Below are 57,671 nucleotides of genomic sequence, written 5' to 3' on the forward strand. Positions count from 1 at the left end.
TGTTGTTCCCAAGCGTGAGTAAAATTGTTGAATCTAATTTTTGGCTTACTCTCTGCTTCAGAGACAAACATTTTATCTAATAATGAGGTTTTTATTTGAGTTAGAGATTTCAATTTACGCTGATCAAGTGTGATGAGAGAGTTTATGTTAGTTAAGATGCTGGCGATTTTATGTGATTCATTAAAAGAAGGGACAAATGTATTTGTTGTTTGAACAACAGAAATATAATGTCTTGCGTGCCCTGCATATTCAAATTCAACAGAGTTTAATAGTAAATACAAAAATTTAATTGAATATACTGAAGCAGATGTTAACAACTTAATTGCTGATGATTTTATCATAAATTTAAAATCAATTAATTTGTTATCCAATGTAAAATCATCGAAAATAATACATTCACTTTCATCGTGATAATTATCTTCATTTGTATAACCTAATATAAAACCCTTATTCGCTGTTAAAACAGGGATCAAACCCTTTTCTAAAATCTTGCCTTTAATAATGTATTTGTCAGGTCTCTCGTAGTTAAGTAATTTTTCGAAAGTGCATTGTTCCCAATCATTTTCGTAACCTTTAAATCTAATTTCAGGAGCTTTTTTTACTTTTTTCATATCATCACCACCATAAATAATAATAATTATATTTAATATTTTATTAACATAACATTAAGATATATCAATATTTTAATTATTAAACATAAAACATTGATATTGTTTTTGGGTATTTTTTAAAATGCTTATATATAAAAAGATGGAAATTTAAAAACCACAATAGCTAAAGATAAATTAATGTTTTAGAATATTTTTATGTTTAATCTTTAATAAAGGACAATTTATGCAAAGAATTCAAAGTCTATTTTTTCCAAAAATATGAGGTTATGAAATATGACTAGTTTCAAGTTACGAAGGTAAAGAAACATATAATACAGTCACCAAAACAAAAACCAAAAATTCACCACTTATTAAAATCATATATGCAAAAGAACCCTTAAGTGTTCAAGTTCATCCTGATGATGATTTTGCAAAAGAATTAGAAAATCAAAGCAATGGTAAAAGTGAAAGTTGATTAATTTTAAACAAAACTAAAAATGCAGCAATAATAAACGGCTTAAAAGTTAATGATGTGAATTTAATTCAAGAGAATCTTTCGCAAGAATCTCTTGAAAATGTTTTTAATGTTGAATTTATCAAAAAAGGTGATTTTATTGATATTCCCGCCGGTAAAGTGCATGGGGTTGGTTTTGCTAATAGTGGTGAAATAACACTTTTAGAAGTGCAACAAAATAGTGACATAACTTATAGATTGTATGATTATAATCGAAAAGATAATGAAGGTAAACCAAGAGAATTACATATATCTAAAGCTTTAAAAGTAATTAAAAATAATTTTAAAAAACCGCAGTTTTATTTTTGAAATGACAATTGAACAGTACAGACACAACACTTTATTTGGGTCATACCTAAAATTCCTTTTATTTGTGATAAAGAAGGTTATTTAATCAAAAAAGTTAATGGTGAATATGTTGCATTTTTTTGTGAAAGTGATTCATTAATAATGCCTGATAACGCATATGCTTTTATTATGAGTAAATAACTTAAAAATATTGTCTTGTTAATCTTAATTTTTAATAAAAAAACATCTTTATTATTTAAAGCAAATAAATTTTTTTACATTAGATAGTCATTTACATTTTATTTTTTTCCACATTTGTCTATATTTCCACTTTTGTTCCATTTTTATAAAAAAATATGATTTCATGCTTATGCTTAAATAATTTCAATAAAAATAACAAAATAACTTTATAAAACACAAAAAGGCCATTTTTGGCTTTTTTTGTTTTTTTGTTAGACGCTGATAATGAAATTAATTGTGAAAATGTGGCAAAAAGCTAACCACATGCTTACTGATATATATATATATATATAATTAAAATTGGGTATATAAAGGAGGGGTATGAAATACAGCCAAAGTGTAGCTGCGCTTAATTTATTTGAAGATAAAAATAAATTAGATTTTTTAGTGCAAAGTGGCTTAAGATATATGCATTTAGATTTTAGTGACTTTAAATATACACACAGCTTTAGCTTAACAATTTCGCAAGTTGATTATTTAATAGCAACTTATCCACAAATGATTTATGATGCACATCTTATGTGCGAAGAACACGCAAAAATTGTTGAAGTTTTAGCTTCAAGAAAAATTGCTTATATAGCTACCCCACTTAAAAATACATCAATTTCATTATTGAAAGAATATAAACAAAAATACCCGCAAAAATTTGGGCTTATGCTTGAAAAAGATGATGATCTACTCAAAAATAAAGAAATTATAAAATTGTGTGATTATGTAGTTTTAATGACAATTGACAAAATTGGTGGAACTGGAGTTGAACTTAATAAAGATCTACTCAAAAGAAGTGCTTTAGTTAGAGAAATTAATCCAAACATCATAATTTATAGTGATGGTGGCTTAAGATTAAAAAATGCTCATGAGTTTAAAGAACATAATTTTGATGTAGCTGTTGGCGGCTCTATTGTTAATGATTTTTATAACAAAAACATTAATTTTATAGAGTACTGAAAGGAAAATTTTGAATAAAGATAGTCAATTAAGTTTTAAATATAACTTATTTGAGCCTACGACTCTTAATATTGCTGTTTGAGTCACTGCAATTATTTTAATTATTACTTTAGTTGTGGTTATTATTTGAAGATTAAAATTTGATAAAACACCAAAATACAATTTAAAAGAAGTTGGTAGCATTAACAAAGAACTTAATCAATTTGCTATGAGCTTAAGTGCTAGTGGTGATTTTAAGATAATTTATAACATATATTTTGCAAACAAATACGCTAAAAATGATTATAGTATTTTACCTATGTTAATTATCAACAACAAAAACCAAATTTATTTAGTCTCAAATATGATTTTAAATAAACCTAATCAAGAAATTGTTGTGGATCGTTCTTCGTTTTTAGTTGAACTAAGGCAACAAAATAAAAAAACACAATATTTTGATAAAGCAAGACTTTATTGATATAACGATATTTACAAGTACATTAAAAAAGAATTAATATCAGACACTAAAGTTGATTTTTGTAAAATCTTACTTTATAAAAATCCAGGAGCACAAATCAAAAACAACACCGATTTTGAAATTGTAAATATAAATGATTTAAGTGATTTTATTAATAATGATTCAAATTCTTATTGTTTAAGTGATATGCAAATTAAAAATATAATTAATCGCTTTAATAGCATTAACCTACATAAAAATAAAGTTAAAAAGTTGGACTAATGTTGATTAATTTATATATTACAAATAACTTATATAACTTAGCTATAGTATTTTTATTGATAACACTTAATATTATTTTTACATATGTGATTTATCAAAATTTAATATTAAGACTTAAATCAAAAACTGTTGCTATTGATTCAGGGGTGATTAAATTCATAAATCAAAGCAACAAAAAACAAAATTTAATTTATAACTTCAATTACAATAATTTCTCTTATTTTTTTGACCCAAAAAACAAAATTTTAAACTATCCAAAAAGATATTTTAGTGCAAATGATTTAGAAGCTTTTGTTTATGCTAATTTTTTATTTTACATGAGCAAAAATAATATCGCGCCTAATAAAATAGTTCAAATATTAATTAAAAGTTATTACTTTATTAATTTAATCCTAATTTTTGTTTTCTTATTATTGTCTATGGCATTAATTAGTTTGATTTTATTGTTATTAAGCTCTTCGGTAGCTATATTAATACAAATCATATATCAGAGAAAACTAAATTTAGCTTTTGACTCTTCAATTGAAATTCTTAGATTTCATTTAGATAAAGAGCAATTTGTTTTAGGTTTGAAGTATTTAAAAAGATTAAAATACTTTTTTATATTTGAATACCTCAATTGTGGAATACCTCAAATACACACCTTAATTGTTCTATTCAAAAATTGAGGTAAAAATGAGTAAAAACATTGAATTTAGCGATCAAATCAAACCATCTTTAGATGAAAAAGAAAAAGAAAAGATCATAAACTTACTAGTTAGTGTTTATGATCAAGAATATGAAGATGTATCTAAATTAGATGATACAGATTTACAAAAATTATTAATAAAAAGACAAGAACAAAAAATTAGTGATAAAAATAACCCTAATAAATTTTGAATTTATAAAGGGTTACCAGATATTAAATACTACAAAACCAAAACATCATCCAAAGCTGGTGTTTTGGTGGTTGTTATTTTTGTGGTTTTATTATTATCGCTTTTTGTAATTTTTATGTTGTATGCCTTTAAAAATCATGGAGTTATTTAAAATGTCAAAATTATTTCAAAAAGATCTAATGGAATATAACTCAACGCTAAATAATTGAAAAGATGTTGTTAGACATGGTGTTGATTTATTAGTTAAAAAAGGCTGTGCCACACAAGAGTTGGCCGATGCTATTTTTAAGAGTACTGAAGAATTTGGTGCTTATTATGTTTTAGAAAAAGGTTTAGCTTTATTGCATGCAGCACCTGGTCCTTATGCATTAAAAACAGCAACAAGTTTAATTTTGTTAAAAGATTATGTAACTTTTAATAATCAACCAGACAAGCAAGCCAAAATTATTATCACCTTAAGTGCAACAGACTCAACTTCACACTTAGAAATATTGCAAGAATTTTCTCATTATTTCACAAATGAAGAATTTAAAAAAGAAGCTTTAGAAGCTAAGAGTTTACAAGAGTTTGAGCAATTATTACAAAAATATAAATTTTAGGAGCAAATATGATTATCAAAACAGTATGTGGTTCAGGTTTAGGTAGTTCTTTATTAGTAGAGATGAATGTTAAATCTGTTATGGACAAATTAGGATTGGATTATGATGAAGTTTCACACACAAACATCTCATCTTTTAATGCAAATCAAGCGGATTTAGTAGTTGTGGGTGCTGATGTAGCTCCTGCTTTAGATTTTCCTGAAGATAAAAAAATTGTTTTATTAAATATTCTTTCAAAACAAGAGTTAGAAGATAAACTTAAAAAATACTTCAAAATTGATTAATTATTAAATATAAAAACAAAATAAAAAAATACCTTAAAAGGTATTGCGATAGTAATCGAAGATAATTTTTTGGTAATGGATTATAACAACGGTTTTTAAAAAGGCTGCTTACTATTTAAGAATTACCATGTACATACGCAAAATAAAATAAATTAGTGTAGGTCGTTTTATCCCAAAATATATTTTACGTATGTACTACATCGATTTTATTTTTCATAGCAAAATACAATTTAAAGTATTAAAAATTTATATTAAATTTTTTAAATAAGAAAATGTTTTTGTCTACTTATAACTTAAATATTTGGTCTATTTAGGTTATATAAAAATAGACCTTAACATTTTACAACAAAAATTTAAAAGATCACGGGGGTTTTTATGTGATTTCTTGAATTTTTGAAAGCATTTATCGGAGTGCCTGCTTTCTTAGTTGGTTTGGTTACATTAATTGGAGCCTTAATTCTAAGAAAGAAATTTTCTCAAGTTATTATTAGTACATTCAAAGTTATTATTGGGTTCTTAATCCTTGGAGGAGGAGCGGGAGTATTAGTTGGTTCATTAGATAAATTCCAACCAGTATTCCAAGCTGTTTATAAACTGCAAGGTTCAATCCCAAATAATGATGCATTCGCTGGTGTTTTAACAAAAGTGCCAGAAATAGCAACATTGGGAAGTCTTATCATGGTTGTAGCTTTAGTCTTGAACATCGTACTTTCATTAGTTTCAAGATTAAAATATGTATATTTATCTGGACACGTTTTATTCTACATGTCTATAATGTTAGCTGCAGTATTCTTAACATTAGGATTTAAAGTTTCAAATCCTGGTGATTTTGCTGTTATGCTAATTGGTGGATCTACATTATTGGCTTCATACATGGTTATTTCTCCAGCATTACAACAACGTTACATGCGTTTAATCACAGGTAGCGATGAGATTGGTCTAGGACACACAGGTGGATTTGGATACGCTCTTAGTGGTTTAATCGGAGAAGGAATTGGTAAAGCTTTCAAAGGTAAAGTGATATCAACAGAAGAAATTAAATTCCCTAAAGGACTTTATTTCTTTAGAAACACATTAGTTTCATTATCTATAACAATTTTAGTTTTCTATATGGCTGCATTCTTGCCTGCTGGTATTTTATACGAAACTGAAAAAATAACAGCTGAAAACAATAAAGCAGCTTTCGAAATCCTTAAAGATGGTAACTGAGTAGTTACAATGTTTGTTCAAGCATTTATCTTTACAGCCGGAATCGAAATCATGCTTAGTGGAGTTCGTTTATTTATTGGTGAATTAATTCCAACATTTAAAGGAATTTCAGATAAATTAATTAAAAATGCAAAAGCTGCAGTTGACTGTCCTGTTGTATTCCCTTACGCTCCTAATGCTGTATTAATTGGATTCATTTCTAGTTTTATAGCCGGAATTATTGGTATGGGAATTACTATAGGTTTAGCAAAAGCTAGTCTTTTAACAATCGTTATCCTACCAGGGATAATCCCACACTTTTTCTTAGGTGCAACTTCAGGGGTATTCGGAAATGTTCGTGGAGGTATTTTAGGTGCTATTGCTGGACCATTTGTTCATGGTTTAATTATTACATTTGTACCTGCAATTTTCATCTGAGGTGGATGAATACCAGCCACAAACTCTGTTTTACAAGATTTATATGTAAACTCTTTAGACAACGAAAAAACTTTATTTGAAGTTTTATTAAAATCAAAAGTAGACGGAGAATACAATTTCGAAGCTTTTGAAAAATTAGTAGCTCAGGCTGGAATTACTGGAAAACCAGCTGATTTATTCAACGAAGCCAAAGCCTTAGGAGATAAACTTAATGCACTAAACTGAGGAGACACTGACTACATTATTGGTGTTATCCCAGGATTGTTAGGAAGAATTAACAAATACGCTTCACTAGCTGGATCATTAGTAATTTTCTTTGGATTAATTCTTGATGGAATTATTTCATTCTTCGTTAAAAAATCAAAAAATAATAAAAGCCAAAAAGTAGCCGCTTAATATTAACAAAAAATCATAATCGCAAGATTATGATTTTTCATTTTGTTAAAAAATTTGTCAACGCAAATTATAAAGATAATTTATTTGTTTTGGCTTTGTTCGAATTTTACAATTGCTTGATTTAATTTTTCAACTACACCTGGAATTTGATCTCACGAATCTAATGTAATACCGGCAGCATTATCATGACCACCACCATTATATTCACGCGCTACTTCATTAACTAATGGACCATTTGAACGTAATCTACCTCTAACTTTTCCATCTTCCAATTGGATGAAAAATGCTCAACATCTATTGTCTTCTATATTAGCTAATTCATTTACGAATATAGCTGCAGTTAAGGCATCAAAACCAAATTTATCTAAAACATTTTGGTCAGCTTTAAAATATAAAACTCTACCTGATTTTTCGAAATTACTTAAAATATATCCAACATATTTTAAGTCTTTCATTGAACGTTTATTTAATTCTTGCAAAATATTTTTTGGATGGAATCCGTTTTTCATTAAAAACGCCACTAATTCGTGAGTTCTTGCACTTGTGTCTGGATATAAAAATCTACCTGAATCAGTATTGATTCCTAAATAAATGTGTTCGCTAGCTCTTTGTGTAACATTTCAGTTTGAATCAAAAGCTAGTTTGGCAATCATTTCTGCTGCAGCCACATAATGTTCATCAACTCATAAGTAATCATACTCAATATCACTCATATTTGGGTGATGATCTATTCTTAATTTCGCGGTTGTTTTATTTTCGTATAAAAGATTTGAACACTCAATTCTATCTCCGCTTGAAGCATCTACAACCACTGCTAAAGAGTTGTTAAAGTCAATTTCTTCAATATTATCAAAATGATAATTCATAAAATCAAATGTATGTTTTGAATCACCAACTGTATATACTTTTTTGTTTGGATAATTATCTCTAATTAATTGTGCTAAACCAGCTTGACTACCTAAACAATCTCCATCTGGGCGAATGTGATGAAAAATAACAATTGAGTCATATTTTTCAATCGCTTCGCGAGCAACTTTTGAATTTCCTATAATCATTTTTTCTCCTGTTTTTTAGTTAAAATACCTCAAAATCTATAATCAAAAATTAAAAATTTTTTCGAGCATTATTTTAAAATAATTTTACTACAATTCACACTTAAATTCCTTAGCTTTTTTACTAGGTAAAAATAAAAATTTAAGTATAATAAATTAGCATTTATTAAATATTAGCTAATAAAAATGAAAGGAGTTCCTATGTCAAGAAGAGACGCTATCACAGGTAAAGGTCCTCAATTTGGAAACACACGTTCACACGCTATGAACGCTTCTAGAAGAAAATTCAATGTAAATTTACAAAAAATTAGAATTAAAACCAGTTCAGGAACTAAAACATTAAGAGTAAGTGCTAAAACAATCAAAACTCTTAAAAACAAAAATATTATTTTATAATCATTAAAAATTCGAATTTGATCATTTCGAATTTTTTTCTTTTTTATAGTAAAATATAGCCATTATTTTACATATTTATTTAATAAAAAAGTTGTAAAATATTAACAAATTATTAAATAAGGAGAATGTATGAGTGATATTCAATTAGAATCATTAGAACAAAACCCAAGCAACGACACAAATACTCAAGAGCAACAAAATCAAAACACACAACAACAAAAACAAAAAATGACTAAAAAACAGATCATTTTCTTAGTTGCTATTATAAGTGTTATTGTTATTCTTTTAGCTTTATTATCTGTTGAAATCGCATACATAGCTGATTTTTACAGATTTAATGGTACAGGGCAAGATGGACTATTATGAAGTGCATCTCAACGTTTAAATGGTTTATTTGGAACTAAATAATTAAAAAAGTGGGCAACATTGTTGCTCATTTTTTAATCAAGATATTAAATATAATTTAATATAATTTTAAAAACAAGGGTGCCATAAATCTTTTATGGCTGAGAACATACCTAAGCTGATCAGGGTAATGCCTGCGTAGCAACGTTTTATTTTTAAGTATGTTCTCCTATATTTGAATAGGGGATTTTTTATGAAAAAATCAAAAAAAATTATTTTATCATCTTCAGCTTTTGCTGCACTAACTATTAGTGTTTTGGCTAATAGCTGCAGTGTTGAAACACAAAACTCAAAAGTTAAAAATGACAGCGTTGAGCAAATGCTGAGCGACCCACTTTTAGCACAAAAATGAGACTCGGAACTAAAAATTTATCAAAGATACTACAATCCATTATTTGATTTAATTAAACAAAAAGATTTTGCAAATCAATTACAAGATAAGTATAATGAGATAAAAAACTCTTTTCAAGAATTAAAAAACTTACCAGATGTAATTATTGATTTTGCTACAGCTAAAACCAATGAAGCTATTTTACAGTTAAATTCTAATAATACTGAATACGATTTTAGTGCAGTGCCTTATTATTCAATCATTAACGAATACAAAAACAATGAACTTAGCGCTAAACCTGTTATTCAAACTAAAACACTAAAATTTGTCTGAAGCGAAAATGATGATTTAGTTTATAAAGATGGAACAGAAAATGATCCACTTAGAAAAATAGCGCAAAAAATTAATGATCAATATTCTGGTGTGATAATTAATGGAACACAAAGAGAATTTAAAAATTGAGACATTAACCGTGATAAAGATTTATTAGAATTTGATGGTTCAAAATTTAACCGTTTTTATAACAAAAACAATGAAACTACATATGTTTATCGCGGAGCTATTTTAATTAGTGGTGACAAAAATTTAATTGATCAAATAACTGACGCATGAAACAAAAAAGATTGAGATAGGTTTTTAAGTTATGGATTAGTTTTTAGAAATTACAAATCAGGTGGAGATTACAAATACCAAATTAGTTTAATCTCACAGCATTTTAATATCTCTATTGAACAGATAAATAAGCAATTAAGTCAAAACGCTAAAGATAAAAGTAATTTCATAATTGAAGATGTGCCTACACAACTAGGTAAAACTATTAATTACTTAGGTCAAAAAAAATTAGACCGTTCTTTTAATATTGGTTTTGATGCTGAAGGAAGTTTAAACTGAACACTTCCAGGGCAACAAGCTAAGTTTTTTAGTCCTGATAATGATGCAGTAGTTAGAGTTTTAAGTGTAACAAATCCAGCACCTTATGATGTTATGTTGGCAAGAAGCGGAATGTTAGATATTCAAGCTTATATTCTTAAAAAAGCATTACAAAGTTTTAGTGTTGAAGAGAATTTATATGGCTTGTATACAGGGTATAACGCATTTGCGGATATAGACCAAAATTTATTTGAAAGTTTTATTAAAATGCAGCAAGCAGCCGAAGGAGTTGAAGGATTTTCTTACTCAGATGTAAAATTCCCAAAAGATAATGAATAATGTTTTAGAATTTGAAAATGTAACACTTAAATATAAAAACAATAGCGACAATGTTTTAGAAAATATTAATTTTAAAATTAATAGTGGTGATATGGTTGCGATCGTAGGGCCTAGTGGAGTAGGAAAAACAACAATTTTTAATGCAATTCTAAAACAAATAAAACCAAGTAACGGAAAAATTAATTTATTTGGTAAAGATATATACAAAAACACAGCTAAACAGTGACAAAATTGCTTAGTAAATATTGGTTTATTAACCCAAAAGCCAAATTTAGTTTATAGTGACAATGTATTTCTTAATGTTAAAAGAGGTGTTATTGATTATAAAAATAAAATTTATCAATTTTTATCACTTTTAACTAAAGAACAAAAAATGAAAATTTTTGAAATTTTAGATGATTTAAAAATATTGAACAAAAGTTTTGTACGCGTTGAAAATCTTAGTGGTGGCCAACAACAAAGGGTTGAAATAGCCAAATTATTGATAAAAAACACTAAACTAATTTTGGCTGATGAACCAACAGCTAATTTAGACATTGTAATGTCTAGTGAAGTTTTAGATTCTCTTAAAAATTTAGCCAAATCTAAAAATATTGCAGTTATGGTAAATATCCATGACTTAAGTCAACTTAAAAAATATTTTGATTCAGTAATTGTGATTAACAACAAACAAATTCTTTTAAATGATTTATGCGCGAATATAGAAATAGAACAAATAATACAACTGATTCAAAAATAAAAAAAATTACGACTTTTTGAGCGGAAGCTTATGTTTCTGACAAGCAAAGCACCCAATTTATTTTTAAGAGAATTTTTAAATATATTTTTATTTTTATTGCACTATTATTTCTTTTTTACTTTTTAACTTGATTAGCTTTTAAAGTTAATTCCAATGGGATCACAGTTTTTTTAAGACAAGTTAGAAGGTTTTTTTCTCCAACTTCCTCATTTTATGATGAAGATTTACACACAAGTGTAAATATTTGAAACGAATCGTTTTCAAGTTTATTTTTAACAATCAAAAGTGCACTGGTAGGAACTTTTTTAGGGTATATTTTAGCGCTTATAACAAGTTTTATGACTAATAAAACTTTCAATAATAAATATTGAAGTTTTATTAGTAAAACTTTTGTTTTGCTGCTTAGAAGTTTTCCGGCTTTGATTTTTGTAACATTAATTAATAAAACGTTTAACTCTGAGTTTTCTTTATTTTTAATATACTTTTGATTTTCTTGGTTGTGATTGCATAAATATTTTGTTGATATATTAGATAATTTTGATATTAGAATATATCAAAATAGCATAAACCAAGGTAATTCTAAATTCCAAGCTTTTAAAAAAGAAGTTTTACCAAGAGTTATCAATAATTTTAACGCTTTGTTTTTATACAGTTTTGAATCTAATGTCAGATGAGCGGGATTGCTAGCAACTTTAGGGGCGGCAGGAATAGGGCAGCAGATTTATAATTATTCTAGAAACCCATCTTTAATATCAAATTTAATGATTCCGTTGTTTATATTAATTTCGTTTATAGTGATTTTGGAATTTTTAAATATTATAGCTGCTAGATTTTTATTCAGATCGATTAATTTTCAACTAAAAACAACTAACTATAACCGCTTAGCCAAAAGAATAAATTGACAAAGAATTATTAAAGTTTTAATTTTTAGTCTTTTAACAATTATTAGCATTATTTTTATAGTAAAAATAGAAATTTTTTTAAAATCGAATAACTTTAATGTTTATTTTTTAAAATCACTTTTTATACCTGATTGAAGTGCTATAAGTGAAAGTAAAAACAGCATTTTTTACATCTTGGCGCAAAATTATATTTTTTCATTTATACTTGTATTTTTTGTTGTATTAATAAGTTTTGTTTTTGTTTATTACAATATTTTTAGCCTTAACAAAAAAATATCTGTATATTTTTTTAGAACTCTAAATACAATTGTTAGAATTTTTCCAGTGATTGTTATTTATTATTTATTTATACCTTTAGTTACAAATTCTTTTTTTATTTTGATTATGGCCTTAAGTATTCACGAGGCTTCATCACTAATAAAACAACTTGCACACAAGTGTGAAAGTGTTGATGAAAATGTAATTAAAAATCTAAAGATGCAAGGTTATTCTAATTTTAAAATTTATTGTAAATATATCTTACCTTCAATTAAATATGAATTTATCACTTTAGTGTTTTTATATTTTGAATTAGCTTTTAGAAATTCAATAAACTATTCAGTTTTAAGCAGTTATTCATTGTCTTTGGGTAAAGACATATATCAATATTTAGATAATTCATTTTACTTTACAAAAGCCTTTGGCTTAATATGAATAGCAACTTTAAATATTTTCTTAATTAATATTTTTAGCCAAGTGTTTTTAGATAAAGTAATTAAGGGTGATTTATTTAATAAATTAGCCAATAAAATGGTTTTAAAATACAAAAAAAGTTATTTAAAGAATAATTTTTGACAAAGCAAATAAAAAAACAGCTATAAGGCTGTTTTTATATTATTTGTAAATGGAATAATTGAATTGATTTATTTTCTTTTAATTTCTTTTAAACGAGCACTCTTACCGCTACGGTTTCTCATGTAGTAAAGTTTGTTACGACGTGTTTTGTTTGAACGAACTACTTCGATGTGAGCAATAAGAGGTGAGTTTAATGGAAATGTTCTTTCAACACCAATTCCGTATGAAATTTTTCTAACTGTGAAAGTTTCACGTGTCCCTGATTCTTTTTTAGAGATAACTAATCCTTCAAAAACCTGGATTCTTTCTTTTTCTCCTTCACGAATACGAACGTGAACTCTAACGTTATCACCTGTTTGGAATTGAGGTAAATCTGTACGTAATTGTGCTTTTTCAACTAATTCTAAAAATTTATTTCTCATTTTCGATCCTTTCTTTTATTATATCTGGACGATTTTTTAGTGTTTTTTCATATCTTGCTTTTTGCTTCCACTCTTGAATTTCTTTGTGATTACCATTTAACAATACTTGCGGAACTTCCATCCCTTTATATACTCTAGGTCTAGTGTATTGAGGATAATCTAAAAGCCCATCATTTTGAAATGAATCAAACTCGTGACTTTCTTTTTTGATTACGCCCGGAACTAATCTTGCGATAGAGTCAGCTATTACCATGCTTGGCAATTCACCACCAGTTAATACATAATCACCTATAGATAATTCCATATCAACTAATTCAACAACTCTTTCATCAAAACCTTCGTATCTTCCACTTATAAGAGTTATTTGTTTTTGTTGACTTAATTCGTTGGCGATTTTTTGATTGAATACTTTTCCTTGAGGTGTAACCAATATTTTAAAACCACCTCTATCTTTTAATGAATCTAGCGCTAAATCAATTGGTTCTATTTGTAAAAGCATTCCATGCCCACCACCATAAATTTCATCATCAACTTTATTATGCTTACTCTTAGTGAAATTTCTAAAATCTACTACTTCAACTGATAATAAATTTTTGTTAATGGCTTTGTTAATGATACTTTCATTAACAAATGGTTCAAAATAATTTGGAAACAAAGTTAAGAAATTAATTTTCATTATTTACCAGATTTTAATTCTTGTGTAAGTTTGTTACTTCTAAAAAGGTTAGCAACAGTTGTAGTAGGTTGAGCACCTTGGTTTAATCATTTAGATGTAGCTTCTTTGTTAAGAACTAATTCTTTTGTGTGAGGGTTGTAGTGTCCTAAAGCTTCGATGAATTTTCCATCACGAGGAGCTCTACTATCAGCAGCAACTACTTTGTAAACTGCGTTAAATTTACTTCCCATACGTTTTAATCTAATTTTAACCATAAATTATTCCTCCGTTCTCTGTCAAGTAAAAGTGCTTGACAGCAATATGTATAAATTATACACACATAATAAAAAAAGATAAATTATTTTTCAAAATTAACTTAAGTGCATTTTTGCTAAACATTTATTTAAAAAACCATTAATAAATATATAAATATCTCCAAGTTTTTTTAGTTAAAAAATATTGAAAAACAAGGTCTAAATTTTTTTACAAAATATAAATTATTAACCGATTTTTTAGCTTTGAACAACCTTGTAAAAAATTGCTCTTTTTGTAAATAAATTATGGAAGTATAAAATAATTTATTCCATAAATTAAGTTATTTGCAGATTATAGTTTTCATATTTTGCTTTTTTTAACTTTTTTAAAGGTATAAAAGTAAAAATCGAATTTGCACATTTTTTTAAAAAATGTAAAAATATTTATAAGTTGTGTAATTTTCTTTCATATAATTATGACATTTATGACTTGACTAGTCATGCAGAAAAGGAATTATATGAAAAAGAAAAATATTTTTACTTTATTAAGTTCTATGGCATTAATAGGAGCTGCTGCACCTTTTGTTAGCGTCTCTTCTATTGCCTCAGACAATGATGCTGGAAAATATTTTGAAAAATTAAAAACAGTACCACAATTTTCAAGTACTCAATTTTTTAAAACTCGTCAAGAGTTATTAGATTACATTGAAAAATTTAAAGACTTTCTTAATATTGACTACTCAAAAACAAACTTTAGTGAAGCGGTTAATATTAACTATGATCGAAATGTTAAACAATTTAGTAATCCATATTGAGTTTTTAGAAGATTCGCTGAATACGAAAAAGACAGAGATAAAAATTTATACAGACCTGATGGAACACACTCTTATGAAGGAAGATATAGTACAGATTTCCCGGATTGATACTGAAATTATGAAAGTGCAGTTTATTGAGAAGGATCTCAATATAAATATGCAACAAATATCAAAAAATTAATTGAGGACGCAGTTACTTATACTAAAAATTTATTTAGCTTAAACTGAGGTAACTGAGAGGCTGTTAAAAGTATCGCAACAAGCAAAAACAGCCCCACACCTTTAGTTGGGTGAATGCGTTATCACTTATCTAAAAGTGATGAAGATTTTGTAAAGAAAAACTATATTGCAACAATTCAGGTTATGTTAAATGACATAATTTGAGATAACTCTTATCAAGGATTAAGATACGGATTAAATTATGATTTAGTTTCAAGATCTTCTAGAAGAGCTAGAAGCACAAATTCTTCTAGAGCAACAAATAAACAATCAATTTATCACATTGATCTACCAGAAGGTAATGCTAAGTGATCAATCGAAAGATATATACAACAAGATCCTAGAGCTAAATTGTTTAGATTTGTCTCACAAGTAAATGCCTTTTCAAAATATATTTACGATGCTGGTTTAAATCTGCATAATGATATTGAAAAAAATGCAAACACAGGAGCTAACGTAAGATTCAACGCTTCAGCCAACTCTTATAATCAAGCTAACTTAAATTACAACCCTGCACTTTTAGGTTATAACAATGATATTTTTAAATCACCTGTATTGTGACTTTCAGATCAACAAGACAGAGATGCAATTTTAAGTAAATTTAAAAGTATTAGTAATTTTTCAGCTCCTTTTAATGATAGCGATTCAAATCAACCATTTTTAGGGGCAAAATTTAGTGAATTTTACGAAAAATTCTTAAATCAAAACAGAAACTTTAAAACAACAAGTTCATCTTTTGCCAATTATGATTACAACTTTATATTCCGTGAAAATCAGCAAGGGATTAATAGTGCACTAGATACTCTTATGGGTCAAAACGAAAATAATATTATCAATCTTATTGATTGAGCCCAAAGTGAATTACCTCAAAAATTAAACTCAGGAATTGAAAAATTAAATCAAGTAAGAAATTACATTCAAAAATTAAATAATTTTGCTAACGAAATCAAAAGTAGAAATAATCCTTTTACAGGTGCTAATGCTAACAGAGATGCTTTTGCGCAAATTTACATTAACCTTAAAAATAGATTAGTTAAGTATTATGATAATTTCTTTGATAAATTAATCAATGAGGGTTCTTATAGTGAAGATACTAGCGAAATTACTAGAAAAACAGATGAATTCTTCAAAACTTTTGAAATTTTCAAAAAATCTGAAGAAGTTTTAACTAATGCAGCACTTTATTTAAATCAAGCTCGTTATAAAGGGATTGTTTGGTCAAGAATTTCCTTTATGGAATCATCACAAGGTAAAGATGTAAGTAAAGCAACTGACTATGATCAAGCATTATTAAATAAAGTTATTGAAGTTTTAAATAAAATTAACAAAATTGATCCTGAAAACCCAAAAGACGCAAGTTCATATGGAATTGAAGTGGAATTCTTTACAAAAGAGTTTTTTGATGGAACAATTAATGTTCTTAAAAAGGCTCTTGAAACTATTAAAGCTAGAGGTGACAAACCTGGAGGTTTTGCAAAAGGTAAGGAAAATGTAGAGTAATCAGTTAGAGAAAAAATTGCTAAATTAGAAGATTTGGTTTTAAATGCTAAAAACCAATTAAATTTCTATGGTTCATATGAAGATATAAAAAACTTTGATACAACTAAAGCAAACCAATATACTTTTGAGTCAGATCAAATTTATCAAGAGGCTGTTCTTGAGTTAATGCAAGCAATAAATATTAATTACAATGGTATTTACGCAATCAAAAAACAAGAAACACCAACAGACTTAAGTAAACCTTTTGGAAAATTATATGAAAAAGCAAAAAGAGTTATTTACTCTTCAAGCGAGTCAAATCCTTTTATTAAATGAATCGTTAATTTAAATGTTGAAGAAGAAGATAAAGAAATAGCTAGCCAATACTTAGATAATTCAACTTTTAGTGATAAATTAAATGGTTATGGAATGGTTTTAGAAGCTATTGAACACGCTGAAAATATGCAAGCTATTTCAAGTTCATATGCACTAGAACTTAAGCAAAAAGTAATTAATCTTCCAGAAGCTGCCGATGCTGTATTTTTATATTCAGGTATCGATACTAAGGGTGATTTGTCTAATTTAGCTGGATTAGGGCCATGAAAAGAAAATTATAAATCAACTTCAAACGAAAATAGAACCGGGTATTATAAATATTTACTTTCGGCTTTAGAGGCGCTTAGAAAAGTTTATAACTATTCCAACACTTTTATTCAAGGTAGCGAAAGATATAGATTTTCTACTGATTCAACAAAAACAAAATATGATGATTTACTAAGAAAAGCAACCAATATTTTTTCAAGTGGTTCTAAACCTACTTTAGTTGAATTGTTTAGAAATTCACAAATTAATATGAATCAATATTACACACAACAACAACACCCAAGTTTTGTGAATTTCGATATTTATAATCATCAACAAATAGCGCTAACAAGCGATTTTGCTGATGTTATAACTAAATTAGATGGTGATATTTTTGCTACACAATCAAGAGCAACAATAAGTGCGCTTGAACATATTAAGCCTCAAGAAATTGTTGAATTTATCAATAACTTTAACCGTTCTGAAAACAGAATTATAGGTCAGTCAGTTGTATGACAAGCACAAAATAAAAACAATGCTTTCAACAGATATGTAAAAGATTCTAAAGATATGATTAACTCTTTAAAAAATGTTGAAGAATCTTTAAAAGAACAATTAATTCAAAAGGTTGATTCATTTGTTTATACAGATGATATTTATAATTTTAAAAATCAATTGCAAAAGCAAGTTGAAAAAATTAATTCACTTATGCCTAATTTAATAGATTTCTTAGAAAATCTTAAAAAGGTAAATTTCACTGAAAGTGATTTATCAATTCAAAATAATGTTAATTCACTTTTAGATGAAGTAAAAAAATATGTAAATATTGACTTAAGTCAAACGCCTGTTAGTGCTAAATTTTTCGATTTAAATAAAATTAGCGATTTAGAAACAAAAATTACGCAACTAAATAATTTGAAACCTACTTTTAACGGAGAAAATAACATTAATGCAGCGTTAAAAAAATTATTCGATGTTATTAATCCGCAAATTAACCTTTCTAATTCAAATAAAGAACAATACAAAAATTCTTTATTTTCAAATTCACAAAACACTGATGCACAAAATATTGTCTTTAAAAATGATTTAAGTTCTTTAGAGGCTATTGATATTGAAAAATTAAGTGTAAACAAAGTAAATAATTTAACTGATGTTGCTAATAATTCAATTGTTAAACTTAATAAACTTAAAGAATTATTAAAAGAAGCTAACACACTTAAAACAAATAATGAACCTAAATATGTATATTCAGAAAAAAGATTTAAAGATGCTTTTGATAATCTTTTAGCATCAACTCAAATAACTAATCTTTTAGTAAATTCAAATTCACTTGATACTAATTCAATGAAAATCAGCCCAAATAGTATTTCAATTTTTGATAATGCAAACAATATTGAAACTTTAAATGCTCAATTACGTAAAGCTATTGACGATTTAAATGGTTTAGATAAATTACAAATTCAAAAAAATGATTTTATTGAAAAAGTTAAAAAAGATCCTAATTTAACTGAAAAACAAAAAGAAAAGTTAATTGAACAATTTAACTCTGAAACAGATCTAAATGAACAAAAAATTAATGAATATGAAACTCTACTAACAAATTTAAGCGAGAATACAAAAGAGCTTAAACCACACCAAAATACTCCAAAACAAACAATTAATAATGATTATTCTCAAGAATTAAAAGATTTAATTAACAAACACAATGATACTGTTGATAAAATCAATGATTTATTTTTAAATAAAAATGATAATGCTGAAATTATTAACCCCGAATATATTGAAAAACTTAAAAATGATTTATTAGATTTACAAAATCAAATTAATACAATCAAACAAAAAGAACAAGAATTTAATTCAGCTAAAGATCAAGCTACTTTTGATATTGATAATTTAAATAATTTATTAACAAACCAAAAAGATAAATTAAAAGATTTAATCAATCAAGCTAGTGATGTTAAACAAATTGAAACTATAGTAAATAAAGCCAAAGAATTAAATGATACAATGGCTCCGCATAATTCTTATAAAGATAATTATTCAAATATACCTTATGATTCATCATTAGAAGAATTTAATCCAAACTTAGCTAACGCTAAAGTCGAATATGACTTAGCTAAAGAGCAATTTGAAAAAATTGCTAATTCTAATGAGGATTTAATTATTGATAATGCTGATGTTAAAAATAAATTAGATGAGTTCAAAACAAAAGCTGAAGAGTTATTAAAACAACTGCAAAACGCAAAACAAAATAAAGATCAACAACAAGCGCAACAATTACAAGAAACAAAAAACAATGCTATCAACAATATTGATGCTATTTATCAATTAGTAGGTAAAAATATACCTGAAAGCGAAAAACAAAAGATTCTTGAAGCTACAAGTCAAAATATAAATTCAGTAGTTCAAGAAGCTATCAATGTAGCTAAGGCGGTGGTAGATGTTGAAGTTGATAAATTAAACACAATTACAAACACCACTAAAAATGAACTTAAAAATTCATATCAAGATAAAAATCAAGCTTCATTAATGAAGCCTAATTTTGATCAGACAATTCAGCAAATTAAAAATTCAGTTGATACATTAGTGGATGATATTGATTTTATTAAACAAACAAACACAAAACAAGAATTAAAAGACATTTTCAACAACACAAACAACGCCAATAATTTACCTTCGAATGTTGTTGAAGCTAACCAAAATTATTTAAGTGTCGTTGAACAAATCAAACAAAAAGCTAAAGATTTATCATCAACATTCACAAGTTTAAGCGAATCACTAAAACAAAGATATAAAGATGCTATAGATCAAGTTTTAATTAACTCTAATACAGTTGATAAATCAAATAACTCATATATAGCAAAAGAAATTAATAATTTAGTTAATTTCTATACACAATTAAATAATGCTAAAAAAGAAGCTTTTGACAAATTAAAAGAGGCTAAAAATAAAAATTTAATTGACACAAATCAAGAAGATAAATTAACTGAATTAATTAATGATGCCTTGTTTGTTAATGATGCACAAGATGCTAAAAGAAAAATTGATTCGATTATTTCAATAAATAATTACCCATATTTATCTCAAAACCAAAAAGATCAATTTGAAAACCAAATTATCAATTTAGATAAACAATCTTCAGCTGAGGATTACCAAAATGCCTTTGGTAAAATTGACACTAACGCTTCAAGTTTAAATGCAAAAATGGAAGAAGCTAGAGATAAAGTTGCCAAAATTAGTGATAAAAATACAGAAGCTAAAAACAATTTAAATACACAATTAGATAATCTAAATATTGATAATTCAGCATTAGAGTTAATAACTAAGAAAGCCGAAAGTATCTTTAATGTAGAGAATTTAGATCAGTTGTCAACAAAAGATTCTTTAATAAAACATTTTGTTAATGAAATTATTAATTCAAATAACACTGCTGATGTACAAACAAACGAGCAAGCGGCTATTGATTTAAATCAAGCCTACAAAAATTTAGACAAAAAAGTTAATGATTTAACTCTTCAAAACATTACACAAACACAAAAATACAGATTAGCTGATGAGAGTTTAAAACAAGCTTTTGATGAAATTTTTGCAAAAGCAAAAGAAGTTGTTAAAAATAAAGATATTAATGTAGCGGCGCAAGTTAATCAAAAACTTAGTGATTTAATCGCAGCTTATGAAAATTTAAATGGACAAGACTATTCCCCAAATTTAGATAATATTATCCACTTAAAAGATAAAGATTCTATTGCAGCTTTAGCCTTAAGTCAAGATTCTCTTGAAAAAGCAAATCAAATAATTCAAAAAGCACAAACTTTAGATGATAATTTAGCACAATTAATTGAAACAAATCAAAACTTATCTAATAATTTAGATGCTTATAATTCAAACAACAATCCTAAATTAAATGATTTTATTAATTCTCATATAAATTCAATTAAACAAGAGTTAAATAACAATAATTCAATAATAGAAGAGTTTAAGAATACACATTTTGATAACGAAAATCTTTTTGATATTCAAAATACAAAAACAAATAATAAAAAAGATCAAATAAAACCTTCTATCACTAAAGTTGATCCTTCAAAATTAGATGATTTAAATCAAATTGCAAATGTTTCAGAAATTTTATTAACTAACATTCAAAAAACAAATCATATAAATTCAATTATGAATTTAAATGATGCTGATAATTTAGCTAGTGATTTAGCCAATAAAGCCAACGAAGCTTTAGAAGCGGCTAAAACAAATGCTAAAAATAATATCTCAAGTGCTAAAACATTAGATTCACTTCAAAAACAAGAATTTGACGCTAGCGCTAATTCTCAAAATCAAATTACTCAATTACAAAATATCTTTGACAAGAAAGTTCAACAAGCTAAAAATAATTTAGAAAGTTTAATTGACAATTCAAACTTAGAAGATAAGCAAGGCTTTAAAGATCAAAATAATTTTGATCAAGCTAACACAATTGAGAGAATCAATGAAATTTATGATTTATTAATCGATAAAGCTAAAAAAGAAGCTAACAGCACAATTGAAAATTTAAATAATTTAAGTTATGAAGAAAAGCAACAATTCCAAGATAAAGTTGATCAAGCTAATACAATTGAACAAATTATCAAACAAATTGATGCAGCTAAAGCTTTAAATCAAAAAACTGAAGCAATAAATAATTTAAAAGAAATTTATCAATTAGTAAACAAACAAGCTCCACAACAAGAATTAGATAAAATCACAAATGCTACAGCCGACAATATTGAACAAGTGATTAGTCAAACACTTAATAATGCTAAAGATGTTTTAAATCAAGAAGTAGATAAATTAAACACAATAACTCCTTCACAAAAACAAGATTTAAAAAACTCTTATTCAGCAAATGAAGTTACTCAAATATCACAAATTAAACCCGCTTTTGAAACAGCAAAAAACCAAATCAAGAATAACGCAGACAATTTAGTAAATACAATTGATTTTATTGATTCAGCAACAAAAGAAGAAATTAAAAATCTTTTTGATCTTCCACAACAACCATCAAATGTTGTTATTTCAAATCAAAAATACAACGATATTCTTGATAAAGTTAAACAAAATGCCAAATCTTTAAGTGATAATTTCGATAGTTTAAATCAAAAAGAAATTCAAAACTTTAAAGATGCTATTGATGCTACTGTTGCAAATTCAAATAACATTGAAAACACAACAGCACAAAACAAAAATATTGCGCAAATTTTAAATGATATCGTTAAAAACTACAAAGATTTAAATGACATCAAAAAACAAGCATATGATAAACTTAGAGAAATTTATCAACCTACAAACTCAACAGCCTTAATTAATGAAGAACAAAATTCAAAACTTACACAATTAATTAATGATGCAAATGATGTTGAAAGTGTTAAAGATGTAATTAGAAAAATTGACAATATTATTCAATTGAATCAATATGAATATTTATCACAACCTCAAAAAGATAATTTTGAAAACCAAATCATTAATTTAGATAAAAACACTTCTCAAGAGTCTTACACTCAAGCGGCTCAAAACATTAACAATAACGCTTCTAGCTTAAATGATTTAATGAAACAAGCCAGAGACGAAGTTAACAAAATTAATGATAAAAATCAAGCTGCTAAAACTACTTTAACTAGTGAGATTGAAAAATTAGATGTAGATAATGATGCAGTTAATTTAATTAAAAATAAAGCTATAAGTATTATCAATATTCAAAACTTAAGTGAGGTTTCACAAAACCAAACATTGGTTGATAAATTTGTAGATGTTGCGCTTAACGCTACTTCTAATCCAGCTATTGAACAAAACCAAACAAACGCATCTAATTTAAATGATGCTTACACAAGATTAAACAACCAAATAAATCAATACACAAACCCTAATGTCAAAGATACTCAAAAATACAAATTAGCTGATGATGCTTTAAAAGCTACATTTGACAGCGCACTTGAATCTTCACAAATGCTTAAGACAAACAAAAATCTTGAAATAGCTCAAGAAGTTCAAACTAACATTCAAGCTTTAATTGATGCTTATAATGCATTAAATGGTGATAATTTTACTGTAAATCTAGATAATATTCACCATTTAAACAATAAAGATTCAATTAAACAATTAGCCTTAGAACAACCTTCAATTCAAGAATCAAATGAAGTTGTTGCTAAAGCACAAGAGTTAGATGATAATTTAGGTAAATTAATTGAGCAAAGCGAGCAACTAAACAATAATTTAAATGCTTTTGAACTACCAGATTCACAGCCTAACCCTAACCAAAAGTTAAATGAGTTTATTCAAAGTAAAATTGACCAAGCTAAAGCTGATTTAGCACAAACAAATAATTTAATTAATGATGTAAAAAATCAATCTTACACAACTAAAGAACTTATTGATGATAAAAACACATTAGTAGTTAATGACTCAACAAAAGTTGATCCAATTATTGTTAAATTTGATCCAGCTAAATTAGAAGATTTAAATGATATAGCAAATGTAAGTTATACACTTTTAAGTCAAGAAAATAAAGAAGAATATATCAATAACATTATTGATTTAACTAACAAAGATACTTTAAATGAAGACATTAAAAATCAATTCACTCAAGCATTAGATATAGCTAAAACAAACGCAATTAATGAAATATCTAAAGCTAAAACACTTAATCAACAAGAAAAACAAGAGTTTAACACAAATGCAAACAACCAAAATAAATTAAGTGATCTTGAAAATATTTTTGACACTCAAGTGCAAAAAGCTAAAGATAATTTAAATACATTAATTGAAAAATCTAATATCGCAAACAAAGAAGAATTTAAAACAACAAATCACTTTGATCAAGCTAATACAATTGACAAGATTAATGAAATTTATGATAAATTAGTTGAACAAGCTAAAAATGAAGCTCAACAAACTATAAATGATTTAACTAACTTATCTAAAGAACAAAAAGATGAATTAATCCAAAAAGTTAAAGATGCTAGTGATACACAACAAAACATCAATACAATTGATCAAATTAATGAAATTCTTGAAGAAGCTAACAATTTAAATGATCAAGAATTAGCTAACGCCAAAGCTAAAGCTATAGAAGAAATTAAGAAGATAAATAACTTAATTTCTAATGATGCTGATTACTCAAATAATGCATTAGAACACATTAATTCAGCTCAAAATATTGATGAAGTTAAGGTTAATTTTGAACAAGAAGTTATAAATTCAATTAACGCAATTAAAGATTCAATTAACAACTCTGAATTAGATAAAGTTAATGACACTGAAAGCCAAAATACTTTTGAGCAAGTGTTAAACGACAAATTAGATCAGTTATTAGATCCACAAAATTCACAAAAAATTGATGTTGATAATGCGTTTAATAATATTAACCCAATAAACTCACAAGCTTTAGATGAGTTAAAACAATACATTAAAGATCAAATTAACGGATCAAATATTGCTGACAAAACAACTGAATTAAATAAAGTAGATGCACCTGAAAACCAAAATATTAACGCTTTAAATGAACTTTACCAGCAAGTAGTTCAAAAAGCTAAAGATGAAGCGCAAAATACTTTAGATAATTTAAGAAGTTTAACCGAAGAAGAAAAACAACAATATAACTTTGATAACAAAACTCCAATTGAAATTAAACAAGAGTTAGACAAAGCTATTGAAGCGGACAAAAACGCTAAACAAAAAGCTTTAGATGCTTTAAGAGAAAGTGTTGCTAATATTGAACAAAATTACAACACAAACAATGACCCTTCTTCAGACAAGCCAGCTTTAAATGAGCAATTATTGCAAGAGTTTAAAGACTCTCAAGCTCTAATTACAAACGCTACAAGCGAAAATAATGGAATTAGTAAATTTGAACTTGATAAGCAAAACTTAGATCTTAATTTAGCTGAATTAAAACAAGTTTTAGAAAAAGCTAAAAGTATAAACGACCCTATTGATGATTTAACTCAAACAATCACAAAAGTGGATAACGCTTTAGAAAATCTTGAAAATACACCTTTAAGTGTTGAAGAAGTTAAAATCTTAAGAGATCAATTATTAATGAATATCTCAAAAGATAAATTAGCCAAAAGTATTAAAGATTCTGAGGCTATTGTGCAGATGATTGAAAGTTTAATTGATGAAAATAACAACAGAAATTCACTTGTACAAAATCAAATTCAAAAAACAAATGAACAAATAGCTTTTGTTAGTGATTTAATTGAAAAATACAATCAAGAAATTTCAGCAGCACAACAAGCTACAAACCAAAATCCAAACAACTTAAACACTAACTTAACTCAATACTTAAATAATTTAGTTGACTCTAAAGAAACCTTAAAACAACAACTTAAAAACTTAAAAGAAAAATTAAGTAATCTAGAACAACAACAAAATTCAATTAACCAAAACATAAGTGATTTAACACAAGAGTTAAACACTCAAAAACAAACATACGAGTCTCAAATTCAAGCTTCTAAAGATCTTTTAAACGCTCCTATTAGCCAAGAAGATTTAAACAATAACACTAAATTAAAAGAGTTACAAAATAATTTTGACGCGCAAGCAGCAACTCAAGATACTAATAACACTGCTAGCGATTCTCAAAATAAACAAACACTAAATTCTTGAATTAATCAACTTAAAGAGCAAGCTAATAACTTAAGTGTAAAATCAGTAACTATTAATAATCTTTTAGCTCAAAACATTCAATATTATGATGCACAGCAGTTATTAGATTATTACCAAAAACTTAAACAAGCTTTAAATGATGATAATCAATTCAATAACACAGTCGAATTTGCAAATAACTTACCAGATAAAAGTACTAATTTAGAAGATACTTTAGCTAATGTGTTGCAAAATATTGAAAACGTTACAATTTCTACCGTTGACAACACAAATGAATTACAAAATGCAATTAATTCTAATTTAGATCAATATCAAAATCAAATTAAGCAAAATATCAAACAAAACTTAATTAATAAAGTTACAACAGCTGAGAATTTTGACTTACAAATTAGTGACCCAGATCGTGTGTTTAATGAAATATCTGACGATTTAAAACAAGCTATTTCACAAACAAATGAATTGCTAGATAATCCTGATTATCAAAATAATTCAATTGTTGACTTAGAAAAAGCTTTAGATAATATTACAAACCAAATCAATAAAGAAAAATTACTTAACGCAATAAATGAAGCTAGTCATTGATTACCTAAAATCGATTCAGACACTGCTGAAGATAAACAAAAACAAAAAGAATTGCAAGATGTTTTAAATGAAGCGCAAGAATTTATTCAAAACCCACACACAGCTAATGAATACAATGCTGAAGCTGAAAAATTAAATGCGCAAATTCAAAAAGCTATAACATCATTTAATCAAGCTAAAGAGTTATTATTAAACAAAATTAACGAAGCTAAAGAAGTTGAACCAAAAACTCAATTACTAGAAGATTCAATTGCTTTATCTGAAAACACTTATGAAAACGCTCAAACAATTAAAGAGTTAATAGATCAAAAAGTAGATCTAAACAAATATATTAATAACCAAAAACTTGAAAACTTAATTAATCAAGTTACTCAAATACAAAATCCTTCACAAGATTTAACACAAGCTTTAGAAGAAGATAAACAATTATTAATCACTCCTCAAAACAAAGACACCAACACAACAACTAACGCTCAGTTAGAAGAGGCTATTGAAAATACAGACTATAGAATCAAATCTAATAACTTACAAAATGTATTTGATTCAACTAAGGATGATTTCCCAAGAAGCCAAGAATATCAAAATGCAATTGATCAATCTGAACAAATCTTAAATGATCCTTTAATTAAAAAAGATGTTAACGCTCAAAATATTTATGATGAGCAAGCTGCTAAATTGCAATTAATCAAAGACAGAAACGAGTTAATTAACCTTATAAACAAGGCAAATAATGTTTTAGATCCTAGTGTTGAATTAAGTCAAGAGATTTTTGCTGCACAAAATGTTGTAAAAAATCCTGACTCAACAAATCAACAAATTAAGGATGAAATTGTAAGATTAACAGTTGAGTTAAACTTGAATGATTTAATCAACCAATATAATAAAGCTAGATATTGAGTTGATTTACTTAACCCTACTACTCAAACTGATGCTTTAAGTGTAAAACAAAACTTAAACACTCAAACTCAAAAAGCACTAAACATTATCAATAACTACAGAAGAAATCCGCAAGATCCAAATATCTCTAAAGATGTTATTGATGCACAAACACAAAACTTAAAAGATGCTAACCAAGCTAGTGAAGATATTATTGTTGAAGCTAAAAATAATTTAATTAACTTAATTAAAACTACAGAAAACTTAAGTGAATTTTCACAACAGTTAGCACAAGCTTTAAAAGAAGCCAAAGAATTAGTAGCTAAAGAAGAACTTCAAAAATATCTTGATTACATTAAGATGTTTGAGTTATTAAATGACGCTATAAACAAAAATAATTTAGCACTTAAAGTTGTTGAAGCTAATGAATTAAATCCAAAAAATCAAGATTTAATTAATGCGATTGATTTTGCTAATGAAGTCTTAAACAAACCTAATGCTTCTAAAGAAGAAATTCAAGAAGCTTTAGATAAATTAGATCAAGCGCTAAAACAAAATATTAAAGAAAACAGAGATAACTCAGCACAAATTTTTAGTGACAAAATTGATCAGTTAAACAATCTTTCTCAACTTGAAAAAGATTCATTTAAAGAGCAAATTAAAAACGCTCCTTATATTGATGATATTGAACCTATTTACAATAAAGCTAAAGAGTTAGATCAAACTAAACAAAACATTATAAACACAACCTTAAATGACTTAAACCACTTAAATACAGATCAAAAAGAATTTGTAAAACAAGAAATTATCAATAGTGTATATGATGATAATAATTTAGTTGAACCATTTGTAAATGAGCCGCACACAAACACAGACAATGTAATTACACAAGCTAAAGAATTAGATGAATCAATGCTAAATTTAAGTGAAACTAAAGATATAGTTTCTAAGATTGATTTAGATAATTTAAACGCTTCAGATAAAATCAAAGAGCAAATCAAAAACGCTCTTGAAATTATTGATAACTTAAACAATAATAAAGTTTCAGCTGAAGATAAATTTGACGGATTCACTTATGTTAATGAGCCAAACGCAAATTGAAACAAAGATGAAGTAGACAAATTTAACTCAGAAATTAAAAACAAAGTTAAAGATTTATACAATGATGTGATCGATAATTTAGAGTCATTAAGCGAACAAGAAAAACAAGAATTTAAAGATCAACTTAATAATCTTGATTTTGAAAATGACTTACAAAATTCAATTAATCAAGCTAACGATATTATCAAAAACGCTAACGCTAATAACCACACAAATGATTTAATGAATCAAGTGGTTGAAAAATTAGATAATTTAAACAATAACTACAATGAAAATGATGTAAATCAAACAAAAGAGTTACTAGAGCAAATTAGTGATGAGTCTAAAGATAAATTTAAAGAAGAAGCTAATAACTTACTTGAAACTTTAGACAAAACAGATAAATTAAATGATGCTTTAGAAGAATTTAAAAATACTGATGTTAGCGACGAAAAATTTGATGAAGTTAAACAAAACTTAATTGACGCTATAAATGAATTAGAAAATTCAATTAAACAAACAAGCGAAGATAAATTAAATGATGTCGCTAACAAAATTAATGACAAAGCTAATAATTTAATTGATGAGGCTAACAAATATAAAGATATAACTGATGCTATTATCAATAAAGACGCAGATAAATATCAAGAAATTATTGATAAAACAAAAGAAGATATCTTTAATACAATCAAGGAAGCAATTGACAACACTAAAGCTTTTGAAGAATTTTCAAAAGAATCAATAACAACCAAAGAAAAAGATAAAATTCTTGAAGAATTAGACAAATATGACTTGCCTACAGTTATTAAAAGTGCAATCATTGCTTCATTACCAATTGTTAGTGATGTAAATTATTGATGATTATTATTGTTATTATTAACTATACCTGCAGGATTGTTAATCTGATGATTCATTATTTTAGCTAAACGCAAAAAAGAAGATGAAGAAGAGGAAGAAGAATCTCAAAAACAATAACAAAAACAAGCTCTAAGCTTGTTTTTTTTGTGCTGATATATCGTATTTAATTTTGAAATGTATCTAAATTTAAGTACGTTATTTGGCGAATATATTTACAAAATAATGTAATGGTTTAAAAAATATTGCGTTGAGTTGAGTGATCACAATATAAATCCTTTAATTTTTGTAAGTGTTTTGCATCGTTGTTTTGAAATATTTGTTTAAGCACTTAAATGGCAGTTTCAGAACTATATAGCGCAGCTATATTTAAAAAAATGGTAAAATTATATTAACGCTTTTTTGAGCATAAAAACAGAGGTAAACATGGATAAGAAAAAATATATCGCTAGTTATTTTGAAAAAACCAAACACATTTTGGAACATGAAAAACCTAACAATATTATTAAATTACAATTTTTTCAAAGAAAAGACAACGCAATTTTAGCTGGGATGAACGAAGTATTGGCTTTATTAGAGGAAGTTACAGATACAAGTAAATACGTAATTAGATATTTACCAGAAGGAAGTAAAATCAACAATTTAGAAATTGTTTTAGAATTAGAAGGTAATTATCAAGATTTTGGTATGTGAGAAGGAATGATTGATGGGATTTTAGCTAGAAGCACATCAATAGCATCTAACGCATACGCTTGCGTGCAAGCTGCAAAAGGTAAACCTATTATTTTTATGGGAGATAGAGCTGATCACTATATTAACCAAGAAATAGATGGAAAGGCTATAGCTTTAGCTGGTGTTAAATTAGTTAGTACAGAAGCACAAAAGCAAAATCAAAATAAAGATGAAATAACTTTCGGTAGTGTTCCACATGTTTTAATTCAAGGTTTTGGTGGAGACATAACAGCTGCAATGTTAGCGTATTCAAAACACTTTCCTAATAACAAATTAATAGCCTTAGTTGATTATCATAATGATGTAATTAAAGAGAGTCTTAAAGTTTGAGATGCTTTAGGTGATAAGGTTTGAGGTGTTAGATTAGACACATCTAAAAATATGGTAGATCATATGTTTGATAATGAAGAGCCACATTATGGTGTTAACATCGAGCAAGTTAAAAGATTAAGAAAAGCATTAGATCAAGCTGGAGCTACAAACTATAAAATTGTAGTTTCTAGCGGATTCGATGCGCAAAAAATTAAGGATTTTGAAGATAATAATGCCCCTGTTGATTATTATGGCGTAGGTCAGTCAATTTTCAAGTTATCTAATTCCTTTAGTGCAGATGCGACTATGTTAAATAATCAAAAAGAAGCAAAAGAAGGTAGAAGCTACCGCGAAAATGGAAAATTAGTGGTATATAAAAAATAAAAACTGGAAAAATTTTCCAATAATTTTTACTTATATACGTTAAATATATAATTTTTTTGGAGGTATTAGCCTCCATTATGTTCATAAATTAAAAAAATTAAGCAATTGATAACAATCAACGTTATTTTTAAAGTAATACATTTTCAATAACAAAATTAATATAAAATACAACCAAAATCAATCTATTTATTAAATAGATATCTAATAATTATTAACATTAAAGTTTTTATTTATTTGTTAAGTTCAAATCGTATCCTTTTATCAGTCAATTAACGATTTATATTAACAAGAGTCATTATGGCTCTTGTTTTTTTGTGTAAAAAAAGAGCCTTTAATAGGCTCTTATTTATTATGTATAGAATTATAAGCATCAATTCTACTCAATGCTTTTTTAAGTTTTAACTCTAAAAGTACATTTTTGTCATTATCGTATTTAAGAAGTTCTTTTTCAGCTCACTCTTTGTCTCTTTTTGCTCTAGCTATGTCAATATTTTTAAAATCAATAATATCGTCTGTTATTATGTTTATTGTGCTAGAGTCAGCATAAACCAAACCACCACCAATAGTAAATTTAGCGTAGTTTGGACTTTTTTCGTTTTCGATTGTTAAAAAACCTACGTCTATATTCGAAAAAAATGGCGCACGATTTGGTTGTAATCCTATATAACCATTACCAGCTTTTAAAGTTACTAGCGATACATCTCCCTCATAAAATTTAGCATCGGGAGTTAAAATTGTTAAATGAACTGTTTTTTTCATTATTTTTTATTATTATATCTAGCTATAACTTCATCAATATTTCCTGCATAACGGAAAATATCTTCAGGTAAATGATCTAATTCACCGTTTAAAATAGCTTTAAAACTTCTAATGGTATCTGAAAGTCTTACATATTCCCCTTTAATACCTGAGAATTTTTCAGCAACGTGAAATGGTTGAGAAAGAAAGTTTCTGATTCTTCTTGCTCTGGCAACAATTTTTTTATCTTCTTCGCTCAATTCTCCCATACCTAAAATTGCGATAATATCTTGCAATTCTTTAAAACGTTGAAGAATACTTACAACACCTTGAGCTGTGTCATAGTGTTCTTGTCCTACTATTAAAGGATCTAGTAATCTTGATGAACTTTCAAGCGGATCAATAGCTGGATAAATTCCTAAAGCTGCTATATTACGATCTAAAACAGTTTTAGCATCTAAGTGAGTAAAAGTTGTTGCAGGAGCTGGATCAGTTAAATCATCAGCAGGAACATAAACAGCTTGTACACTTGTGATTGATCCTCTACGTGTAGAAGTTATTCTCTCTTGAAGTTGACCCATTTCGGTGGCTAAAGTAGGTTGATATCCAACCGCACTTGGCATTCTGCCTAATAAGGCACTAACCTCACTACCAGCTTGTGTAAATCTAAAAATGTTGTCAATAAATAATAAAACATCTTGATTTTGTTTATCTCTAAAGTATTCAGCCATTGTTAAACCTGTAAGCGCAACTCTCATACGTGCACCTGGGGGTTCATTCATTTGCCCAAAAACTAAAGCTGTTTTATCTAAAACACCCGCAGCTTTCATTTCGTAGTAAAGGTCATTACCCTCACGAGTTCTCTCCCCCACTCCAGCAAAAACACTAAGTCCATTATGTTGGGTGGCGATGTTATTAATTAACTCTTGAACCAAAACAGTTTTACCTACTCCAGCTCCACCAAAAAGACCAATTTTACCTCCCTTTGCAAAAGGAATTAAAAGGTCAATAACCTTGATACCAGTTTCTAAAATTTCAGAAGTAGTTTTTTGTTCTTCGTATGAAGGACTAGGTGCGTGAATAGGATCTCTTTCAACGCTTGAATCAATAGGTCCTAAATTATCAATAGGATTTCCTAAAACATCAAACATCCTTCCTAAAACTTTTTCACCTACAGGTACACTAATAGGTTTACCTGTGTCAATAACTTCCATACCTCTGCTTAAACCATTAGTAGAAACCATCGCAATAGTTCTAACAGTATCATCACCAATGTGTTGAGCAACTTCTAATGTGTAAATTTGATTATCGTAATTAATTTGTAAGGCGTTAAGTAATTTTGGTAATTTTCCATTTGCGAATCTAACGTCAACAACTGGACCTAGAATTTGGACAACAACTCCATTTTCTTGTTTCATATTACCTCCCTTTTTATTATGTTGCATCTGCTCCAGATACAATTTCTGTAATTTCTTGTGTAATTAAACCTTGTCTTGTTCTGTTGTAATCTAATTTTAGTTTATGATTTAACTCACTTGCGTTATCTGTTGCGCTTTCCATTGCATTTCTTCTAGAAGCCATTTCTGAAACTTTTGAAGAAGCACCTAAAGTATAAATCATACTTGAAAGGTATAAAGGCACAACGCTTTTTAAAACACTTTGAGCGTTTGGTTCGATTTGTAAAACCGCCGAAGCGTTATTTTTATTTAAATTTTTATCATTTTTTTGATTGGATTCAAATGGTAAAAGTCTTTTAATTCTAGCTTCTTGTGTTACGTTGTTTACAAATTCTGTATAAACTAAATTAATAGATTTAACTTTGTTTGTTAATAATAAATCAAGCGCACGAGTAGATACGACACTGGCAGTTTGATATTCTAATCTATCTCCGTAATTAGGAATTTCATTAATCACTAATTCTTTAAAGTTAGAATTTCTAAAAAATCCAACTCCTTTTAAACCTAAAACAATTACTTTGTCTTGGTTTTTTAAATTATTTTTTAAGATGTTAAAAATGTTTGAATTATAACTACCACACAATCCTAAATCGCTAGTAATAACAACATATAAATCACTTGAATTTGTTCATTTAGGAAAAATTGTTTTAAGTTCATTATCTTTTAAGTGAGACATTAATTTTTTAATTGTATCTTCAAGATAATTTTGGTACTCTTGAACATTTAAATATTCTTGTTTGTATTTTCTAAGTTTGCTAGTGGCTACTAATTCCATAGCGTGAGTTATTTTTTTAGTACTATTAACAACGTTAATTCTATTTTTTAAAGCGTTTAAATTTGACATCAAACACCTCTTAGATTATTTAGATTTTTCATCTTCTTTTAAAAATTTAGCAGGAAAAGGTTTGTACATATTTGGGTCATAGTTAGGGATTGTAAGAATAATTGACTTAACTATATCTACTAACACTTTTGTTAGTGCTTCGTAGTTTTGTGGCGAAAGAACTTTTGTTTCTTTTATTTCTTCGTATATTGTATGTCCATCTACATCACCTTCAAGATACTTAATTACTGCATCACGATAATCATGCATATATTCTTTTGGAAGAGGGTTAATAATTCTTTCTTTAACCCCTAGTAATATAGCCACTTGTGCCACTTGTGGGATTGGTGAGTATTGTTCTTGTTTAAGAAGTTCATAAACCTTAGCTCCATGATCTAGTATTGTTTTAGTTGATTCGTCCAAATCACTACCAAATTGAGCAAAGGCTAACATTTCATTGTATTGAGCCAATTCTAATTTTAAAGATCCAACAACACTTTTCATAGCTTTGGTTTGTGCAGAACTACCCACACGTGAAACACTAAAACCAACATCAACAGCAGGTCTTTGTCCTGAGTTAAATAAATTTTCCCTTGTGAATATTTGACCGTCAGTTATTGAAATAACATTTGTTGGAATATATGCTGAAATATCACCTTGTTGTGTTTCAATAATCGGCAATCCTGTGATAGAACCACCACCATAATCCTTATTAACTCTGGCAGCTCTTTCTAAAAGTTGTGAGTGTAAATAAAACACATCACCAGGATAAGCTTCTCTACCAGGTGGGCGACGAAGTAAAAGTGAAAGTGTTCTATAAGCTATAGCATGTTTAGATAAATCATCATAAACAATTAAACAATCATTACCTTTTTCCATTCACTCTTCAGCAATAGTAACACCAGTATAAGGTGCTATATATTGTTGCGGAGACATTTCGCTAGCACCTGAAACAACAACAGTTGTATACTCAAGCGCCCCAGTATCTTCAAGTTTTTTAACTATTTGTGCAACAGTTGAATTTTTTTGACCTATAGCAACATAAACACATTTAACGTTTTTACCTTTTTGGTTGATGATTGTGTCAATGGCTATAGCAGTTTTTCCAGTTTGTCTATCACCAATGATTAATTCTCTTTGACCCTTACCAATAGGAATCATACTATCAATAGCCATAATTCCAGTTTCTAAAGGTTGATTAACTTCTTGACGAGACATAACCCCTGGAGCTACTTTGAAAATTTCTCTTCTTTTTTTGGTTTTAATTTCACCTTTACCATCAATAGGTCTTCCTAAACTGTCTAAAACTCTACCAAGAAGTTCGTCACCAACATTAACACTAATAACTTCACCTGTTCTTTTTACATAATCACCTTCGCTAACGCTATTAGCATGATCAAAAAGCGCAATACCTACAACTTCTTCTTCAAGGTTTAAAGCTAATCCATAAACATTATCATTTACTACGACAATTTCTGAGTTCTTAACTTGGTCAAGACCATTAACTAAACAAATTCCATCTCCAACAGTTACAACTCTACCAGTTTGAGCGTAATCTATTTTGGATTCAAAGTTTTTAATTTGATCACGAATAATTGCTGATATATCATCGATTGTGTTAGCCATCTAAACCTCCTTATCTTTTATAATGTAATTTTTTAATTTTAACAATTGATCTTGTATGTTATTTTGAATAATTTCACTTCCTATTTGAATTTTATAACCACTAATTAAAGAAGGATCTATTTCGGTTTTTAATTCAATTGTTTTTCCGTATATTTGTTCTAATTTGCTTTTAATTTTAATAATGTCTTTATCGCTAATTGGCTTTGCCACAGTTATTTTAGCAAACTGAATGTTTAATTTAACATTCGACATTTTTAAGTATTCAATCATAACTCTTTTAATTAAAAATGCTTCTTTTCTTTGGATGCAAACTTTAATTAAATTAATAAAATCTTTAGAGTAACCTTTTAAAATTTTGTCTAAAAATTCGAACTTATTTTGATTAGGAATGCTACTATTGTTTAAGTAAAAAATCATTTTTGGGTGCGTAATTATGATGTTTTTAAAATCATTAGCTTCCTTATGAGTTTGCTCAAAAAGTTTTGATTCTTTAACTAACTCATATAAAGCAATTGCATACCCGATTGGATTTGAATTATTTTTATACATATGTTATTTATTTTTTGATTTGTTCAACATCTGAATTGATAAAATCATCAATAACTTCTTGGTGATCAAGTAATTTTTCGTTTTTTGTAATGATTTTTTTAGCAATTTCAACAGCAGCTTCTGCTATTTTATTTTTACTTTGTCTTTCGAATTCTACTTTTTGGGCTGCTATATCTCTGTTAGCTTCATCTAATAAATATTTAGCATCCCTTTTAGCCTTAGCTGTATAAGTAATGATAACTTTTTCAGCTCTCATTTTAGCTTTGTTTACGATAACATCCGCTTGTTTGTGAGCTTCTTCTAATTTAGCATTAGCTTCATTAGTTTTTTGAATAGCTAATTCTTTCTCACTTAAAGACGCGTCTATATTTTTTTGAATATAATCATGACGCTCTTTCATTTTTTTCTTAATTGGTTTATAAAAAAAGAAAACTAAAAAACCAAAAGCTAAAGCAAAAGCTAAAATTGTCGCAATCATCATCGGAATATTAGGAAAAACGTTTAGAAATTTTTCTGAAAAACTTTGACCTAGATCCTGTGGAGTGTCGATTGCAAAATTATTTTGTAAATTTTGTAGCATTTTGAAATTTATTTATTGTAAACAAAGAATAATAAAATAGAAATTAATAATGAGTAAATAGCACTTGATTCAGCAATAGCAACACCGATAATTAACATGGTTCTAATTTTTGATTCAGCTTCTGGATTTCTTCCAACAGCCTCAGCAGCTTTACCAGCAGCATATCCTTGTCCGGCTCCAGTACCAATAACCCCAATCATTGATAAACCAACACCAATAGCAACTAATCCACCATTAAATGTAGTAGATTGGGCTACAGCTGTTGTGCTTTCAGCAGCTTTATCAGCAGCTTGTGTTGTAGCTTCAGCTGCGTATGAGATAAGATTTGATAACATATTCTCTCCTTCATTATTTTTAATAAACTGTTTGTTTTACTTTTTTAAGTGTTAAAAATTTAAATCTTTTTTTATTGGTTTTTTCAGCTTCTTCAACAGGAATTTCATTTGTCCAATATGCAGCCGTTAACATAGCAAAAACATATGCTTGAATAACTGCCCCAAATAAGTCAAAATATAAATGTAAAAATGGTGTAACAAAAGGTGCGAAGAAAAATCATTCATGATTATTTAAACCTGGTATTAAAGTCCATAAATAACCAGCTAAAAAATAAATCAAAGCAACAATTGTAGAACCACCAATGATATTTCCATAGATACGGAAACTAATTGAAATAAGTGGAGTAAATTGTCCGATAATGTCAATAGGATTTTTTAAAAATTTAATAAAAAATCTTAATTTGTTATAAATTAACCCAACTACATAAATACCTATAAATGTGGCTAATCCTAAAGTTAAAGGAACTGAATAACTTGTGGCGATCGGTTCAAGTCCAAAAATTGCTACTAAATTACCAATTAAAAGAAAAACTCCTAAAGTAAAAATATAAAGTCTAGATTTACTTAATTTATTAAGCATCACATCATCAAAAGTATTGTCAAAAAATGAAACAAATGATTCTGAAATTAAAACTATACCTTTTGGAGCTTCGCTAGCTTTAAGTTTTTTAAGTTTAAAAAATACTATTAGTGTAAATATAATAATTACCAAAACAGTAACAATTAAACTTAATAACTGCGGCTGATTTCAATTAGAAATTAGTCTATCTCACATTATCACTTCCTTTCTTTTTGTTTTTTTTATAATAAATAACCCAAGAAATTAAAGCATTTAATTGCGTACTTAAAAGTGCGTATATAAAAGTTAAATAATTAATTGGACCGTTATTTGCATAACTAAAATTTAAAACTGGGTTGTTTTTATTGACAAAAATAATTGCAATAAGAAAAACACTAAAAAAGATTAAAACAAATCATGTTTTAAGTATAACGATAATAACAGCACGACTTTTAACTTTTGATATTTTAATTTGGTTAGCAACCTCATTAGTTAAAAAAATAAAAAAAGATACCAAAACGCCTATAGAATAGCCTAATAATAAAGAATAATTTATTTTAATTAAAGCTAAAAAAACAATTAAATTTATTGCTACAAAACTAAAATTAAATAAATAAAATACTTTTATAAAACTAACGCTATTTTTTATCTTGTTTTGGCGGTGCATAGTTTAATTTTATACCTTTTTTACTATATATATACTAAATTTATTATAAAAATAAAAAACAAAACAGACTTAATTAAAAGTCTGTTTTATAGTGCTTTTAGTCAAAAAAATTATTTTTGAATTATTGAAAATTTAATATGTTCTGTGTTTTTGGTTAATATATCAGCCTCAAGGTCCATAATCATATTTAACTCTTTTTCTAAACCTAAAGCAGTTATAATATCTGGTTTAGTTACAGGGTTTTTAGGAGCAAAAAGTTCGCATGTTTCGTTTGCTTTTAATATTGATGTTTCATATGTTCCTATTTTTTTAGCTATTTCAATAATTTCGTTTTTGTCATATGTTAAAAGAGGTCTTAAAACAACTTTATTTGTTACGGAACTAATAACATTCATGCTCTCAAGTGTTTGACTGGCTACCTGTCCTACGTTTTCACCGTTACTAATAGCAATAATTTGATTTTTTGAAGCGAAACTAGAAGCAATACGATAGAAACTTCTACGCATAAGAGTAATTTTGTATGATTGATTTGATACCATTGACAAGTAATTCATTAAAACAGAATAATCGACAATGTTTAAGTGACTTGTGATTTGGTATTTAGTTAATGTTTGAACTAAATTTTTAAGTTTGTTGATAGTTTTTTCGTCTGTTTGTGGAGGGGTAACAAAACTTAAAAAATCTACTTTTAAACCTCTTTTCATTAAATTAAAAGCAGCAACAGGACTGTCAATACCACCACTTAAAAGATGAACTACCTTACCAGAAACTCCTACAGGCAAGCCCCCAAGACCTTTTATATAATTGGTAAAAATATAAGTTCTTTCTTTTCTAATTTCCACATAAAAAATTTGATCAGGATTGTGAACATTAACTTTAAGTTGTGTATTTTTTAAAACATGTGTACCTAAAATTTGGTTTAAATCAACAGATTTTATAGGAAAAGTTTTATCATTTCTTCTTGATTCGATTTTGAATGTTTTACTTTTGGGTAAAACCAAAGATAAGATTTTATCCTTAAAAAGTTCTAAATCATTTTCAACAACATGAACAATAGAATATGAACTAATTCCAAAAACGTATTGTAATTTTTCTAAAACTTCATTAGTGTAATTTAAATACATACGATCGAATTCAACTTTTGGTTTTTGACCTGTTATTAGTTCGATATTGTTACTTAAAACATTTGTGAAAAATTTTCTATTTCCACCCTTTAGAACTAATTCACCATATCTAATTAGTATTTTTTTAGTCATATTAGTTTTTATCCTTTTTATTTCTATTTATTTGATCAAGAATTTCATAAGCTTGTAAGAAATCTTTTGAATCATATAAATAAATAGCATTTTGGTAGTTAATTTTAATTGTATCACTATTTATATTTTTTAATTTGTCTATTAAGAAATCACACATTTGTTGGTATGTTTTGTTTTTTGTGTACAGGTTAATTAAGTAATTAATTTTATCGCTATAGTTTTTTAAAATTTCTTTAGCTGAATTATAGGTAAATTTATTAATTTCAATATTATTTTCATTCAATTTATCTAGATAAATTTTATATAAATTATCTAACTCATCAAAATGATAAAAATCTCTTGGATTAAAAAAATCGCTTTTATTTTCCAGTAACTGAAAATAAATTTTATGTGTTTGTAAAAAATATTTAGGAAAATCACTAAAAATAAACTTTTTAAAGAATTGCTCATTCTTAAAATTGTTAAAGAATTGAATAATTAAAAGTGTGTTTGTTAAAAAGTATTCAATGTTTTGAATAATTTTTGAAATAGGCACATCTTTAGTGTTCATCATATTTTTATAGTTGTTTTGATAATTTTGATAAATATTCATCAAATCAGTATTATTACTGAAGTGATTATCATTATGAATATAAGAACTAATTAATGAAAAAAGTGTTAAAAATTTAGATTTTTGATTATTTATAAAACTAATAACTTGTTTTCTGGTTTTTATTTCTTTGAAAGAAGAGTACAAAATATGGTATGTATCTAAGGCCAATTTTTTAAGATTATTAAAATCATGTTTTTGGTAATCTAAAATTTCACTTTCAAAAGACTTGATCAGGTTTTTGTTTTCGATTGGGTTTTTGTTTAGTAATTCAGGTAAATTATTAAAAAGCATTCACTCAAGATCAATTACTTGATCTGTTTCTAAAACTAAATCTAAAACTTTTTTCTCTAATGAAACAATTTTGTCGTCAATTAAATCTAAGTCAGTATCTAATTTTTGATCATTAATTTCTGTTAATTGATTAGAAAGATTATTAATTTTTTGAATTGTCAAAGGTCCTAATTTTTTGATGTTAATCGCGTTTTTATTCAAATATTCTCTTAAAAGTGTTGTTATATCGAGAATTTTGCTCCATGATTCATCAATTGTATTAAGTTGTTTGCTTAAATCGTTACTTTTATTAGCAAAATCTAAATATAAAGAATTAAATTCTTTGTGTTGTTTTTTGATTGTTTTGTTGATGCTAAATAAATTTAATAACTTAAGTTTTTTGGTTGCTAACTTTAGCGAAATAATACTGTTTTTTAGTTGATTCTTTAAATTTTGCATCTGTAAATTTAAAGAACTAAGATTTGTGTATAAATGCATAAAATTATCATTTTTAGCATGCTGTGAGAGATTGAAAAAACGATTTAAGACATTATCTGATTTTTGGAGTTTAGTGTTGACTTCGTTTTGGATGGCTGTACTTTTGTCTCTAAGAATTTTGATCATTATTTTTCAAGATAAAATAATTTGTAAAATAAGGAAAACAATAATCAAAAAAGCCATTATTGAAATTAATATTGTCTTATACATGATTTAAATTTTACTAAATAAATAAAGCATCTTGGAAATTACAATATTAACTTTTAGTTGAAACTTTAAGAGATCATTTTTCTGGTTTTTCAATTTTAAACTCACTTATAGCTTGATCTAGTTCTTCTTCAGTTAATGCTTTACCATTTATAATTTGAGTGTATAAATAAGCGCTATAACCCACATAATCAAATTTTGGTTTGGGCTGCACCAAATCATATGTTAATTTTCCGCCTGTGCTTAAAGGTTCATAAACTGGTATGTTAGTATCTAAAAAAAGATCTTTTAATTCTTTTTTTAGAAGAGAGACTTCTTTAGATAGTCTCACAATATCTTCAGCAATTAATTTAGCTTTTTCAATATCAACAACTTTTAAATCCATAAAAAACTCCTAAGAAAATAAAAAAAGCCACATCTGTGACATATGGTGCCCAGGACAGGACTTGAACCTGCATGGATTGCTCCACTAGATCCTTAGTCTAGCGTGTCTGCCAATTTCACCACCTAGGCATTTGTGTTAAAATTATAACATAAAAAAACTTGTAAATGATTTAATTTTTTGTAAGGAGTGCTAAAAAATGGAGCTAATTAAAGCTGGATATACCAATAAATCGTACAAAGATAATAATATTTTTTATCAAGAAAAAATTTTAAATGGTTTTAATCATAATATTGATTATTCATTATTATCAAATTTAGATTTTGTACCTAAATTAATTGAAAACACAGATGAATATGTTAAGTGAGAGTTTATTGAATCAAAAAAAGTAAAAATGGACGAAAAAACACTTAAGCAAGTGGCTGATACTTTTAAAAAATTACATGAATCTAAGATAAAGCTACCTAAAAATTCAATGGCTCGTAGAATCAAAGACTATCGTAACAAAGTTAATCAATTGGATAGAAAAATTGATGTTTTAGACCATTTTTATAAAAGAGTTAACAATATTTTAAAATATAGCGAAACTAACAGACCAATACATAATGATTTATACTTTTCTAACATATTAATAGACCAAAATGAAAAAATGTATTTTGTGGATTGAGAATACGCTTCAATGGGTGATAAGCATTATGATTTAGCTTTATTTATTTGTGCTAGTGATTTAAATAAAGAACAAGAAAAGATTTTCTTGGATCAGTATGATAGTTACTGAGAAGAGTATTTAATTCAACAAAAAATTATGGCTTATTATTTTATAATAATTTGAGCAGCTTCTAAAGTACAAATACCAATTAATATTGACTATTTTATTAAAAAAATTAAAGAAGTAGAAGCTGAATTTGACTACAAAAAAGCTAATAATCTTTTTAGACAATAACTTTATTAATTATTAATATAAAAAATACGAAACAATCGTTTCGTATTTTACTTTTGATGTTTATAAGAATAATTAGTTGTTTTTAGCGATTTCAACTAACATTGCGAATGTTTTAGGTTCGTTAATAGCTAATTCAGATAACATTTTACGGTTAATTGTAACATTAGCTTTTTTAAGTCCGCTGATAAATCTTGAGTAGCTCATTCCTTCAGCTCTAACAGCTGCATTAATACGAGCGATTCATAATTTACGGTAGTCTCTTTTAACTTGTTTACGGTCTCTAAAAGCATATGTTCATGATTTAACAACAGCTTGTTTAGCAACTTTGTAACCGATTGATTTGTGCCCGAAGTATCCTTTAGCTAATTTTATTCATTTTTTACGTCTTTGTCTTGTAACTGTTCCACCTTTAACTCTCATAATTTAAATTCCTTTCTAAAATATATTTTTATTTAATTGTAAATAACGTTTGTAAGATTATTTATTTTAGAATAATCCTTTAAATCTTTTAAGGTCGCTTTTTGACATTAAAGCAGCTTTACGTGATTGACGTTTTTGTTTAGTTGATTTGTTTTGCGCTAAGTGTGAACGGAAAGCTTGTTCTCTTAAAACTTTACCAGTTCCTGTAACTTTAATACGTTTTTTTAACGCACTTTTAGTCTTCATTTTTGGCATTATTCTCCTTCTTTAGCAACTTCAGCATTAGCATTGTTGCTGCTGTTTTGTTCTTTTAAATATTTTGCAATTTTTTGTTTATTTGGTTGGAGATTCATGTCGAGGAAACGATCATTTACCAATTTTGGTTCTTTGGTAATTTCAGCAATATCTTCAAGTGTTTTAAAGAATTTGTCCAGAGTAGCTAAACCTAAGTCTTGACGACCCATTTCACGACCTCTAAGTTTAAGAGAAACTTTAATTCTATCCCCTTTTAAAAGAAACTCACGAGCTTTTTTAGATTTTGTTTGTAAGTCATGATCACCAATCATAGGTGTTAAACGAACTTCACGGTTTTGGATGTTTGTTTGTTTTTCTTTTAATTCTTTTTGTTTTTTCTTACGGTCATATTTGAATTTTCCATAATCCAATATTCTAGCAATTGGTTTAGGTTGAGCTTGTATTAACACAAGATCCATTTTTTCATTTTTAGCCATTTCGACAGCTTCTTTAGTGTATTTAACACCGATTTTTTCTCCGTCAGCTCCGATAAGGAAAACTTGTTTAAACGGTATTGCTTCATTTACGTAGTGCTCTGCACTAGGTTTCTTCATTTTTGGTTGAATAATAAACTCCTTAAAATAAATTGTATAAATAAAAAGTGGTTACCCACTTCTTCTCTACTAAAAAAGGCATCAAAAAAATAATGATACATTTAATTGTAGCAAAACCCAAAGCTATAGCAATCAGGTGAGAAGTGTTTTCTACTTTCTGCAATTAAATATTGCTTTTATATTTTAACATAATTTTTTTGATTGTTATCTTGACGCTTGCTTAATTTTTATTTATTAAATTTTTCCTATATACCTATTAACAAGGCGAATATAAAAAATAAAGAACTATCATAACAAAAAATAGTTCTTTATTTTACAAAAATATTATTTATTTTGAATTGATTCAACACCTGGTAAAGCTAATCCTTGTAATAATTCTAAACTAGCTCCTCCACCTGTTGATACGTGTGAGAATTCTTTTTCCATTCCTAATTTTTGAACAGCAGCAACACTATCTCCACCACCAACTACGCTGTAGCAGTTTGGTAATTTAGCAATAGCACGACAAACTTCTAAAGTTCCATCTTTAAAGTGTTCAAATTCAGTAACTCCCATAGGTCCGTTTCAAACAACTGTTTTAGCTCCTTCTAAAGCTTTAGCGAATAATTCTTTAGATTTTGGACCTAAATCTAATCCCATGTATCCTTCTTGAATGTCGATGTCTTGAACTTCACCTTCAACATCAGCAAATTCTTTAGCTACTAAGTGATCAACAGGTAAAATAACTTTTGAACCGTAGTTTTCTAAGAATTTTTTAGCTAAGTCTAAGTAATCGTTTTCAACTAATGAATTACCAATTGAATGACCTTGAGCTTTTAAGAATGTGTAAGCCATTCCTCCACCGATAATCATTTTGTCAGCAATTTTAACTAAGTTTTCTAAAACTTGAATTTTATCTGACACTTTTGCACCACCAATAATAGCAACATAAGGGTGTTCAGGATTTTGGATAGCTTTATTTAAGGCTGAAACTTCTTTTTCCATTAAGTATCCTAAAGCAGATTCTTGAATGTTTGAAGCGATTCCAACATTAGAAGCGTGTGCACGGTGTGCTGTTCCAAAGGCATCATTAACAAACACATCACCTAAACTTGCTCAGTATTTTCCTAATTCAGGATTGTTTTTGCTTTCTGCTTTAGCATTTAAGTCTTCAAAACGTGTGTTTTCAAATAATAACACGTCACCTTCGTTCATTTGCGCAATAGCTTCTTCTAATTCAGCACCACGAGTAGCAGCAACGAATTTAACAGGTTTTTTAAGTAATAAAGCTAATTCTTCAGCAACTGGTTTTAAAGTTTTACTTTCTTTGTCAGCTTCTTCTTTAACTCTTCCTAAGTGAGAGAATAAAATTGCTTTTCCACCTTCGTTAATAATTTTTTGAATTGTTGGTAAAGCAGCTGTAATTCTTTTTGTTGAAGTAATAACTCCATTTTTGATAGGAACATTAAAATCAACTCTTAATAAAACTTTTTTACCTTTTAAGTTTAAATCATCAATTGTTTTTTTCATTGTAACTCCTTTTTGTTAGTTAATATAATTATAATTTTTTTAAATCAAAGATTTTTAAAATATCTTTCAACAAAAAATTAATTTTTGTAATTAGTTCCATTTATTTTTCTAATTCTAAAATTATGTCTCTAAGTTCAATAGCGCGCTCATAATCAAGCTCTTTTGCTGCTTGATTCATTTGTTCGCGTAATTTTTTAATAACTTCTTCTTTGGATTTTTTATCGCTTTTAGACATTTTAGAACTGGCTTGTTGTTTTGCTAAAATCGCTTCTATTGCATTAGAAATATCATGACCTTGAATAGGTTCGGGAATAGGTTTGATAATTGTTTTGGGAGTGATGTTGTGTAATTGGTTGTATTCAATCTGGATTTTTCTTTTTTCGTTATTATCATCAATTGTTTGCTGCATACTTTTGGAAATTGAATCACAATATAAAATAACTTTACCATTTGCGTTTCTGGCTGCTCTACCAACTATCTGAATTAAACTAGTGGTATTACGCATAAAACTTTCTTTATCAGCATCCAAAACCATTACCAAAGAAACTTCCGGTAGATCAATTCCCTCTCTTAAAAGGTTAATTCCAATAACAACTTCGTAAACACCTTTTCTTAATTTTCTTAAAATTTCATTTCTAACAAAAGTATTATGTTCTGAGTGAATATAAGCTGCCTTAATTTTTTTTGAAATTAAATAGTTACTCAACTCTTCAGCTTGCCTTTTGGTTGTTGTCAAAATCATGCTTCTTTGATCATTCTCTCTTTGTTTTATGAGTGAATCGTAAATGTCTTCAATTTGATTTTTTGTACTTCTAGTTTCAATAATTGGATCTAAAAGCCCTGTAGGTCTAACATATAAACGTGTAACCACTCCGGCACTTTTGTCTAATTCATATTCTCCAGGTGTAGCACTAATATATATTTTTTGGAGATTTATTTCTTCAAATTCATCAAATTTTAATGGTCTATTTTCAAGTGCACTTGGCAATCTAAAACCATAATCAACCAAATTTTTTTTACGAGCATAATCACCCTTGTACATACCTCTAATTTGAGGGATCATCATATGAGACTCATCAATAAAAACAATTGCATCTTTAGGTAAATAATCAAAAAGCGTATATGGTTTTTGACCAAAAGTCCTTTGATCTAAGTACATTGAGTAATTTTCAATCCCAGAACACATTCCAAATTCTTTTAAATCATCTAAATCATTATTAACACGATCATAAATTCTTTGACTCTCTAATAATTTATTTTTTTTATTAAAGTATTCGACTCTTTTGTTTAATTCTTCTCTAATCATTGGAATTATTTTGTCGTAGATACTGCTTTCAACTGTGTAGGCTTCACCAGGGAAAATTCTAAATATTTTCTGACGTTTAATTACATTTTTGCTTAAAGGATCAACTTGGACAATATTTTCGATTTCTTCACCAAAAAAATCAACTCTCAAAAGATATTGATCATTATCTGCTGGAGCAATTAATACTGAATCACTTCTAATCATAAAAGTACCAGGAACATGATCAGTATCATTTCTTTGGTATTTGATTTTAACTAGCTTATTAAGAAAGTTTTTAAAACCAAATTCCATACCTGTATAAATTTCAAATGAGTTAACTTGATATTCATTTGGGTTTAAAGCCCCGTAAATACTACTTACACTAGCTACAACTATAACATCTCTTCTTGTTAAGAGTGAATTAACAGTTGACATTCTTAAAAGTTCTATATCTTGGTTAGTTTGGCTAGTTTTTTCAATAAAAGTATCGCTAGAAGGGATATATGCTTCAGGACGATAATAATCAAAATAACTAACAAAATACTCAACAGCATTATCAGGAAAAAAGCTTTTTAATTCGCTATAAAGCTGACTTGCTAGTGTTTTATTATGACTTAAAACTAAAACTGGTCGGTCAAATTCTTTAATAACATTTGCGATTGTAAAAGTTTTACCGCTACCTGTTACTCCTAAAAGAACTTGATCTTGTAAGTTTTCCTTAATTCCTTCGCATAACTCTTTGATAGCCTTAGGCTGATCACCACTTGGTTTATAATCTGCTTTTAATTTAAATATTGACATATTTTTATATTATAAAAATATTTTTCAACAAAATAACTAAAAAAAGAAATAAAAAAAATGGCGATCACGAGAGGATTCGAACCTCCGACCACAAGCTTAGAAGGCTCGTGCTCTATCCATCTGAGCTACGCGACCACGCTATATTATTTTAGCATAAAAATATTTTGCTCACAAAAATTTTTGGATTTTTTTGTGCTGGGCTAAAGCGCAATTGAAAAATACGAAGTTTGATCAGTACGTTAGTCTTTAAAAAAACAAAAACATTGATAAAGCCAAAAACAAAGTCCAAAATTCAATTAATAATTTTTAGCACACTAATCATTTATATAACAAATTTGAAAACATCTAAAAAAACCAACACGTTTGTTGTTGGTTTTTATCCAATTATATTTTTATAAAGAGGGTTGCAGATTTATAATTTTATTTAATTTTTGCTCTTCACTTTCACTAAAGTGGTGTGAAACAAAGATGTAAGATCTTGGGTCTTTTAATAAGAAATCAAAAATAATTTTTCTTGTTTTTGGGTCAATACTTGAGAGCATCTCATCTAAAATAATTAAACTTTTATCACTTAAATAAGCCATTAAAAGTAATATTCTTTGTTTTTCACCACTTGAAAGTGTTTCAAAATCGATCATATTATCTTTTGCAAAATCAATTCTAAAAATTGAGATTAATTCATCTTTAGTTATTGTTTGGTTATGATAATTTGAAAATAACTGTTGCAGATCTATTTTTTCTTCAAGATTAATTTCGTTATTTATAGACATTATATTGGCTGAATTCTCACTAAATTCACCATAATATGTATTGTTATAAACAACACTACCTTGATAGTTATCAACTAAATTGTTGATTATATTAATTAAAGTTGTTTTACCGCTACCGCTAGGCCCTTTAATTAATATTTTTTCGGCACTGTTAATTGTTAAATTAAAATTATTGAAAATTTGTTTTTCTTCATATGAAAAATTAATATTTTCTAATTTTACAAATTCTAATTTTTCTTTTTTAATTAAACTTGGGTAATAAATTTGAGCTTCATCTTTTTTAATTTTACTTAAGATTCCTTTTAGTTGTCCAACTCCAAATATAGCTTTAAACATTCCATTAATTGCATTTGAAAATACTGATTCGTGAATAATAACTAAAATCAATAACTCAAAACCGATAATATCTTGTTGAACCAAAAAGAATGCCGCAATAATTACTGATGAATTAAGTAAGAAATTAATAAAGCTAATTATTGAATCAAAAACATTTTTGGAAATATCAATCTTTAATTTAGTTTTTGTATTTTTAGAAATTTGTTTTTGTCTTAAATTTAAAAAGTAAGGCTCTTTGTTGTTAAAAATAAAAGTATTAATTGAAAACAACAATTTTGAAGTAATTGCAAAAAAGTTATTTTTATTATCACTTACTTGCTTTTGGTATTTAGCACCAAAACTTTGAGCAAATAATGAAATGAATAATTTTAAGATTGAAACTCCTAAAAAGATTAATAAAAGTTGTCAAGATACAAAAATATAAATAATAGATATTCCGACGAAAGTCATTGTAATATTGGTTAAAAAAGAAAATATAACACTAAATTGAGCTACGAAATTTAAGTCATTTTCTAAAAGATTAACCAATTGTGTGTTATCGTTATTTTTTAAATATCTTGGATGAGCTTTAGTTAATTTTTCAAAATATTTAATTCTGAGAGTGTTATGAGTATAGTAAATTGCTTTTATATATAATTTTTGGCTAAAACCTGTAAGTAAGGCTTGAAAAATTTCAGCCAAAATAAAAATAGATAACATTAATAAACTTTTTGTGATGTTGTCTTGAACATTATAAATAACGTATTTTAGAATTTCAATTGAAAAATAAATTGAAAGTATTTGTGAAACCGAAACTAAAATTGAAATTAATATTAATTTAAGGTGAACTTTTTTATTTTCTTTAATAACATTAATTAGCTTCATAAAGTTCTCCTTTTTCTATAATGTAAGTTTTGTCAAATTTATCGCTTAAATCTTGTGTTAGTGTATGCGAAATCATAATGATGGTTTTATTAGAGTTTATTAAATGGTTAACAATATTTTCAAGATTTTTCTTATCTATATTTGAAATAGCCTCATCAATAAAAATTCATTCGTTATCACTTAAAAGACTTCTAAGTAAATTCAATCTTTGAATTTGACCTAGTGAGTATTGTGGAGATTCAACATTAACCTCTTCTTCAAAGTTTAATTTATCTAAATCAAAAAGTTTAATTAAGTTAGCTTCTTGTTCATTTAATTCTCTGTCACTAAAAATAATGTTATTTTTAAGTGATCCTTCAAAAAATTCCATTTCTTTGTTGATTATTGTGACTTTTGGAAGTTTTTGAGAGACATTTTGAATTTTATTGTTTTGATGATCAAAATATTCAACAAGTTGATCATGATCTAAAAATTTATTTAGTAGTAAAAATAATGTTGATTTTCCTTCTCCACTTTGACCATTAATTAAGATTTTTTGATTTTGGTTTATTTGTAATTTATCAATTTTTAGTTTCTTATTTTCATTAATTTGATAATTAAAATCTTTAAGGTTAATAGCAGATAAACTTTGTGTTGAATTTTGATTAAAATCAACTATGTCAAATAATTTTTTGTATTCAAAACCTAATGATTCAACATTATTTTTAAATTTTAGCTTTTGAATACCTATGTCGGTTAAGTTTGTGATAGCTTGTGTAACGTTTACAGACATACTATGTGAAAGAAAAATTACAGAAGCGTAAATGCTGATAGTAATTAAATCTGGTTTATAAATAAAAAATAATGTACCCACTAAAAATAAAGATGCAAAAAATAATGAAGCACTAACACCAGAAATAGTTTGTAATTTCATATATTTTGTACTGAATTTATTTATTGTTTTTAAATATTTGTTTCCAAAATCACTTTTGTATAAATCTATTAAATGCGCTTGTTTGTCAATGCTTTTGTATGATGTTATTAAATTAACAAATTTAAGTGATTTGTCTAAAGGTTTTTTAATGATTTCTAATTCCAAATCACTTGCGTCATTAATTTGTTTTTTCATCAAAAAAGGAATCATTAAAAACACAAACAATAAAGGTAGTGTGTAACTTAAAGTAATAGGTGAGCTAACACCTAAGGCAACAACTAATCCAAGAAGCTCAAAAGACATTAACACGAAGCTTAGAATTGGCATGTAATAATCGCTTACATATCTTAATAACCCTTCACTTAAGAGATAAAAGTATTTTTGATTGTCTTTTGAACTTACATTTTTGGGGTTAGCTTTAAGTATTTTTTCAAATATTTTTTTATGGATAAAATTAACTAAAGTTTTTCTTAAAAACGATTTTGTAATATTGTATATAAACATTATTATTACGCTTGTAAGTACCAATGCTAAATAAATTCATAAATCAGCACTAGTATCGGTTATATTTTTGATTAATTTCTGATAAAAAAACAAAGTAAAGTAATTAACCAAAAAAACTAAGGCTAATATTAAAAATATTAACGAAAATATCTTTTTATTTTGTTTTATTAATTTCATCTTCCTCCTTTTTATATTCATATAAAATCAAAATAAATAATTATTAAACAAGAGAGTTTTTTGTTTGGTAATTTAGTAAATTTATTTTTGAAATGATTAATAATAATTTATTGATTTTAGTTAATGTTTGTTTTACAGGTCATGCTTAAGCTAGTTTGTAAATACATTAACATAATTTAAACCCGTATTCTTTTAATAAAAAAGAATCTCTCGACAGACCCATGCCGCAATTTTAATTTTATAGGATTAGAAAAACAAATTTTGTGAATTGTGTCAAAAAGTTAAAAAAAGCCTTTTTTGAAAACTTATTTTTCACATTTTGGCTCTGATTAGAATTTTATATTTATGATTTTTAAATTTAAAGTATATTTTTGTGAAATTATAAAAAGGCAACTTTCAAACTTAAGCATTTAATTTGGTTTTGAATAAATTTGCTTGAATTTTTATTAAGTATGTTTAATATTTTTGTTTTAGGTTATCAACAATACAATAAATTAATAATCATTTGGCAAATTCTACAAAATATATAAATATTAAATTTTGGATAAACACCTTTAGCAAGATTATCTTATTTGATTAAAAACATCATTAACAATACATAAAAAAGTTAATTAGTTTATTTGATAATTTCAGCTTTTATGTTTGTTGTTAATAATATACAAGATAACAAACTTTAGCCAAGAACAATATTAATTAGATTTTAGTCTGAAATGTTTTTATAAGTTTTGTAAATTGTGAGCATATTAGGTTAAATAAGTTTAATCTATAGTGTTAGAATTTATTTATATATAAAAATGGGGAAACATATTATGAAAAAGAAATTTAAAGCATTCGCGGTTTTAGTACCGTCATTTTTGTCTATACCTACACTACTTGTAGCATGCCAAAAACAAGAAGACAAAAAACAACCACAAACTGAAAATGCACAAATACAATCACAAAACACAAATCAAACAAATATAAATAATAAACATCAAAATGAAGATAATTCAAATTCAAATGAATTATCACAAATAAACACTAAAGATTCTCAATCTGAGCAAAAAAGCGACGAAGAATCAGTAGTAGTTGTTGAAGAAACTAAAAATGATCAGCAAAATACACAAACTCAAGATTTAGATCAAGAAACAAGTAAATTAAACCCAAAAAATGAATCAAATAACCAAACAAACATAGATGAAGAAAATGAAAAAACACAAGTTTCTCTCGAAGAACAAGACACTTCACAAGAGTTAGAAATTAACCAAAAACAAGAATCAAGCGATGAAGAACATTCTCAAGAGTCTCAAACTCAAAATGATGTTGCTAATTTGTCAGATCAAAAAGAAAATCAAGATATTGACGAAACTCAAATTAAACCAAATGAAAAAAATGAACAAAGCAATCCTGATTCTCAAGAACAACTTAACGCTAATGATTCTGAAAAACAAGAGTCACAAAATACAAATCAACCAATTACAGATGAAGAATTTTCGAATAATAAAGAAAAAGAACAAAATATTGATTCTTCAACAAAAGAAGATGAATTAAAAGAAAGTGAAAATTCACAAAACAGCGATACAAATTCAAATGAAGACAATTTGAATTTAGAAGAGAAGAAAGATAGTGAAACTGAAAAAGATAACAAAATTACACAAAAAGAAGAAGTTAATGATCAAACAGATTTAAAAGAAAATAATCAAGATTCACAAAAAGATGATTTTTCAGAACAAATAACTAAAGAAAACGAACAAAATGTTGGTTCTTCAACAAAAGAAAATGAATTAAAAGAAAAGGAAAGTTCGCAAGATAACCAACAAGAAAATAATTCACAAACACAAATTCATTCTCCAGCAGAAGAATCTCAACAAAACAACAATACAAATTCCAGTGAAGATAATTTGAGTTTAGAAGAAAATAAAGATGGCGAAACTGAAAAAGATAACAAAATTACACAAAAAGATGATTTTTCAGAAGAAGTAACTAATGAAGACAAAAATCAAAATAATCTAGAATCACAAATATCAACATCTGAAAATGAAAAACCATTAATAACTGATTCACAATTAGATTCGGAAAATCAATCAGTTTCAGATGCCGATGAAATTAGCGTACAAAACCAAGAAAATACAAATATAAATGACGAACAAACTAATAAAAGCACTGAGCCAAATGATCTAAATGCAAAAGATGGGTCTGTTAGTGATCAAAGTAGTGAATCAGATGAAGATTCTAATGATAAAGTTACACAAGAAAAAGACTTGAAAACAGATACAAAAGATGTTTCTAGTTCATCTTCTGAAGAACAAAACCAAGAGCAAAACTATCAAACACAAAGTGATAATTCATCACAAGGATCAAATCAAAATTCAAACAATAATATTCAAGAAAATGTAATAAGTTCATTAAAAAACCAAAAATATAAAGAAATAGAGAATAAACTTTTAGCGGAAGTTAAAGAACAAAAAATTGACTGAGTAGATCGAAAGTTAAGATCTAAATTAGATAAATACGGAAGACAAACTAACCCAGCTGATGATATTGTTCCTGAAGAGCAAAAAGCGCCCGAAGGTTTTGATTATGGATCTATTCCATTACCTAAAAAAAGAGACGAATTTATAACATCTGATGATTTAAAAAGAATGATTGATTTTATGATCAATTCTGGTTTAGCAGTCGATTATCAATTTGGTGACAGAAGAATAGATTCGAATTTAGCTGCTAAAGCATATTCTGAATGATTAAGAGAGCAGTGAAAATATAATATATTCTTTTCAACTGCGAACGTTAGTTTACAATTTTTCATGAGAAGTAGAGACAACTATCAACCGTTTGTCGAAAACCAAGATACAACTTTATCACAAATTCACAGCGCTTTATTTGCGACCAACTGAGTTGGTAACACAATTCAAAAAACAAAAATGAGACAATATTTTACCGAAGCTTTTGAATTGATTAAACCAGGTATGAGTGATGTAGAAAAAGCTTTTGTTCTTTATAGACACACAGCTCAGTGAATTGATTATTCTTTATCAAAAGTTTTAACTTCAATTGAAAACACAATTGACTACCACAAAGGTGTGTGTGCTCATTATGCAACACTATATGGGATGTTACTTGCTATTGTAGGAATTGATTCTATGCCTGTTTTAACTGGAGGAGATAAAGGGGTAGAACAACATATAGTTGTATATATTAATTTACAACTACCTGGAACTGATAAAAAAATGTTTTATGCATCAGATGCAACATGGGCTAAGAAATTTGATTTTAGTGGAGATAATAAACTAACTAAAGTTCCTTTATCAACTTCAAATCAACTACAAATGAATTATGATAACTTCCTTTTACCTACTGGTGCAAGTTTTGATAAGCCAACAGTAGCAACACAATTTCACTACGGAATGTTCCATGGTGCAAAATATGACCAACTTTTTAATGCGCAAAACGAAAATAATTTAATTGCCGTTTCTAAAAGACATGATTCAAGATTTTCTGAAACTTATGAACCTAACACACCTTTTGATGTATGAAAAAATGGATTTATGTATCTTTATGAAACAGATAAAAGAGATCCTAACACACCTTTTGACAAGCGCTCAAGTTTTGAGTATTATAATGGTTACTTTTATTCATTAAGAAATGTCGGAAGATATGACAATAATAAAGAGAGATTAAATTTTTCAAGTGTACTTTCTAAAACTCAAATAGCCTCAAATAAAGATATAGACATTGATTTAGCTGATATTTTTAAAGATTGAACAATCTTAGAAAAAGTAATTTCTTCTTCAAGTAAAAAAAGTTATGCAACAGGTAATAATTTATACCCAATGCTAGCTTCATATAAAAATAAATTTATTTTTATTGGTAATAATTCAGCTTATAAATATGAAACATCCGGACCAAATATTGAATTATATTTAGTGGAATTCAAAAAAGATGGAACATATTCAGATCCTATTACTGTTACTATACCTAATTCAGTTACAAAGAAAATTTCTAACTACTTTGTAAGAGGCGGTAAAATTTATTATAACTTTGAAAACAGCGTTGAAAACCACTTGCTAGTTTTAGATGAAAACATTCAAAAATGATTTGAAAGTAATAGTGAAGATGAATTTATAGTTAATGAACTATTACAAAAAACATACTTTTATTTCTCTCAAATTTCAACTTTTATTTCAGGTAATGATTATGATCAAATTCCTTCAGATGAAAAAGATAATTGATATAACATAATAACTTTAATTCAAAATAAAATCCAAAAAAACCAAATTAATGCCGAAGAAGCTAAAGAGTTAATTGATTATTTAAATTACAAAATGCAAACAACACTCGAAAGCACCTTAAACAAGAAACACATATTGCCTATTTCTTTACCACCAAAAGAAGTTATTATTTCTAAATCTAGATTTGATGAATATGGAACCCACATTCCTTTTACATATAGAAATGCAAACTCTTCAGTTATTTTCCCTCAAACACAAAATGTTTATATGGATGTTTTAGTATCTGATGAGCAAAAAGGTAAATATGAACAAATAGCAACTAATATTGATCCTAGTTTATATCGTTTAAACAAAGATATTATTAGTTCAAGCAAATGAATTAAAGTAAGAGTTAAAAACATTAATGATATCCCAGAAAACAATGATCAATATTTTGAAAGTACACCATTTTACTTAAATCTAACTTCATCTGAAGCTCAAATGCACCCAACCTTAAAAATTTATTTTGATAGAGAAGATAGAACAAGTAATTACAACAATAAAGATAATAAAATAGATTCTAAAAATGTTTCAATTTCACTTGAATATAATCAATCACTAAACACAAAACTTTATTTTGTTTCAGCTTCAACAAAAAAAGTGTCACAATTAGATTTAAATAATGTTGAACATCTTCAAAATTTAGGATTACCAAATGAAAATAATAGAGGTATTTATGTTTTAGTTGGTGAACAAAATTTTGAAAATAGAACAATTAAGCATTTTTCTGACTTTAAATATGTGTATTCATACGATGATTTAAACGAAAAAAGTCGAAGTGATTTATACTTTGAACTATCACAAATTTTGAAAGAATATGTTGAAAACAACTAAAATACAGCGTTAAAAATTTACAAATAAAAAACTGAACCACAAAAGGATTCAGTTTTTTTGTTATTGTTGTAGACTTTTTTGATAATTAATAACTTCCGCTGCACAATCATCAATAACTTTTTCAACATCATCAAAGCTATTTAACATACATCCGCTAGCGTTATCGTGTCCGCCACCGTTTCATTTTAGGGCAACATTTCTAACTATTGGTCCATTAGATCTAAATTCTACTCTAATTCTTCCATCTTCCTCTTCGGTAAATTGTACTCAAATAGGATAACCTATAATGTTAGCAATAGAATTTACTCTTATTGAGCTTTGAGGTGTTTTGTTAAAACGTTTTGTGTTTTCGATGTCATTTTGAATGTAAGCAACTCCGTCACGTTTTTTAAGAGTACTCATTAATCAGGCGTTGTATTCAATATCATCCATTGACACCAATGACATATTTTTGTGGAATCAAGCTGCTTCAAGACCATTTTCGTATAAATGAGCCACTAATTTAAAAGTTCTGGCGCTTGTTTTAGCAAATAAAAATCTACCTGAATCTGTAAAAATTCCTAAGTAAAGTAAAACAGCACTTCTTTTAGTTATTTTTCAGTTATTAACAAAAGCTAATTGCGCAATCATCTCATCAGCAGCTATATAATCGCTATCGACTCATCTTGTGCACTTGTTTAAATCATCGTCATTTGGATGATGATCTATTCTTAAAGTTTCAGCAAAAATATTTTTATCTAAAGCTTCTCTGCACTCGATTCTATCTTTGAAGTTAGCATCAACAATAACTGCAAGTGATTTTTTTAGAATTTCATCACTAGGCATTGGATCGTGTTGTAAATCTAAAAATGAAAAATTTCCTTTAGCATCTCCAACAGCATAAACTTTTTTATTTGGGTAATTATCTAAAAGTAATTGTTTAAGCGCAAATTGGCTTCCTAAACAATCCCCATCAGGGCGAATGTGATGAAAAATAACGATTGAATCATATTTTTCAAGTAATTGTGTTGCCACTTGTTCATTATTAATTAACATGTTTTACCTTCGTTTTGTTTTGTTTCATTATTTTTGTTGTAGTCATAATTTTTAGCAAATTCAACTAATGTGGCAACTAAGCAACCTGTAGGTTCACCTTTTTTATCAGCTGTAAAAGCCACATCACAGTGAATGTAGTCAGTGTTGTTGGTGAATTCGTTTAAAAACATTGCTGCTGCGTTAGAATCACTCCCTGAAGATGATGAGTAATTAAGTAAATCTGCCACTTTAGATGAAGTGTTGCCTTTGTTAAATTCTTTATGCATTGGCATTCTTCAAACTTTTTCACCTGCTTTTTTAGCGCTTTTAGAAAATGTTTCAAAGTGATCATCTTTAGTAGATCACACCCCAGTATAAACATTTCCTAGTGCATAACTTAAAGATCCTGTTAAAGTAGCCACATCAACTAATAATGTTGAATTTAAAAATTTAGAAGCATAAAATAGTCCATCAGCTAAAACTAATCTTCCTTCAGCATCAGTATCTGTTACTTCAACATATTTACCACTTAATGATTGGTACACATTTTCAGGTAAAGAAGCATCACCATCTAATCTGTTGTCAGTAATCATCATTACAGCTACAGCATTAACTTTTGCGTCTATAAGTGCTAATGTTTTAAGTGCGTAAGCACATATTACGCTACCTGACATATCGAATTTCATACCCTCCATGTGGTATCCTTTAGTGTTAACCCCACCAGTATCAAAAGTAATTCCTTTTCCTACAAACGCTATTTTTTCTTTTGAATCAGGTTTGTTATTTAATTCAATTACAACCACTCTAGGCTCGTGTGTACTTCCTTTATTTACAGAT

At 27.1% G+C, this 57,671-nt stretch carries 43 protein-coding genes, 2 tRNA genes, 1 pseudogene and 1 riboswitch (1 of these 47 running past the window's edge); of the genes and pseudogenes, 18 read left to right on the top strand and 28 right to left on the bottom strand.

Features of this window, described 5'->3' with window-relative positions; all coding sequences use genetic code 4:
* A pseudogene (locus tag V2E24_RS00615) lies at positions 1-611 on the bottom strand (hypothetical protein); the annotation flags it as partial.
* 223 nt (positions 612-834) lie between these two features.
* Between V2E24_RS00615 and V2E24_RS00620 the strand changes: the two are divergent.
* The 8 genes from V2E24_RS00620 to V2E24_RS00655 all read left to right on the top strand — a co-directional run bounded on the left by V2E24_RS00620 (position 835) and on the right by V2E24_RS00655 (position 7,081).
* Positions 835-1,593 (top strand): class I mannose-6-phosphate isomerase, encoded by a 759-nt coding sequence (locus V2E24_RS00620; protein WP_330500494.1) that lies wholly within the window; start codon positions 835-837, stop codon positions 1,591-1,593.
* Positions 1,594-1,953: 360 nt separating this feature from the next.
* Positions 1,954-2,598: a beta/alpha barrel domain-containing protein gene (locus V2E24_RS00625; protein ID WP_330500495.1), complete on the top strand. Its 645-nt coding sequence runs from the start codon at positions 1,954-1,956 to the stop codon at positions 2,596-2,598.
* A complete protein-coding gene (locus V2E24_RS00630; protein WP_330500496.1) occupies positions 2,591-3,298 on the top strand; it encodes a hypothetical protein in 708 nt (235 codons plus the stop codon). The genes V2E24_RS00625 and V2E24_RS00630 overlap by 8 nt, the downstream gene beginning before the upstream one ends.
* Positions 3,298-3,981, top strand: a complete 684-nt coding sequence (locus V2E24_RS00635; protein WP_330500497.1) for a hypothetical protein — start codon at positions 3,298-3,300, stop codon at positions 3,979-3,981. The genes V2E24_RS00630 and V2E24_RS00635 overlap by 1 nt, the downstream gene beginning before the upstream one ends.
* Complete coding sequence (locus tag V2E24_RS00640; RefSeq protein ID WP_330500498.1) at positions 3,974-4,327, top strand: hypothetical protein; 354 nt, start codon at positions 3,974-3,976, stop codon at positions 4,325-4,327. Before V2E24_RS00635 ends, V2E24_RS00640 begins: the two co-directional genes overlap by 8 nt.
* A gap of 1 nt (position 4,328) precedes the next feature.
* Entirely contained in the window at positions 4,329-4,775 is a 447-nt protein-coding gene (locus V2E24_RS00645) for a PTS sugar transporter subunit IIA (protein ID WP_330500499.1), read from the top strand.
* A gap of 8 nt (positions 4,776-4,783) precedes the next feature.
* On the top strand, positions 4,784-5,059 hold the full coding sequence (locus tag V2E24_RS00650) for a PTS sugar transporter subunit IIB (RefSeq protein WP_330500500.1): 276 nt from the start codon (positions 4,784-4,786) through the stop codon (positions 5,057-5,059).
* A gap of 375 nt (positions 5,060-5,434) precedes the next feature.
* Positions 5,435-7,081 carry a PTS ascorbate transporter subunit IIC gene (locus V2E24_RS00655; RefSeq protein ID WP_330500501.1) on the top strand — a complete coding sequence of 549 codons (1,647 nt, stop codon included), beginning with the start codon at positions 5,435-5,437 and terminating at the stop codon, positions 7,079-7,081.
* A gap of 80 nt (positions 7,082-7,161) precedes the next feature.
* Here the strand turns inward: V2E24_RS00655 and V2E24_RS00660 are convergent, their stop codons facing one another.
* Complete coding sequence (locus tag V2E24_RS00660; protein WP_330500502.1) at positions 7,162-8,136, bottom strand: DHH family phosphoesterase; 975 nt, start codon at positions 8,134-8,136, stop codon at positions 7,162-7,164.
* Positions 8,137-8,334: 198 nt separating this feature from the next.
* Here V2E24_RS00660 and rpmB point away from each other — a divergent pair, with 198 nt between their 5' ends.
* The 5 genes from rpmB to V2E24_RS00685 all read left to right on the top strand — a co-directional run bounded on the left by rpmB (position 8,335) and on the right by V2E24_RS00685 (position 12,961).
* Positions 8,335-8,529: a 50S ribosomal protein L28 gene (gene rpmB / locus V2E24_RS00665; RefSeq protein ID WP_330500503.1), complete on the top strand. Its 195-nt coding sequence runs from the start codon at positions 8,335-8,337 to the stop codon at positions 8,527-8,529.
* Between the two features lie 129 nt (positions 8,530-8,658).
* Positions 8,659-8,937 (top strand): hypothetical protein, encoded by a 279-nt coding sequence (locus V2E24_RS00670; protein ID WP_330500504.1) that lies wholly within the window; start codon positions 8,659-8,661, stop codon positions 8,935-8,937.
* Positions 8,938-9,001: 64 nt separating this feature from the next.
* A riboswitch (TPP riboswitch) is annotated at positions 9,002-9,097 on the top strand.
* 30 nt (positions 9,098-9,127) lie between these two features.
* Positions 9,128-10,474: an ABC transporter thiamine pyrophosphate-binding lipoprotein p37/Cypl gene (gene cypl / locus V2E24_RS00675; RefSeq protein WP_330500505.1), complete on the top strand. Its 1,347-nt coding sequence runs from the start codon at positions 9,128-9,130 to the stop codon at positions 10,472-10,474.
* Positions 10,467-11,213, top strand: a complete 747-nt coding sequence (locus tag V2E24_RS00680; protein WP_330500506.1) for an ATP-binding cassette domain-containing protein — start codon at positions 10,467-10,469, stop codon at positions 11,211-11,213. Before cypl ends, V2E24_RS00680 begins: the two co-directional genes overlap by 8 nt.
* Positions 11,165-12,961, top strand: a complete 1,797-nt coding sequence (locus V2E24_RS00685) for an ABC transporter permease subunit (protein WP_330500507.1) — start codon at positions 11,165-11,167, stop codon at positions 12,959-12,961. Before V2E24_RS00680 ends, V2E24_RS00685 begins: the two co-directional genes overlap by 49 nt.
* Before the next feature lie 56 nt (positions 12,962-13,017).
* Here the strand turns inward: V2E24_RS00685 and rplS are convergent, their stop codons facing one another.
* From rplS to rpsP, 3 genes are read right to left on the bottom strand one after another with little or no spacing between them, the layout of a single operon-like run.
* A complete protein-coding gene (rplS, locus tag V2E24_RS00690; protein WP_330500508.1) occupies positions 13,018-13,371 on the bottom strand; it encodes a 50S ribosomal protein L19 in 354 nt (117 codons plus the stop codon).
* Complete coding sequence (gene trmD / locus V2E24_RS00695) at positions 13,361-14,047, bottom strand: tRNA (guanosine(37)-N1)-methyltransferase TrmD (protein ID WP_330500509.1); 687 nt, start codon at positions 14,045-14,047, stop codon at positions 13,361-13,363. Before trmD ends, rplS begins: the two co-directional genes overlap by 11 nt.
* Positions 14,047-14,301, bottom strand: coding sequence for a 30S ribosomal protein S16 (gene rpsP, locus V2E24_RS00700; protein ID WP_330500510.1), 255 nt, complete (start codon positions 14,299-14,301; stop codon positions 14,047-14,049). The genes trmD and rpsP overlap by 1 nt, the downstream gene beginning before the upstream one ends.
* A 497-nt stretch (positions 14,302-14,798) precedes the next feature.
* Here rpsP and V2E24_RS00705 point away from each other — a divergent pair, with 497 nt between their 5' ends.
* The 3 genes from V2E24_RS00705 (at position 14,799) to V2E24_RS00715 (ending at position 30,830) form a co-directional block, all read left to right on the top strand.
* Positions 14,799-16,814, top strand: a complete 2,016-nt coding sequence (locus V2E24_RS00705; RefSeq protein WP_330500511.1) for a hypothetical protein — start codon at positions 14,799-14,801, stop codon at positions 16,812-16,814.
* Between the two features lie 33 nt (positions 16,815-16,847).
* Positions 16,848-29,522, top strand: a complete 12,675-nt coding sequence (locus V2E24_RS00710; RefSeq protein ID WP_330500512.1) for a hypothetical protein — start codon at positions 16,848-16,850, stop codon at positions 29,520-29,522.
* 288 nt (positions 29,523-29,810) lie between these two features.
* Positions 29,811-30,830 carry a nicotinate phosphoribosyltransferase gene (locus V2E24_RS00715; protein WP_330500583.1) on the top strand — a complete coding sequence of 340 codons (1,020 nt, stop codon included), beginning with the start codon at positions 29,811-29,813 and terminating at the stop codon, positions 30,828-30,830.
* Positions 30,831-31,172: 342 nt separating this feature from the next.
* On the opposite strand, the gene atpC is transcribed toward V2E24_RS00715, so the two are convergent.
* The 13 genes from atpC to V2E24_RS00780 form a co-directional block, all read right to left on the bottom strand.
* Positions 31,173-31,589, bottom strand: coding sequence for an ATP synthase F1 subunit epsilon (gene atpC, locus V2E24_RS00720; RefSeq protein WP_330500513.1), 417 nt, complete (start codon positions 31,587-31,589; stop codon positions 31,173-31,175).
* Positions 31,589-32,986 (bottom strand): F0F1 ATP synthase subunit beta, encoded by a 1,398-nt coding sequence (gene atpD / locus V2E24_RS00725; RefSeq protein WP_330500514.1) that lies wholly within the window; start codon positions 32,984-32,986, stop codon positions 31,589-31,591. Before atpD ends, atpC begins: the two co-directional genes overlap by 1 nt.
* A gap of 16 nt (positions 32,987-33,002) precedes the next feature.
* Positions 33,003-33,869 (bottom strand): ATP synthase F1 subunit gamma, encoded by an 867-nt coding sequence (gene atpG, locus V2E24_RS00730; RefSeq protein ID WP_330500515.1) that lies wholly within the window; start codon positions 33,867-33,869, stop codon positions 33,003-33,005.
* A gap of 15 nt (positions 33,870-33,884) precedes the next feature.
* Entirely contained in the window at positions 33,885-35,474 is a 1,590-nt protein-coding gene (atpA, locus tag V2E24_RS00735) for a F0F1 ATP synthase subunit alpha (protein ID WP_330500516.1), read from the bottom strand.
* Positions 35,475-36,023, bottom strand: a complete 549-nt coding sequence (gene atpH, locus V2E24_RS00740; RefSeq protein ID WP_330500517.1) for an ATP synthase F1 subunit delta — start codon at positions 36,021-36,023, stop codon at positions 35,475-35,477.
* Between the two features lie 7 nt (positions 36,024-36,030).
* A complete protein-coding gene (locus V2E24_RS00745; protein WP_330500518.1) occupies positions 36,031-36,603 on the bottom strand; it encodes an ATP synthase F0 subunit B in 573 nt (190 codons plus the stop codon).
* 8 nt (positions 36,604-36,611) lie between these two features.
* Entirely contained in the window at positions 36,612-36,830 is a 219-nt protein-coding gene (gene atpE, locus V2E24_RS00750) for an ATP synthase F0 subunit C (protein WP_330500584.1), read from the bottom strand.
* A 127-nt stretch (positions 36,831-36,957) separates the two neighbouring features.
* Positions 36,958-37,713 (bottom strand): F0F1 ATP synthase subunit A, encoded by a 756-nt coding sequence (locus V2E24_RS00755; protein WP_330500519.1) that lies wholly within the window; start codon positions 37,711-37,713, stop codon positions 36,958-36,960.
* Positions 37,703-38,164 (bottom strand): hypothetical protein, encoded by a 462-nt coding sequence (locus V2E24_RS00760; protein ID WP_330500520.1) that lies wholly within the window; start codon positions 38,162-38,164, stop codon positions 37,703-37,705. The genes V2E24_RS00755 and V2E24_RS00760 overlap by 11 nt, the downstream gene beginning before the upstream one ends.
* 110 nt (positions 38,165-38,274) lie before the next feature.
* Complete coding sequence (gene thiI / locus V2E24_RS00765) at positions 38,275-39,420, bottom strand: tRNA uracil 4-sulfurtransferase ThiI (protein WP_330500521.1); 1,146 nt, start codon at positions 39,418-39,420, stop codon at positions 38,275-38,277.
* A gap of 1 nt (position 39,421) precedes the next feature.
* Complete coding sequence (locus V2E24_RS00770) at positions 39,422-40,990, bottom strand: hypothetical protein (protein WP_330500522.1); 1,569 nt, start codon at positions 40,988-40,990, stop codon at positions 39,422-39,424.
* A 46-nt stretch (positions 40,991-41,036) separates the two neighbouring features.
* On the bottom strand, positions 41,037-41,372 hold the full coding sequence (locus V2E24_RS00775) for a hypothetical protein (RefSeq protein WP_330500523.1): 336 nt from the start codon (positions 41,370-41,372) through the stop codon (positions 41,037-41,039).
* Between the two features lie 43 nt (positions 41,373-41,415).
* Positions 41,416-41,500 (bottom strand) — tRNA-Leu (locus tag V2E24_RS00780).
* 68 nt (positions 41,501-41,568) lie between these two features.
* On the opposite strand from V2E24_RS00780, the gene V2E24_RS00785 reads away from it, so the two are divergent.
* Entirely contained in the window at positions 41,569-42,312 is a 744-nt protein-coding gene (locus V2E24_RS00785) for a phosphotransferase (protein WP_330500524.1), read from the top strand.
* A gap of 72 nt (positions 42,313-42,384) precedes the next feature.
* Here the strand turns inward: V2E24_RS00785 and rplT are convergent, their stop codons facing one another.
* From rplT to V2E24_RS00825, 8 genes are all read right to left on the bottom strand, one after another.
* On the bottom strand, positions 42,385-42,732 hold the full coding sequence (gene rplT, locus V2E24_RS00790; protein WP_330500525.1) for a 50S ribosomal protein L20: 348 nt from the start codon (positions 42,730-42,732) through the stop codon (positions 42,385-42,387).
* Between the two features lie 66 nt (positions 42,733-42,798).
* Positions 42,799-42,987 (bottom strand): 50S ribosomal protein L35, encoded by a 189-nt coding sequence (rpmI, locus tag V2E24_RS00795; protein ID WP_330500526.1) that lies wholly within the window; start codon positions 42,985-42,987, stop codon positions 42,799-42,801.
* Positions 42,987-43,580, bottom strand: coding sequence for a translation initiation factor IF-3 (gene infC, locus V2E24_RS00800; protein ID WP_330500527.1), 594 nt, complete (start codon positions 43,578-43,580; stop codon positions 42,987-42,989). Before infC ends, rpmI begins: the two co-directional genes overlap by 1 nt.
* A gap of 324 nt (positions 43,581-43,904) precedes the next feature.
* Positions 43,905-45,089: a phosphoglycerate kinase gene (locus tag V2E24_RS00805; protein WP_330500528.1), complete on the bottom strand. Its 1,185-nt coding sequence runs from the start codon at positions 45,087-45,089 to the stop codon at positions 43,905-43,907.
* Between the two features lie 100 nt (positions 45,090-45,189).
* Entirely contained in the window at positions 45,190-47,175 is a 1,986-nt protein-coding gene (uvrB, locus tag V2E24_RS00810) for an excinuclease ABC subunit UvrB (protein WP_330500529.1), read from the bottom strand.
* 58 nt (positions 47,176-47,233) lie between these two features.
* Positions 47,234-47,310: transfer RNA gene (locus V2E24_RS00815), tRNA-Arg, on the bottom strand.
* 257 nt (positions 47,311-47,567) lie between these two features.
* The gene (locus tag V2E24_RS00820) at positions 47,568-49,145 is read right to left on the bottom strand and encodes an ABC transporter ATP-binding protein (RefSeq protein WP_330500530.1); all 1,578 of its coding nucleotides are present in this window, start codon (positions 49,143-49,145) and stop codon (positions 47,568-47,570) included.
* Positions 49,132-50,739: an ABC transporter ATP-binding protein gene (locus V2E24_RS00825; RefSeq protein ID WP_330500531.1), complete on the bottom strand. Its 1,608-nt coding sequence runs from the start codon at positions 50,737-50,739 to the stop codon at positions 49,132-49,134. Before V2E24_RS00825 ends, V2E24_RS00820 begins: the two co-directional genes overlap by 14 nt.
* An 809-nt stretch (positions 50,740-51,548) precedes the next feature.
* Here V2E24_RS00825 and V2E24_RS00830 point away from each other — a divergent pair.
* Entirely contained in the window at positions 51,549-55,820 is a 4,272-nt protein-coding gene (locus V2E24_RS00830; protein ID WP_330500532.1) for a hypothetical protein, read from the top strand.
* Positions 55,821-55,880: 60 nt separating this feature from the next.
* Here V2E24_RS00830 and V2E24_RS00835 read toward each other — a convergent pair whose 3' ends face one another.
* Positions 55,881-56,855: a DHH family phosphoesterase gene (locus V2E24_RS00835; RefSeq protein WP_330500533.1), complete on the bottom strand. Its 975-nt coding sequence runs from the start codon at positions 56,853-56,855 to the stop codon at positions 55,881-55,883.
* A protein-coding gene (locus tag V2E24_RS00840; protein ID WP_407940488.1) for a M17 family metallopeptidase crosses the window boundary here: on the bottom strand, positions 56,849-57,671 show its 3' portion. It continues 608 nt past the right edge of the window; the window shows 823 of its 1,431 coding nt (coding positions 609-1,431); the start codon falls outside the window, past its right edge — the gene reads right to left on this strand; the stop codon is at positions 56,849-56,851. Before V2E24_RS00840 ends, V2E24_RS00835 begins: the two co-directional genes overlap by 7 nt.

It is taken from the genome of Mycoplasmopsis ciconiae, from assembly GCF_036350065.1.
Classification (GTDB): domain Bacteria; phylum Bacillota_I; class Bacilli_A; order Mycoplasmatales; family Metamycoplasmataceae; genus Mycoplasmopsis; species Mycoplasmopsis ciconiae.